This is a genomic window from Burkholderia sp. Tr-862 (genome assembly GCF_011753085.1).
Lineage (GTDB): Bacteria > Pseudomonadota > Gammaproteobacteria > Burkholderiales > Burkholderiaceae > Burkholderia > Burkholderia ambifaria.
Genome location: NZ_VWWG01000043.1, coordinates 1 through 49486 on the forward strand (window position 1 = coordinate 1; position 49486 = coordinate 49486).

Here is a 49486-nt window from a genome sequence, read left to right on the forward strand (position 1 = left end):
TGGCGACGAAGCTCGCCGACGAAGCGGCGCGGCTGCGCGGGCTGGCCGGCACGTTCGAGCGCTGGCACGAGCAGATGATCTCGCTGACCACGCAGAACCAGGACATGCGCGCGAAGAACCAGGAACTGTCGGCGATCGTCGCGCACGTGTCGATCGTGTCGCTGAACGCGTCGATCGAGGCTGCGCGCGCGGGCGCGGCCGGACGCGGCTTCTCGATCGTCGCGAGCGAGGTGCGCGGGCTCGCCGCGCGCTCGCAGCAACTGTCGAACAGCTATCGCGACAGCCTGAACCGCAACGATCTCGTGACGGCCGCGACGTTCCAGGACATCCAGGCCGGCGGCAAGATGATCACGGCCGCGCTGGCGACGGTCGAGACACTCGCCGGGCAGCTGCATGCGCGGCTTGAAGGAGCGGCGGCGTGATCAGCGCGCAGGCCCGGGCCGGTTTCGAGCGGATCTTCTTCGACGCGGCGCGCACGCGGCTCGCGTCCGGCGGCGCGTGCGAGATCCGGCCGGCCGCGGGCGAGGCGCACGACGCATCGCACGATCCGTCGCGCATGAAGTCGCGCACGACGCCGACGGTGTCCGAGCACGTCGCGGTGCTGACGATCTCGGCCCTGCATTTCCGGCTGCTGCTCGCGCTGCGCTTTCGCGACGACACGCCGACGCGCCGTCATTTCGCCGCGGCCGCGTCAGGCGCGAGCGCGCAGCGGCCGCTGCCCGAAGCGTTCATGGAAGTCGCGAACCTGTGTTGCGGCGCGATCAACCAGGCGCTGACCGCGCCGTTCCCCGATCTCGGGATGTCGACGCCTTACCTGCTGAGCGGCGCGAGCATCGACTACCTGCCGGCGCTGAATCCCGATCACGTGGCCGCGTACGACGTGACGCTCGACGGCGACGTGCGGATCGGCGCGACGCTGTGCGTGTGCGCGAACGCGCCGGTCGATTTCCACGTGCCGGAAGGGGCGAGCGTGGACACGGGCGGCGAACTCGAACTGTTTTGACCGACTCCGAGGACTTCACGAGATGACCGTAGACCAACCCGTCAGCAAGGTGCTCGTGCTCGACGACAGCCCGGCGCATGCGGCGACGATCAAGCGCTTCTGCGACGAGCACAACCTGGTCGGCCTGACCGTGCGGCGCAACCGGCTGCTGAAGGTGCTGCGCTCGAACATCGATCTCGGCGCGATCCTGCTCGCCGAGGACTACGGCGGCTCGCCGGCCGAGAGCGCGATCATCGCGACGCAGATCGACGCGTTGCGCCCCGAGCTGCCGATCATCCTGCGCCGTGCGTCGGACGCGTCGCGCGACGGGCTGCCCGAAGCGCTCGCACGCGTCGCGTGTGCAGCCTACGTCGCGGACGACATGACGCCGCTCGCGCGCGCGATCGGCGAATACCTGTTCGGCCGCGACTATCCGAACGCGCTCGTGCGCGGCATCTCGGAGATCACAGAGGCGCGGCTCGACAGTCTGTTCCCGGGCATGACGATCGAGCGCGACACGCCGTGCATCGTGCGCGACCAGATCATCTTCGGCGAAGTGTTCAGCCTGATCGCGCTCGAAAGCGCGTGGTGCCGCGGCTACATGCTGCTGCAGACGAGCGAGCAGCCGCTGCTCGACATGATCGGCGGCACGCGCGACGACGGCCGCGCGCCCGATTTCCGCGACGTGAACAGCATGCTCGGCGAGCTGACCAACCTCGTGTGGGGAGCGTTCAAGAACCGCTATCTCGGCGATGCGGAGGCGCTCGCGCGCCATCCGGTGCAGGTGCCGCTCGTCGTCAATCACAAGCAGAAGTTCATTTCGTTCGGCGGCGACTGTCCGCAGCTCTGTTTCAAGTACCGGATGACCGACCCCGCATCGGGGCGGTCGGTGCAGCTCGATCAGCGTTTCGTGTTCAGCCTGAGCTGGTCGCCGGAGGATTTCCGCGAATCGGTGCAGGACGTGGGGCCGATGGTCGAATCGGGCGAACTCGAACTGTTTTGAATGTTGAAGTAGTCACAACGAAAGAGGAACATGGCATGGCAAAGATTCTGGTGGTCGACGATTCGGGCACGGTGCGTGATGAAGTCGCGGGTTTCCTGCGCAATCACGGGCTCGACGTCGCGACGGCGGTGGACGGCAAGGACGGGCTCGCGAAGCTCAAGGCGACGCCCGGCGTGCGCCTCGTGATCAGCGACGTGAACATGCCGAACATGGACGGCCTGACGATGGTCGAGAAGATTCGCGGCGAACTGGCGAACGCGTCGGTCAACGTCGTGATGCTGACGACCGAGAGCAGCCCGGCGATGAAGGAGCGCGGCAAGGCGGCCGGCGTGAAGGGCTGGATCGTGAAGCCGTTCAAGGGCGACGCGGTGCTCGACGCGCTGAAGAAGCTCGCGGGCTGAGCGCGCGGCCGGCCCGGTGCGGGCGCCGGCATCCACAGACCTCCCCGTTGGACTATATTGGTGAGTTATCGCATCGCGATCACTTTCGAATGGGGGACGTCATGGACTCGAATCCCGCTTCAGAGGAACCCATCCTGTTGCGCGACGCGCATGACGGCATCGTCACGCTGCGGTTGAACCGCCCGCAACAGTTCAACGCGTTGTCGGAGGCGATGCTCGCGAGCCTGCATGACGCGTTCGAATCGCTGGCCGCCGATCCGCACGTGCGCTGCGTCGTGCTCGCCGCGCAAGGCAAGGCGTTCTGCGCGGGCCACGACCTGCGGCAGATGCGCGGCAAGCCCGAACTCGATTACTACCGCACGCTGTTCGCGCAATGCAGCCGCGTGATGCTCGCGATGCGCGCATTGCCGGTGCCGGTGATCGCGCGCGTGCAGGGCATCGCGACGGCGGCCGGCTGCCAGCTCGTCGCCGCGTGCGACCTTGCGATTGCGGCCGACACCGCGCGCTTCGCGGTGTCGGGCATCAACGTCGGATTGTTCTGTTCGACGCCGGCCGTCGCGTTGAGCCGCAACGTCACCGCGAAGCGCGCGTTCGACATGCTCGTGACCGGGCGTTTCGTCGACGCGGCGACGGCCGCCGCGTGGGGGCTCGTCAACGAGTCCGTGCCCGAGGATGCGCTCGATGCGGCTGTCGCGCGCAAGGTCGCGGAGATCGTTGCAAAGAGCCCGGCCGCGGTGCGCTACGGCAAGCAGATGTTCTACCGGCAGCGCGAGTTGCCGCTCGACGAAGCCTATGCGTATGCGGGCGACGTGATGGCGCGCAACATGATGGAAGAGGACGCCGGCGAAGGGATCGATGCGTTCCTGGAGAAGCGCAAGCCGACGTGGCGTTCGTAGCGCAGCGTGGCGGCGGGGCGGTAACGCGTGCTCGTTCGCCTGCGTTCCGAGCACGCCGTAAAAGCAAACGGGCCGCTTGCAAGGCGGCCCGCAAATGGATCCGGATGCGCCGCGACACGAGAGCGTGCCGCCGCATCCGTGACCTCCGTCAACGGCCGTGGCTGCCCGTGCGCAGCAGCGGCTGCACCGTCGACGCGTCCGGCGGCACGATCACGACCGGCACGCGGCGCGCGAGCGCGCACATCAGCTCGTAGCCGATCGTGCCGCTGGCTTCCGCGACATCGTCCACCTTCACCTGATCGCCCCACAGCTCGACGCTCGAACCGATACCCGCGGTCGGGCACGGCGTCAGGTCGACGGTCAGCATGTCCATCGACACGCGGCCGACGACGCGCGTCATCACGCCGTCCACCGCGATCGGCGTGCCGGTCGGTGCGTGACGCGGATAGCCGTCCGCGTAGCCGCACGCGACGACGCCGATCCGCATCGGCTGGTCCGCGGTGAAGCGGCGACCGTAACCGACCGTCTCTTCCGGCGCGAGCGTCTGCACGCCGATGATCTTGCTGGTCAGCGTCATCGCGGCCATCAGCGGCGTGTCGGCGATGTGCCGCGCCGCGCCGGTCGGCGACGCGCCGTACAGGATCGTGCCGGGCCGCACCCAGTCGCGGTGCGCGCGCGGATGCCACAGCACGGCCGCCGAATTCGATGCCGAGCGTTCGCCCGGAATCCCGGCCGTGGCCGCATCGAACTGCTCGAGCTGCCAGTCGACTTCGCCTTCGTCGGCGTTCGCGAAATGCATCATCAGCGTGATCTTGCCGATCGACGGCGCGGCCGCCGCGCGTTCCCACGCGGCGCGGAACGCGTGCGGCCGGTAGCCGAGCCGGTTCATCCCCGAATTCATCTTCAGCTGGATGTCGAGCGGCTGCCGCGGCTTCGCTGCGATCAGCAGGTCGAGTTGTTCGTCGCAGTGCACGGCCACCGTCAGCCGGTGGCGATCGGCCAGTTCGACGTCCGCCGGCTCGAAGATCCCTTCGAGCAGCAGCACGGGCTTGTCCCAGCCGAGCTCGCGCACGCGCACGGCTTCGTCGAGATCGAGCAGCGCGATGCCGTCGGCGGCCGCGAGGCCCGGGTAGATCCGTTCGATCCCGTGACCGTATGCGTTGGCCTTGATCACGGCCCACACGCGCGATTGCGCGGCGGTACGGCGGATGAAGTCGAGGTTGTGGCGGACGGCGTCCGGACGGACATGGGCGACGATGGGACGGGGCATGGGCAGGCTCGGGTCGAAAAGTCGTTCGGTGCGCGCGGCGGGGCGGCGCGGGTCGGCAGACTGGCGCGGCAACGCGCCGAGCCAGTGTTGAGCGCTATCTTATTGGTGTTCGACCAGTTTTAATTAACGTATTTATCGGTGATTTGGTGGAATTTTGGGTGCCGGATCCGTGGCGCCATGGCCGTCAGCAGCTCGCACGGCCGAGTCTCCCGTCTAGAAAACCGGTGCCCGAACAGCGCAGGCCAATGCTAAGCTCTGCGCGACCGTGTCATTGATCAATGTAATCATAAAGGAGGAGACCTGGATGACCACGTCCCAGCTGTGCCTGTTCATCGTCGCGCTGTTGCCGTTCCCGCTGACGTTCCTGGCCAAGAGCCGCAAGGGTTACGACAATCACACGCCGCGCGAGTACCTGGCGAAGCTCGAAGGGTGGCGCGCGCGGGCGCAGGCCGCGCACCAGAACGCGTGGGAAGCGCTCGCACTGTTCACCGCCGCGCTGGTGGTCGCCTGGCACAACGGCGCGAATGCGCACCATGTCGACCAGATCGCGATGGGATTCGTCGCGATCCGCGTCGTCTACACGCTGATGTACCTGCTGAACTGGGCGTCGCTGCGCTCGCTCGTGTGGTTCGGCGGAATGGTGTGCGTCGTCGCGCTGTTCTTCGCGGCGCCGTGACCGGCCGGTGAGCAGGCGGGGCCGGCCTTGCGTGCCGGCTTGCTATGCGCCGCCCGCGCCCCGTGCGTGACTGTCGTTGGATGCGGGCGCAACGATCTTTGCGACGGACGGCGGCGCGTCCGCTTCGCGGCGCAGGAACGCGATCAGCGGATCGAGCAGCCGGTGCCGTGTCGACGGGTGGCGGCGCAGCACGAAACGCCATGACGCATCGCGTGCAAGGCCCGGCACCAGCGGCACCAGCCGGGCGCTACGCAGTTCGGGCTCGATGAGCGGCATGCGGCCGAGCGCGATGCCCGCGCCGCCGAGCGCCGCGCCGATCACCTGGCTGAAGCTGCTGTAACGGACGATCTTCGTCTCGAAGTCGTCCGGCAAGCCGAATTCCGAGGCCCAATTGCGCCAGTCGATCTCGGGGCTGTTCTCGTGCATCTCCTGCAGCAGCCGCGAGCGGCACACGTACCCCGATGCGTACGGATACAGCTCGGGGCTGCATACCGGAAACACGGTCTCCCGCATCAGCACGTCGTCGTCGGCTCGCAGCCGGTGCGCGGGCACGTGCACGATCGCCAGATCGACGCTGCTGCGCGTGAAATCCGGTTCGTTGTCGAGCACGACGGCATGCAGCGGCGTTTCGGGATGAAGCGACGAGAATTCCGCGAGACGGCGCGCGAGCCACATCGACGAAAACGGCGCGTTGGCGGAAACGGTGAGGCGCTGCTCGGTGCCGCGAATTTCGGCACAGGCGTCGGTCAGGCGCGCCAGCGCGTCGCTGACGGCCGGCAGCAGGCGCGCACCGGCCGGCGTGAGACTGATGCCGCCGAGTCCCGTGCTGCGTTCGAGCAGGCGCGCGCCGAGCGATTCCTCGAGAGAACGGATCTGGTGGCTGACCGCGCTCGTCGACACGTTCAGCTCAACCGCCGCGCGCGCGAACCCGCCGAGGCGGACGGCCGCCTCGAAAGCCCGCAGTGCGCTGAGGGGAGGAAGGTGCGACATGCGGGGTATTGTAGTTGACTCAACACCCGTTGAAAAATCATCTTTTGCCGCGCGCGGGCGGCGCGGGTAGCCTCGATCCGGTCAAGAAAAAACGCAACGCAACACCGACCGGAGGACTGCATGTATCTCGACCGACGACTATGGGCCATGATGGCGGGACTGCGCTGGCGGGTGGCCGCGGCCGTTGCGCTCGGGCTGCTCGCGATGGGTGTCGGCATCCTCCGTTTCGTGTTTCTCGGCCGCGTGCTGGCGCTGGTCTTTTCCGGCGCCCCGGCGCGTAGCATCGGCGAAGCCGTCGTTGCAACGGCGGCCTGCGTGCTGCTGCGTGCGTGGCTCGATCATCGCCGCACGGTGCTCGCGCAGCACACGGCCGGGCGCGTGCAGGCCACGCTGCGCGCGCGGCTGTTCGACCGGATCGCCGCGCTCGGCCCCGCATGGTTCAGCGGCGAACGCACGGGCGGCGTGATGCTGGCCGTCGTCGACGGCGTCGAGCAACTGCAGACCTTCTTCGGCGTCTACCTGCCTCAGCTTGTAATTGCCGCGTGCGCGCCGGTGATGATCTTCGCGGTGCTCGCGTGGTGGGACGTGCCGACGGCCGCGATCCTGCTGGTCGCGGCGCTGGTCACGCTCGCGCTGCCGCAGCTCGTGCATCGCGCCGACCGGCGCGCGGCGCTCGCACGCTCGGCCGCCTTCAAGGCATTCGGCGAGGAGTTTCTCGACGCGGTGCAGGGCTTGCCGACGCTGAAGGCGTTCGGGCAGGGCACCGCGTTCGGCGCGAAGCTGGCCGCGAAGGCGCGCGCGCTGTCCGACAGCACGTTCTGGGTGCTCGCGCTCGGCCTGCTGACGCGGCTCTTCACCGATCTCGGCACCGGCCTCGGCGCGGCCGCGGCGATCGCGGTCGGTGCATGGCGCGTGCGGCACGGCGACATGAGCCTCGAGGCGCTGCTGATCGTGTTGATGGCCGGCAGCGAAATCTTCCGGCCGCTGCGTGACCTGCGTGCCGTACTGCACCAGGGGATGATCGGCCGGTCGGCGGCGAATGCGATCCACGCGCTGCTCGATGCGGGCAGCCGCGCGCCGGCCGCCGACGCGCCGCGCATGACGGGCCTGCGCGCGGAGATTGCGTTCGACGGCGTCAGCTTCGCGTATCCGGGGCGTCGCGCGGATGCGCATGCGGCGCTGAGCTTCTCGGTTCGCGAAGGCGAGACGGTGGCGATCGTCGGGCCGAGCGGCGCGGGCAAGTCGACCATCGTGCGCCTGCTGCTGCGCCAGCACGATGTGCAGGGCGGCGCCGTCCGCATCGGGGGCCACGACGTGCGTACGCTCGACGCCGACCAGGTGCGCGAGATGATCGCGGTGGTCGCGCAAGATGCGACGCTGTTCGACGGCAGCGTCGCCGACAACCTGCGGCTCGGCCGCCCGGACGCGAGCGACGCGGACATGATCGCGGCCGCGCGCGCCGCCAACGCGCACGATTTCATCTCGGCGCTGCCCGACGGTTACGCGACGCGCATCGGCGAACGCGGGCTCATGTTGTCGGGCGGCCAGCGCCAGCGTCTCGCGATTGCCCGTGCGCTGCTGCGCGATGCGCCGATCCTGCTGCTCGACGAGGCACTGTCGTCGGTCGATGCGGAAAACGAAGCGCTGATCCAGCAGGCGCTCGACCGGCTCACGCGCGGGCGGACGACACTCGTGCTCGCGCACCGGCTGTCCAGCGTGATCGGCGCCGACCGCATCCTGGTGCTCGACCAGGGGCAGGTGGTCGACGAGGGCACGCACGCGGCGCTGATCGCGCGCGACGGCCCGTATCGCCGGCTGATGGGGCCGCAACTGGAAGCGGTTGCCGAATCCGTCGGCGCGGCGACGACGGCCGGTGCGACCGCGCGCGCGTCGTCGAGCCCGCAGGTGCGGCCGCTGAACGACGATGCGGCGACGATCGGCTGGCCGGAAACCTTGCAGACGCTGCTGCGGTTCGTGCGTCCGTGGCAGGGCAAGGTCGTGCTGACCGTGCTGTTCGGCATCGGCCGGGTGCTCGCGTTCATCGGCGTCGGCGTGATCGGCGCGATGGTGGTCGGCGCGGTGTCGGGCGGCCACGCGAGCCCCGTGCTCGTCGTCGCGCTGCTCGTGATCGCGCCGGTGGCGGCCGTGCTGCACTGGCTCGAATCGTGGCTCGCGCACGACATGGCGTACCGGCTGCTCGCGGAAATGCGCATCGCGCTGTTCGCGACGCTCGAACGCCTCGCACCGGCCGGGCTGCTGCGTCGCCGTTCGGGCGATCTCGTCTCGCTCGCGACGCAGGATGTCGAGACCGTCGAATACTTCTACGCGCACACGCTGGCGCCCGCGTTCGTCGCGGTGCTCGTGCCGGCAGCCGTGCTGGTGCTGCTGGTGTCGGTCGCGTGGCCGCTCGCGCTCGTGCTGCTGCCGTTCCTGTTGTGGGCCGGGCTGGCGCCCGTGCTGGCGCGGCGCGACGTCGACCGGCTCGGCACCGGCGCGCGCGAAGCGCTCGGCCAGCTCGGCGCGCACCTGACCGAAACGATCCAGGGGCTGGCGGAGCTCACCGCGTTCCAGGCGATCGCGCGCCGGCGCGCGGCGTTCGTGGCCGAGGTCGATGCGTACCGCAAGCAGCGCGCGAAGCTGCTCGACGACCTGTCGAAGCAAAGCGCCGCGCTGGAAATCGCGAGCGGGCTCGGCGGCCTGGCCGTCGCGGCGCTCGGCGCGCTGCTGTGCGCGCGTGGCTGGTTTCCGCGCGAGTCGTTGCCGCCGCTGGTGCTGGTTGCCGTGGCCGCGTTCATGCCGGTTGCCGAAATCGGCCAGGTTGCACGCCAGCTAGCCGACACGATCGCGTCGACGCGCCGGTTGCGCGCGCTGGAGAAGGAGCCCATGACCGTGACGGACGGCACGCACGCGATGCCTGGCAATCCGGCGGTGCGTTTCGAGGCAGCGTCGTTCACGTATCCGGGCCGCGGCGTGCCTGCCATCGACCGCGTGAGCTTCGAGGTGCCGCCCGGCAGCACGGTTGCGCTGGTCGGCGCGTCGGGCGCCGGCAAGTCGACGGTCGCGAGCCTGCTGCTGCGCTTCTGGGATCCGCAGCAGGGCCGCGTGACGCTTGGCGGCGTCGACTTGCGCGACCTGCGGCTCGACGACCTGCGCCAGCACATCGCGCTGGTTGCGCAGGATACCTACCTGTTCAACGACACGCTCGAAGCGAACATCCGGCTCGCCGCGAACGATGCGTCCGACGCGGACGTGCAGCGTGCGATCGATCATGCGGCGCTCGGCGAATTCGTCGCGCGGCTGCCGGACGGGCTCGCGACGCGCGTCGGCGAGTGCGGCGTGCAGCTGTCGGGCGGCCAGCGCCAGCGTGTCGCGATCGCGCGCGCGTTCCTGAAGGATGCGCCCGTACTGATCCTCGACGAGGCAACGTCCCATCTGGACACGATCAGCGAGCAGCAGATTCGTGCGGCGCTGGAGGACCTGATGACGCAGCGCACGTCGATCATCATCGCGCACCGGCTGTCGACCGTGCGCAATGCCGACCTGATCCTCGTGATCGAGCAGGGCAGCGTGATCGAGGCCGGACGGCATGCGGAACTGATGGCGCGGCAGGGTGCGTATGCGCGGCTCGTGTCGCATCAGGCGAGCGGGGTGGCGGCGTGATCGACGCCGCATCGGAGCGTCGCCATCCGGCGTTTTCGCGCGAATTCCGCACCGTTCGTTGAGCCGCGCCGGCGGTTGCCGGCATCGCGGGCACGGCCGCCCCGGCACGGCGCCGAGCCGAATCGCCGACGCTCCACACGAGCGAACCCACGCACGGGTGGCGGCGATTGCCTGCGCGGTTGCGCTGTCGTCAGCCCGTCGCCCTGGCGGCGCGGGACGGCCAACCCGCCCGCCCGTACCCAGCGCCGCCAGCCGCGCTTCACGCACCGCCGTCCGCTCACGCACCGCCATCCGCCCGCGCGGCGCGATCCGGCCCGGGCGCTTCGCCCCGGGCCTCTCCCTTTCCTCTGACCTGTCCATCCCGTGCGGCTCGGGCTTACCCCGATGCATTTACCTGTTGCGCGTTTTTTTGTTGTCGTAGTATCGCGGTTGACAACACATGTTGCACTAATGTCTAATTAGGCATCGCATGTTGCGGTGCGGCTTGATGTCGTCGTTCCCGCCGGCCCGCTGGCCGGCCACATCGCTCAATCATGCGGAGAGAAACCATGAGTCGCCGTTCCTTCCTGAAAGCCGTCGCGGTGGTCGCCGCGCTCGGCGCCAGCATCGCGCACGCGGATACCAAGACGCTCGTCGTCGGGACCGACACGTCGTTCATGCCGTTCGAGTTCAAGCAGGGCGACAAGTACGTCGGCTTCGATCTCGACCTGTGGGCGGAGATCGCGAAGGACCAGGGCTGGAAGTACACGATCCAGCCGATGGATTTCGCGGGCCTGATTCCGGCGCTGCAGACGCAGAACATCGACGTCGCGCTGTCGGGGATGACCATCAAGGAAGAACGGAAGAAGGCGATCGACTTCTCCGCGCCGTACTACGACAGCGGTCTCGCGGCGATGGTGCAGTCCGGCAACACGACGATCAAGTCGATCGACGACCTGAACGGCAAGGTGATCGCCGCGAAGACGGGCACCGCGACGATCGACTGGATCAAGGCGCACCTGAAGCCGAAGGAGATCCGCCAGTTCCCGAACATCGACCAGGCCTATCTCGCGCTTGAAGCGGGCCGCGTCGACGCGGCGATGCACGACACGCCGAACGTGCTGTTCTTCGTGAACAACGAAGGCAAGGGCAAGGTGAAGGTCGCGGGCCAGCCGGTCAGCGGCGACAAGTACGGGATCGGCTTCCCGAAGGGCAGCGCGCTGGTGCCGAAGGTCAACGCGTCGCTCGTGAAGATCAAGTCCGACGGCCGCTACGCGCAGATCTACAAGAAGTGGTTCGGCGCCGAGCCGCCGAAGATGTGAGCGTGACGGCGCGCCATGGCGCGGCCGAGCGGCCGCGCCGGTCTTGAATCGAACGGGGAGCGACAAGTGAATTTCGATTGGTCGGCGATCTGGGCGGCGTTGCCGGACCTGATGGACGGGGTCCGGTTGACGGTGTTCATCGCATTACTGGGGCTGGTGGGCGGTTTCATCGTCGGGATGATCGCGGGCATGTTCCGCGCATACGGACCGAAGGCGATGAACGTGCTCGCACAGGTCTATATTGAGTTGATTCGCGGCACGCCGATCGTCGTGCAGGTGATGTTCCTGTATTTCGCACTGCCGCTGCTCGCGCATATCCGCATCGACGGCCTGACGGCCGCGATCATCGCGATCACGGTGAATTCCGGCGCATATCTCGCGGAAGTGGTGCGCGGCGCGCTGCTGTCGATCCCGAAGGGGCTGACGGAAGCGGGCCTCGCGATGGGGCTGTCGATGCCGCGCGTGCTGCTGAAGATCGTCGGGCCGCTGGCGTTCCGGCGGCTGATTCCGCCGCTCGGCAACCAGTGCATCGTGAGCCTGAAGGACACGTCGCTGTTCATCGTGATCGGCGTCGGCGAGCTGACGCGCAAGGGGCAGGAAATCATCGCGGGCAATTTCCAGGCGGTCGAGATCTGGAGTGCGGTGGCCGTCATCTATCTGATACTGACCGGCGTGATGACGCTGACGCTGCGGCTCGTCGAAAAGCGGATGAAAATCTTATGAGCATGATCGAATTCCAGAACGTGTCGAAGAGCTTCGGCCATGTGCCGGTGCTGAAGAACATCGACCTGAAGATCGACGCGGGCGAGGTGGTCGTCGTGGTCGGCCCGTCGGGCTCGGGCAAATCGACGATGCTGCGCTGTATCAACGCGCTCGAGAAAATCACCGGCGGCGAACTGCTCGTCGACGGCCAGAGCGTGCGCGGCAACGCGACGACGATCCGCAACATCCGGCTCGAAGCCGGCATGGTGTTCCAGCAGTTCAACCTGTTCCCGCAAATGACCGCGCTCGAGAACGTGATGTTCGGGCCGATGCAGGTGCGCGGCGCGTCGCGCGCCGATGCGCGCGACCAGGCGATGGCGCTACTCGACAAGGTCGGCCTCGAATCGCGCGCGAATCATTACCCGTCGGAACTGTCGGGCGGCCAGCAGCAGCGCGTCGCGATCGCGCGGGCGCTCGCGATTCGGCCGCGGCTGATGCTGTTCGACGAGCCGACGTCGGCGCTCGATCCGGAGTTGCGCCACGAAGTGCTGAAAGTGATGCAGGATCTCGCTACCGAAGGGATGACGATGATCGTCGTCACGCACGAGATCGGCTTCGCGAAGCGGGTCGGCACGCGCCTGCTGTTCATGGATCAGGGTGGCATCGCCGAGGACGGCCACCCGGTCGACCTGATCGACCGGCCGCCCACGCCGCGCCTGAAGGAATTCCTGAAACACGTGTCCTGAACGAAACCGAACCACGCGACATGCCGCTTTCCCTTTCTCCCGTCATCGCGGGCACGCCGTTCGACATCGGCGTGCGTCTCGGCGAACTTGCCCGCCCCGTGTTCGATACGTACATGCAGCAGAGCAGCGCATGGCAGGCCGTGCGCCGCTGGCGCGGCCATCCGTTCGTCGCCGCGCTGCGGCAGGCCGCGCTGGCCGCGTATCCCGATCTTGTCGCGGAACTGGACGGGATCGCGGCGGGCGTCGGCTGGCCGGCCGAGGACATCTTCCTGTGGAATTGCCGCGGCGAGCTGATCCATAACGCGCCCGACGGCTGCACGACGCTCGCCGCGCGCGATGCGCACGGCACCCGCTGGATCGCGCACAACGAGGACGGCGATCCGTACCTGCGTGAGCGCTGCCTGCTGGTCGACGTGCAGCCGCAGGGCAAGCCGGGCTTCATCAGCTTCTATTACCCTGGCTCGCTACCCGGGCATACGTTCGCCGCGAACCGCGCGGGCATCGCGCAGGCGATCAACAACCTGCGGATCGTTACGCCGGCGGCCGGCGTGCCGCGGATGATCCTCGCGCGCGCGGTGCTCGACGCGACGTCGCTCGATGCGGCCGCGGACGTGCTGCGCAAGCATGCGCGCGCGAGCGGCTTTCACCACACGCTCGGCGCGACCGGCGATGCACGGCTGCTGAGCATCGAGGCGAGTGTCGCGCGGTGCTCGGTCGTCGAAGTGGCGCGTCTTGCCGGCCACGCGAATCATCTCGTGCATTCGGGTTGCGATGCGGAGGCGCAGATCGTTACGCAATCGTCGGCCGACCGTCAGCGTCGCGTCGACACGCTGACACCCGGCATCGACACGATCGACGAAGCCGCGCTGCTGCGCGTGCTCGGCGATCGCGCACCGGAAGGGCTGCCGATCTATCGCGACGATCCGGCCGATCCCGACGACGAGAACACGCTGGCAACCGCAGTGTTCGCCATTCGCGACGCAGCGATCGACTTCACCCTCCATCAACACGGCACGCAGCGCTTCGCGACGCGCATCGTGCCGTCCGCGCACGCGCGCAGCGCGTCCTGATCCATGAGGCAACGCATGACGACCGTTTTTCATCGCGCTCCACGCGCCACCTTGCCCGTCGCCGTCGCAGGCGACGGCATCGAGATCATCGATTCGACCGGCAAACGCTACATCGACGCGTGCGGCGGCGCGGCCGTTTCGTGTCTCGGCCACAGCAACCAGCGCGTGATCGACGCGATCAAGCGGCAGGTGCAGCAGCTGCCGTACGCGCATACGTCGTTCTTCACGACCGACGTGGCCGAGGAACTGGCCGACCGGCTCGTCGAGGCAGCGCCGGCCGGCCTCGAACACGTGTATTTCGTGTCGGGCGGCTCCGAGGCGATCGAGGCCGCGTTGAAGCTCGCGCGCCAGTATTTCGTCGAGAAGGGCGAGCCGCAGCGCCGTCACTTCATCGCACGCCGCCAGAGCTATCACGGCAACACGCTCGGCGCGCTCGCGATCGGCGGCAACGCATGGCGGCGCGAGCCGTTCCTGCCGCTGCTGATCGAAGCGCACCACGTGAGCCCCTGCTATGCGTATCGCGACCAGCATGCGGGAGAAACCGACGAAGCGTATGCGCAGCGCCTGGCCGACGAGCTCGAGCAGAAGATCGTCGAACTCGGCGCGGAAAACGTCGCGGCGTTCGTCGCGGAAACGGTGGTTGGCGCGACGGCCGGCGCGGTGCCGCCGGTGCGTACTTACCTGAAGAAGATTCGCGCGGTGTGTGACAAGTACGGCGTGCTGCTGATTCTCGATGAAATCATGTCGGGGATGGGGCGCACCGGTTATCTGTTCGCATGCGACGAGGACGAAGTTGCGCCCGATCTGCTGACGATCGCGAAAGGGCTCGGCGCGGGTTACCAGCCGATCGGCGCGACGCTGGTGAGCGACCGCATCTACCGGACGATCGTCGACGGCTCGGGGTTCTTCCAGCACGGCCACACGTATCTCGGCCACGCGACCGCCTGCGCGGCCGCGCTCGAGGTGCAGCGCGTGATCGCCGAAGAGAAGCTGCTCGACAACGTGAAGGCGCGCGGCGAGCAACTGCGTGCGTCGCTACGCGCGCATTACGGTGCGCATCCGCATGTCGGCGACGTGCGCGGCCGCGGGCTGTTCGTCGGCGTCGAGCTCGTCCGCGATCGCGACAGCAAGGCGACGTTCGATCCCGCGTTGAAGCTGCATGCGGCGGTCAAGCGCGAGGCGATGCAGCGCGGCCTGATGGTGTATCCGATGGGCGGCACGATCGACGGCGTGAACGGCGATCACATCCTGGTCGCTCCGCCGTTCGTCTGCACCGCGCAGCAGATCGACACGATCGTCGAACGGCTGTCCGGCGCGATCGACGCGGCGCTCGCATCGGCCGGCGTGTGAACCACGACCTCACCGAGTCCCGACCATGACAGACAGACTGCCTCCCTTCGATCCCGCATCGGCCACCGACGAACAGAAGGCCGTGCTGGCCGACATCCTCAGCGGCCCGCGCGGCAACCTGAACGGGCCGTTCCTCGGCTGGATCGCGAGCCCCGAGCTGGCCCAGCACGCGCAGCGGCTCGGCGCGTTCTGCCGCTATCGCACGGGCCTGTCGCTGCGCCTCTCGGAGCTCGCGATTCTCGTGACCGCCGCGCGCTGGCGCTCGCAGGCCGAGTGGCACATCCACCATCCGATCGCGCTCGATGCCGGCGTGCCGGCCGCGACGGCCGAAGCGATCCGGCGCGGCGCCACGCCGGCGTTCGAATCGGACGACGACGCGCTGATCCATGCATTCGCGACCGAGCTGTACGACACGCAACGCGTGAGCGATGCGACGTTCGCGCGCGCGCAGGCGCGCTTCGGCCACGAGACCGTCGTCAACCTCGTCGCGCTGCTCGGCTATTACGCGCTCGTCGCGATGACGCTCAACACGTTCGGTATGCGCGCAGACGGACAAACTGATTTGCCGTTTCCGGAATAATCGCCGCATGCGCGTGCGTCGGCAGATGCCGCGCGCGCCTTCCGATTGCGCCGAAAAGCCCGTCAGCACGGGCTTTTCGGCGTTTTGGCGTGACGCGATCGACGTCCTCGCCGCGTCTTGCCGACGCACATCGCAGCGCCTGCGCGTCAGCGCACGAATTTTTTCCCGTACCTAGAATTTCTGCAAAGAGCTTACGGGGAGATGATCGATGCGGTGGGTCCTGTTGATCGTGTTCATTGCGTGTGTGGTTCATACGCACCGGCGCGGCAAGGTTCGGCACAGGTTGTTCAGGCAACTATCCGATCACTCGACCTTCACCGCGCCGCTGAACTGCTTTTCATACGCGTTCTCTTCGGTGCCCACCACACCGTTTCTCGACCCGCGGCACTTTCCGGAACTCGCGGTGCTGCAGCGCGAATGGCGGACCTTTCGCGAGGAAGCCCTCGCGTTGCGCGATGCCAGCCGGATCAAGGCGTCGGGCGAGTACAACGACATCGGCTTCAATTCGTTCTTTCGCAACGGCTGGAAGCGCTTCTACCTGAAGTGGTACGACGCGCCGCATCCGTCCGCCCAGGCGTTGTGTCCGCGGACGGTCGAGATCCTGTCGCGGATTCCGTCGATCAAGGCCGCGATGTTCGCGCAGCTGCCGCCGGGCGGCAAGCTCGGGCTGCATCGCGATCCGTATGCAGGCTCGCTGCGCTACCACCTCGGGCTCGACACGCCGAACGACGACGCGTGCCGGATCGTCGTCGACGGCGAGTCGTATGCATGGCGCGACGGCGAGGCGGTGATGTTCGACGAAACCTATTTGCACTGGGCCGAGAATCGCACCGCGCACGATCGCGTGATCCTGTTCTGCGACATCGACCGGCCGATGAAATATCGCTGGGCGCAGCGCGTCAACGATGCGTTCGGGCAACTGCTGATGCGCGCGGCCGCGTCGCCGAACGAAACGGGCGACCGCACCGGCGGCCTCAATCATGCATTCAAGTACCTGTATGCGATTCGCCGCGCCGGCAAGCGGCTGAAGGCGTGGAATCGCACCGTGTACTACGTCGTCAAGTGGGCGCTGTTCGGCGGGATCGCGGTCGCGATCTTCTGCCTCTGATGGGGCGCGAGCGGGCGGGTATCGAACCGTCTGACGATAGGGCGGCGCGGCGTCGGTCAGGCCCCGCCGGCGTTGCGCCGACATCAATGCAACCAAATGTATTCGTGCGAGATTTGGCGCAAACCCGCGCGTATGATGGCTCGTTCACGTCGGTAAGATCGGTGAGCAAGCATGACAAGTACCCGAAAGACTTTGATGATCGTCGGCGGATTGCTGGTTGCCGCGGCAGGCAGCGGCTACGTGATGCTCCTGCGCGACGACCACCGCGCGATCGCGGAGGCCGGCATCGGCGATTCCGCGGCGCCTGCCGCCGCCGTGACCGCGGCGAACGACGAACATACCGCACAAGGCACGATCGCGCCGCCGGCGGCGGTCGCGATCCCGTCCGCGCACGTCGACGAGGCCGTGCCGCAACGAGCGGCCGTACCGCCGCCGGCGGCTCCCGCGCATGCGAACCCGGCGCCGCCATCTGCCCCCGTCGCGCCGGTCGTCGCCGCGCAGGCGCCCCCCGCGAAACCGAGTGCGCCGCCGCCGACCGTTCATGTCGTGACGGTCGAGCCGGAGGATGCGACCCCAGCGAAGGCCAAGCCCGCGCCGGCGATTCAAGCGCCGGTACAAGCGGCACGACCGGCGCAGCCGGCGCAAGCGGCGCAACCCGTGCAATCGACACCGCCGGTCCAGGCGGTGCAGGCGAGCCGCCCGAGTCAGCCGGCATATCAGCCGGCGCAACGCGCGGAGCGCAAGCGCGACGGGCTCGAACGGCACGCGGCAGCACCGTCCGCCACGAAATCCGAAACACCTGAAACCGCAGCGCTCGTGCATGAATCGGCGAAGCTCGATCCGTCGTTGCCGCCGCCGCAATACGTGGCGACGCCGAGCGCCGATCGACCGCATACATCGGCGGGTGGGAATGCGGTTGCCGCCGCGATGACCGAGCAGCTGGTCAGGCAGTCGAGCAGCTTCAAGGCGCCCGCGTCGGCGAGTGCCGGTCCCGCCGCGGCCCAGTGAGAACGGTGCCGGCGCGCTCGCACCGCGCCGCACGACGCCGGATGAAAAAGGACCCCGCACGCCGACCAGGGCATGCGGGGCCAAGAGAGACGAATCCGAGCGGTGCGTCGCGCGTTACGCGGCGATCGCTTCTTCGGCCTGGGGCGCGTCGGCCGTAGCCGGCGTCACGTCCTGCCGGATCAGGTGGTCGAACGCGCCGAGCGATGCCTTCGCGCCTTCACCGACCGCGATCACGATCTGCTTGAACGGCACCGTCGTCACGTCGCCGGCCGCGAACACGCCGGGCACTGACGTCGCGCCGCGTGCATCGACGATGATCTCGCCGTGCTTCGACAGTTCGATCGTGCCCTTTAGCCATTCGGTGTTCGGCACGAGGCCGATCTGCACGAACACGCCTTCGAGATCGACGCGCTTCGCTTCACCCGAACGCAAATCCTTGTAGACGAGCCCGTTCAGCTTGCTGCCGTCGCCGGTCAGCTCGGTCGTCTGCGCCTGCGTGACGATCGTCACGTTCGGCAGGCTGTGCAGCTTGCGCTGCAGCACCTCGTCCGCGCGCAGTTGCGCGCCGTATTCGATCAGCGTGACTTCCTTCACGATGCCGGCCAGGTCGATCGCGGCCTCGACGCCCGAGTTGCCGCCGCCGACCACCGCGACGCGCTTGCCCTTGAACAGCGGGCCGTCGCAGTGCGGGCAGTACGCGACACCGCGGTTGCGGTATTCGCGCTCGCCCGGGACGTTGATTTCGCGCCAGCGCGCGCCGGTTGCCAGGATGATCGTCTTCGCCTTCAGCACCGCGCCGTTCGCGAGGCGGATCTGGTGCACGTCGCCCGGAATCAGCGCGTCGGCGCGCTGCACGTCCATGATGTCGACGTCGTACTGCTTCACGTGCTGCTCGAGCGCGGTGGCGAACTTCGGCCCTTCGGTTTCCTGCACCGACACGAAGTTCTCGATCGCCATCGTGTCGAGCACCTGGCCGCCGAAACGCTCGGCGACGACGCCCGTCGCGATGCCCTTGCGCGCCGAGTAGATCGCGGCGGCCGCACCGGCCGGGCCGCCGCCCACGATCAGCGTGTCGAACACCGGCTTGTTCTCGAGCGACTTCGCGGCACGGGCGCCGGCGCCCGTGTCGAGCTTCGCGAGGATCTCCTTCACGCTGCTGCGGCCCTGACCGAACGATTCGCCGTTCAGGAACATCGTCGGCACGGCCATGATCTGGCGCGCTTCGACTTCGTTCTGGAACAGCGCGCCGTCGATCGCGACGTGGCGGATGCGCGGGTTGATCAGCGACATCACGTTCAGCGCCTGCACGACTTCCGGGCAGTTCTGGCACGACAGCGAGAAATACGTTTCGAACGCGTAGTCGCCGTCGAGCGCGCGAATCTGTTCGATCACGTCGTCGTCGAGCTTGATCGGATGGCCGCCCGTCTGCAGCAGCGCGAGCACGAGCGACGTGAATTCATGGCCCATCGGGATGCCGGCGAAGCGGATGCCCGCTGGCTTGCCGGGTTCGCCGATCGAGAACGACGGCTTGCGCTCGGCGTCGTCGCGGCGCTCGGTCACGGTCACGCGCGACGTCAGCGAACCAATCTCGTTGAGCAGCGCAAGCAGTTCCTGCGACTTCGCGCTGTCGTCGAGCGATGCGACGAGTTCGATCGGGCGCGTGATCTTTTCGAGGTACGCTTTCAGTTGATTCTTGAGATTGGCGTCGAGCATGGCGTTTCGGATTCCGTATTGATATTTCTGGTCGGGCACGTCGTGCCGGAGGAGGGCGCGGGCCGCACGAGGCGGCCCGCGGCGCGTCACTCGCGCGCCTCGTGCGAGGCGCGCGCAGCGAGCGTCAGATCTTGCCGATCAGGTCGAGCGACGGGGTCAGCGTTTCCGCACCCGGCGTCCATTTGGCCGGGCACACTTCACCCGGGTGCGCCGCGATGTATTGCGCAGCCTGCACCTTGCGCAGCAGTTCGCCTGCGTCGCGGCCGATGCCGTTGTCGTGGATTTCGCACAGCTTGATCTCGCCTTCCGGGTTGATCACGAACGTGCCGCGCAGCGCCATCCCTTCTTCCTCGATCAGCACGTCGAAGTTGCGCGACAGCGTGAGCGTCGGGTCGCCGATCATCGGGTACTTGATCTTGCCGATCGTGTCCGACGTGTCGTGCCATGCCTTGTGCGTGAAGTGCGTATCGGTCGACACGCCGTAGATTTCGACACCCAGCTTCTGGAATTCCGCGTAGCGGTCGGCGAGGTCGCCCAGCTCGGTCGGGCAGACGAACGTGAAGTCGGCCGGGTAGAACACGACGACGGACCACTTGCCCTTGAAGTTCTCTTCGGTCACGGGCACGAAATCGCCGTTGTGGTATGCGGTTGCCTTGAACGGCTTGATTTGGGTGTTGATGATCGGCATCTTGCGAGTTCCTTTGGGGTGGTGTTGATGAAGTGTTCCCAGTATCCGGGTTGACCCCGAGTTTGTGAAATTGCTTGTTTCAATCCACGGCATCGGGAATTCCTATCTGCTTCCGGCCCCCGTTGCGGCGGGCCGTCCGGACGGCCCGTGACATCCGGGCCGGGCCTTCCGGCGGATTTCGGCCGGGCGGCGCTTCTGACACATTGGGTGGGCGGGAGCGTGCGGCGCCGAACGGCGGCCACGCGCTTCGCGCCAGGGCCCGGCACCCGTTCGGCACGAACGGCTGCGCGGTCGTTCGACACTCACCGTCAACCTGCGCCATGAACATCTTTCCCGGACGCGCCGTGCGCGCGCTGCTTGCGTGGTGCCGCGATATCTTCCTCGTGCGCCGATACCTGCGTCGGCACTGGCGCGGCGCAGCCTGCGCATTGATCGCCGTGTCATGCGCCGCACCGGCGCTGGCCCTCGATGCAACCGCGCCGGCGGTGACGGTCGCGGCGGCGGTGACGCCCGCGCCCACCACCACGGCCAGCGGGCTCGTGCCGATGCCCGACGGCCGGCTGCTTGCGCCCGAGTTCGCCCGCATCGTCACGCGCGGCACGCTCGTGGTCGCGGTGCTGGGCGTCGATCAGCCGCCGTTCTTCTGGTCGCGCAACGGTGCGTTGGCGGGCGTCGACATCGACCTCGCCGACGAGCTCGCGAAAAAGCTCGGCGTATCCGTGCAGTTCGACCGCGACGCGCGCACCTTCGACGACGTCGTTCATCTGCTCGCGATCGGGCAGGCCGACGTCGCGATCAGCAAGCTGTCGCGCACGTTGCCGCGGGCGCAGGTGGTCAGCTTCAGCACGCCGTACATCAGCCTGCGGCGCGCGCTGCTGATCAACCGAGTCAGCTTCGCGGAACTCGCGAAAGGGCGGCCGCTGCCGGAAGTCGTGCGCGACTACCGCGGCACGATCGGCGTCGTCGCGCGGTCGGCCTACGCCGAATACGTGCGCAACGACTTCCCGGCCGCGCAGGTGCGCACCTATCCGAGCTGGCCGGCGACGCTCGACGCGTTGAACGCCGGGGCGGTAACGGCCGTGTATCGCGACGAGCTCGCGATCAAGCTCGTGATGCAGGACGACCCGAGCGCGCCGATCCGGCTGCGCGTCGCGACCTTCGACGACCTGACCGACGCGCTCGCCGTCGGCGTGCCGGTGTCCGCGCCGACGCTGCTCGCGTTCGTCAACCAGTTCCTGGCCGAGCGCAACAAGCGGCTCGACGTGAAATCCCTGCTCGATGCGATGGGTCGCTGACATGAACATGAACGAGAACCTCAGGATCACGCCGCGCATCGAGCGGCTGCATGCGTTCGCGATCCATCCGTTGACGGTATTCGGCAGCCTCGCGCTCGGGATCGTGGCGGGCATGCTGTGGCCGGCCGCCGCGCCGCAGTTCGACTACGTGGGCGAGGTGTACGTCGGCCTGCTCAAGATGACGGCGCTGCCGTTCATGACGGCCGCCGTGATCTTCAGCCTGCAGCGGCTGCTGCGCGAAGGCAGCGCATCGGATCTCGTGATGCGCGTGATCGCGATCTTCGGCTGCGTGTCGGTGTTCGTCGTGGTGGTCGGCACGGTCGTGCTGGTCGCGATGCGCCCGGGCGAGCACCTGTCGAATGCGACGCTGAAGGCGTTCGGCGCGCTGGTCGGCAGCGACGGCGCGGCGAGCGACACCGTGATGACGCTGTACGGCACCGATCCCGCGGAGAAGTCGTCGGGCCTCGCCGACATGCTGATCGCGCTGGTGCCGGGCAACTTCTTCGCGGCGCTCGCGAGCGGCGACACGCTGAAGGCGCTAGTGTTCTCGCTGTTCTTCGGCTTCGCGTCGGGGCGCGTGCCGGCGAGCATCTCGGCGGCGCTGAGCCAGACGCTGGAAACCGTGTATTTCACGTGCCAGAAGATCATGCACTGGCTCGCGTATCCGACGCCGATCGTGCTGTTCTGCGGCGGCGCCGCGCAGATCGGCACGTCCGGGTTCGGGCCGCTCGAGGCGATGTTCCGCTTCGTCATGGCGTTCGTGGTCGTCTCCCTCGTGCTGATCGCGGCGGCGATCGCCGTGATCTGGAAGCGCTCGGGCGCGACGCTGGCCGAGACGCTGGCCGGCTTGCGCACGCCGTTCGCGATGGCGCTCGCCACGCGCAGCAGCGTGGCCTGCATGCCGAGCATGATCGAGTGCCTGGCCGACGGCTTCGGCTTTGCCCGCGCGCGCGTCGAGCTGGTCGTGCCGCTCGCCGTGTCGCTGCTGCGCGTCGGGCCGATGGTCTATTACGCGAGCGCGACGCTGTTCGTCGCGCAACTCTACGAACGCTCGCTCGGCCCCGACGAGCTGTGCGTCGTGCTGGTCGCGTCGGTGCTGACCGGATTCGCGTCGACGGGCACGTCGGGGGTCGTGACGGTGTCGCTCGCCGGCATGGTCTGCGCGGCGCTGCACCTGCCGTTCGAGGCCGCGTTCGTATTGTTCGCGGCGGTCGATCCGTTCTGCGAGATATTGCGCACGCTGTTGCTGGTGATCGGCAACTCGGCCGTCGTATCCGCGATCTGCGCGCGGCCGCCGCGCGCGTGAAGGAGACATCATGGCGCTTGTCGGGGTATTGGGCGGAATGGGACCGCTGGCCACGGTCGACTTCATGCATCGCGTGATTCGCTTGACGCGCGCGCGCTGCGACCAGGAGCACTTGCCGATGATCGTCGCGAACCTGACGCAGACGCCCGATCGCTCGCGCGCGATCATCGACGGCGGGACCGATCCGCTGCCGGCGCTGCTCGACGGCGTCGCGCTGCTGAACCGCTGCGGTGTCGACGTGATCGCGATCCCGTGCAATTCGGCGCATCACTGGTATGCGCCGCTGCGCGAACGCAGCGCGGCGCCGGTCCTGCATATCGTCGACGCATCGGTGGCCGCGGTGCCGGCCGGCGTGCGGCGCGTCGCGGTGCTCGCCACCGGCGGCACGCTGGTGTCGGGCTTCTACCAGGCGGCGCTGCGTGCGCGCGGCTTCGAGCCGGTGATGCCGGCCGTGGCCGCGCAGCGCGATATCGCCGCGTGCATCGCGGCCGTCAAGGCGGGGAAGCTCGATGCGTCGGTGCGGTGCCTGTCGCGCGCGCTCGCGACGCTGGCGCGGCGGGACGTGGGCGTCGCGGTGATGGGCTGCACGGAAATTCCGATCGCCGCGCGTGCGTTGCGCGATGCTCCGTTCGCGTTGATCGACAGCACGCAGGAGCTGGCGCGGGCGACGGTCACTTATGCGGCCGAGCGCGGATGGGGGCGGGCAGTGTGACGCGCGGCGACGGCTCTCCGGCATGCATGACGAATGCCGCTCGCGCGGGCCACGCGTGCGGAGACGCTCGGCCGGCCGGCGGCGAGCCAGCCGTTCAGGCGGCGATCTTCCTCAGCCAGTCGGCAAGCCGTCTCGCGCCGTCCGGCATGTCCGCATCCTCGCGCGTGCACAGGTAGTAGTCGCGCCCGTCGTCGAGCGCGTGATCGAACAGCTGCACGAGTTCGCCGCTCGCCAGTTCCCGCTCGACCAGCGGCGCGCGCAGCAGCGCCGCGCCGAGATCCGCGCGCGCCGCGCTCAGCGTCAGTTGTCCGTCCTCGAACATCGGCCCCACCGCATGCGACACGTGCCGCACGCCGGCGCCCTGCAGCCAGTTGACCCAGGTGCTGCGATCCTCGTCGTGCACGAGCGGCGCCCGCGCGAGATCGGCCGGCGTGCGGAACGGCCCGTGACGCTTCAGGAACGATGGGCTGCACATCGGCACCATCGCGCCCGGCAGCAGCCGCTCGCAGCGGTAACCGGGCCAGTCGCCGGTGCCGAAGCGGATCGACAGATCCGACGCGTCGCTTCGATAGTTGCGGTGATGGGCGTACAGCACGGTCACGTCGACGTCGGTGTTGTCGGCGAGGAATGCGTGCAGCCGCGGAATGAACCAGCCGATGCCGAGCAGCGGAATCAGGCTGATCGTGATCTGCCGCAGCGACGAGCGGTCGCGCACGAAGCGCGTCGCGCTGCGCAGCACCGAGAACGCGGCGCTGATCGAGCGGTAGTAGTCGCGCCCTTCATCAGTGAGCGCGAGCAGCCTGCCTTCGCGCACGGTCAGCGGCGTCTGGATGAACGCTTCGAGCAGTTGCAGCTGGTGGCTGACCGCGGACGGCGTGATGTCGAGCTCGTGCGCGGCCGCGGTGACCGAGCCGAGACGCGCGAATGCCTCGAACGCGCGGACGGCGCGCAGTGGCGGATCGTGTGGCAATTGTTCGACATTTTTCATGTATCGAATTTTATCGAAAAATCAGGGTAAGCGACAATCTAAAAATACGCTGTATTTACAGGTGTTTACGCTATTGTGTCGGGAATGGCATAAGCATCCAACAATTGAGTATTTGGGGTGCGGGTGTCGAATCTTTAATATTTTTCATGTTTTGATCCGAATCACTGATCCCCGCACATGAAAATCGCCTTTCTTCCCGCCCGTCTCGCCTTCTCCGCGGCCACGCTGATCGCTGCCGTTCCCGCCTTCGCGCAATCCGCGCCGCAGACGATCCTGATCGGCCTCGCCGCGCCGCTCACCGGCCCGTCCGCGCGAATCGGCAAGGACCTGCAGAACGGCGCGCAACTCGCGATCGACGACGCGAACGCGAAGCATCCGAGCATCGGCGGCAAGCCGGTTGTCTACAAGCTCGTCGCGGCCGACGACCAGTCCGACCCGCGCACGGCCGTCGCGGTCGCGCAGCAGCTGGTCGACCAGCACGTGATCGGTGTCGTCGGTCACTGGAACACGGGCTGCAGCGTGCCGGCGTCGCGCGTCTATCGCGATGCGGGCATTGCGCAGATCGCGCCGGCATCCACCGGCCACCAGTACACGCAGCAGGGCTACGCGACGGCGTTCCGCATCATGGGTCACGACGATGCGGGCGGCAACTTCACTGGCGCCTATGCGGTGAAGACACTGAAGGCGAAGCGCATCGCGGTGATCGACGATCGCACGTCGTTCGGCGCGGGGCTTGCCGATCAGTTCATCAAGGGCGTGCAGGCGAACGGCGGCACGATCGTCGATCGCCAGTACGTGAATGACAAGACGACCGACTTCAGCGGCGTGCTGACCGCGATCAAGGGCAAGCGCGCGGATCTCGTGTTCTTCGGCGGCCTCGACGCGCAGGCCGCGCCGATCGCGCGCCGGATGCGCCAGCTCGGCGTGAACGCGCCGCTGCTCGGCGCCGGCGGTTTCGTGAGCCAGACCTTCCTGTCGCTCGCGGGCAAGGACGGCGAAGGCGTGACGGCGCTCGAGCCGGGCCTGCCGCTCGACCGGATGCCGGGCGGCAAGGCGTTCGACGCGCAATATCGCGCACGCTGGCACGCGCCGATTGAGCTGCACGCGCCGTTCGCGTACGACGCGGCCGCCACGCTGATCGCGGCCGCGCAGCAGGCCGGCACGACGCAGCCTGCGAAGCTGGTCGCGGCCGTGCGCGCGATCGACCGGTCCGGCGTGACCGGCCGGGTCGCGTTCGATCAGGACGGCAATCTGAAGGACCCGGCGTTCACGATTTACCAGGTACGCGGCGGCAAGTGGACCGTCGTCGACGTGCTCGGCGGCGCGCGCCCCGCAACGAAATAACGACGGAGACGTTTCCCATGACCGACAAGACCCATGCAGCCGCGGCGGCACCCGAGGACACGCGCCTCGGCATCCTCGCGCGGCGCCGCATCGAAGCGGAAATCATCAAGCCGATCTACGAGATCATGAAGCGCGAATTCGGCACCGAGCGCGCGCAGGCCGTCATCGCGGAAGCCGTGCGCGGCGCGGCCGTCGACGCGGGCCGCACGTTCGCCGCGCAAGAGCCCGACGGCACGAGTGTGCAGTCGTTCATTGCGCTGCAGGTGCTGTGGGAGAAGGACGACGCGCTCGACGTCGAGGTGCGCCGCGCCGACGACGCGCACTACGACTACGACGTGCATCGCTGCAGCTATGCGGAGATGTATCACGCGATGGGGCTCGGCGAGATCGGCCACCTGCTGAGCTGCGCGCGCGACAGCTACTTCATCGAGGGTTACGATCCGCGCATCGCGCTCACGCGCACGAGCACGATCATGCAGGGCGGCAAGCGCTGCGATTTCCGCTATGCGCTGCAGGCCGCGCCGCGTGACGACGGAGCGGAGGCCGGCAATGCATGACGACCTCGCACGCGCACCGCGTGTCGATGGCGCGCGGCTGTGGGCATCGCTCGAACGGATGGCGCAGATCGGCGCGACGCCGAAGGGTGGTGTCTGCCGTCTTGCGCTGACCGATCTCGACCGCGAGTCGCGCGACCTGTTCGTGCAGTGGGCGCGCGACGCCGGCTGCACGGTGCGGGTGGATCGGATGGGCAACGTGTTCGCGCGCCGCGCGGGCCGCAATCCCGACGCCGCGCCGGTGATGACGGGCTCGCACGCCGATTCGCAGCCGACCGGCGGCCGCTACGACGGCATCTACGGCGTGCTCGGCGGCCTCGAGGTCGTGCGCGCGCTGAACGATGCGGACATCGAGACCGAGCGCCCGATCGACGTCGTGATCTGGACCAACGAGGAAGGCTCGCGTTTCGCGCCGGCGATGATCTCGGCCGGCGTGTTCTCGGGCGTCTATCCGCTCGAATACGGGCTGTCGCGCACCGACGGCGCCGGCAAGACGATCGGCGAGGAACTCGCGCGGATCGGCTATGCGGGCACCGAACCCGTCGGCGGCTATCCGGTGCATGCCGCCTACGAACTGCATATCGAACAGGGCGCGATTCTCGAGCGCGCGGGCAAGACGATCGGCGTCGTGACGGCCGGTCAGGGGCAGCGCTGGTACGAGGTGACGCTGACGGGCGTCGACGCGCACGCGGGCACGACGCCGATGGAGTTCCGGCGCGACACGCTGGTGGGCGCCGCGCGGATGATCGCATTCGTCGATGCGCTCGGCCGGCGCCATGCGCCGCACGCGCGCGCGACGGTCGGGATGATCGAGGCGCGGCCGAATTCGCGCAACACGGTGCCGGGCAACTGCTTCTTCACGGTCGAATTCCGCCATCCCGACGATGCGGTGCTCGACGAACTCGATGCGGCGCTGCGTGCGGAACTGGCGCGCGTGGCGGCCGATGCCGGGCTCGGCGCGCGGATCGAGCAGATCTTCACGTATCCGCCGGTGCCGTTCGCGCCGCGCTGCATCGACGCGGTGCGCGACGCGGCGCAGGCGCTGGGGCTGTCGCACATGGACATCGTGTCCGGCGCGGGCCACGATGCGTGCTATGTCGCGCGCGTCGCGCCGACCGGCATGATCTTCGTGCCGTGCGTCGACGGGCTGAGCCACAACGAGGCCGAGGCGATCACGCCGGAATGGTCGACGGCGGGGGCGGACGTGCTGCTGCGCGCGGTGCTGCACAGCGCGCAGGAAGCGGGCGCTTGACCGGCGCGGCTTACTTGCCGGCCTTGCGCCGCGCCATGTACGCGAGGTAGGCGACGATCTGGTCGAGTTCCCGGTCGCTCAGTTGCTCGGGCGGGAACGCCGGCATCACGCGGCCCGGCCAGTCGCGCACCGATGCCGGATCGCGGATGTAGCGGCGCAGCGCGGCGGGCTGGAAGTAGTCGACCGGATTCATCGGCGCGTTCAGGTCGGGGCCGGCCTGGCTGCTGCCCGCGCCGTCGAGGCGGTGGCACGCGAGGCATTGCGTGACGAACAGCCGCTGGCCCGCGCGGGCCGGATCGTTCGCCGGCAGCGCCGATTCGACGGCGAGCGACGGCCAGCGCGCGAGCGGCGACGATTCCACCGTGATGCGCACGATCTGATACGGCCACTGCTCGCCGCGCACCGACGACGCGTCCGGCCCGAGCCACACGAGATAGAACGGCCCCGCGCTGACCTGCTTGCCCGGCAGCTTCGGCCACGGGTGCGCGGGATCCTCGATCGCGAGCCACGCGACGGCGCCGGCCGGCGCACGGCGGCGCGCGAGATCCAGCGGCAATTGCGCGGCGAAACCATCGGCCGCGCGCGTCTCGAGCACGCCGTCGGCGGCTGGCGGCGTGTCGCCGAGCAGCGCGGCGAACGGCACCGCGCGGAACGTCATCGGTCGACCATACGCAATGTCGCGTGGCACATGGATGTCCGTCGCGTCGGCGCGCGCGAGCAGCGCCTGGCGCGTCAGGACGCGCGGCGTGCCGTCGGTGTCGAGTTCGAGCGCACCTTGGGCGGACGCGCGCGTGGCGATCAGGCACACCGTCAGCAGCAACAGCGAAAACCACCGGCGCTTCAGCATTCGTACTCCGTGGAAGGGGCGTTGCGGCGGCGGCAGAAGGGGCGAGTGCCGCGGCCGATGGAAGGAATCGGGCGACAGTCTAGCGGTTAAGGGCGGCGCTGGCGACTGCGGCGCGGGAGCAGGGCGTGACCGGGATCGGGCCGGCCGACGGCGGCGTGTCCGGCTACCCGATCGCCGGATGCGTGCGCAGGAATCGCACCGCGCGATTGGGGCGGCGGTGCAAAGGCATCGGTGAATCGCGTCGATCCGGATCAACGCGCGTCGTCGTCAATGCGTCGGACACTGCGTGTCGGCCTTCGGCAGCGGCGTGTTCCGCGCCGTGTCGAAATCGGCTTCGCGCGTGCCGGACGGTGTCAGCGACACGAAATGCATCGCCCCGCCGCGTGCCGGGAACCCGGCGATGCCGGTCGAGCCCCACGGAATCGGCGAACGCTGTACGCCGCTCACCGACATGCTCGTGGGCGAAAGCGCCAGCGTCAGCAGCCGCCCGTCGCGGGTCGGCACGTACGCATGCGTGCCGTCGACGCCGATCCCGGACTCCCGCACCGACGCCGGCAGGCAGTCGAGCGTGGCGACGCGGCGGCCGTCCGGGTCGATCAGCATCGCGACGCCGCGATTGTCCGCGGTCGTCGTGACGACGACGAAGCGATCGACCGCCGGCACGTAGGCCGACGAATACACGTAGTACTGGATCGCGTCGTTCAGCACCCCGAGCTTGTCGAGCTTGGCCGTGACCGGATCGAACATCGCGTATTCGAGCGTCGCGTCCGTGCTGCCTTCGATGTATTTCTGCCAGACCAGCAGCGCGCGGCGCGGCGAGCCCGCGACCATGGGCCACCACTCGCGGCGGTGCGGGGCGACAGCCACATGGTTCAGCACGTGTCCTTCGGCATCGTAGGTTTTCACGTAGACGCCGTTGCCGGTGCCGAGATTGTCGACGCCGCCGCCGTCGATCCAGTCGGCGGAATAGAACACGACGAAGCGTTCGCCGACCGCGGCGACGTGCCCCGAGTGGCCGCCCGCTTCGACGTCGTTCGGGTAGGGCTTGATCGGCTTCAGGTCGCGCCGGTAGATGCCGTATCGCTGGCTGACCGTCTCCGGCGTGTCCCAGCCGTCCTCGAACGTGACGAAAATGTCGCCGCGCGGGTTCTGCGCGATCGACACGGGTTCCTGTGCTTCCGGGCGGCTGATGAACGTATGGACGCGCAGCAGGCCCGGCTTGCCCGGCAGCCATTCGCCGACATACACGTCATGCGGCCAGTTGCCGTTGCGCAGCGCGCCGCGCGGCGCGATGCCCGAGCTGCTGAAGAACACCCAGCGCCGGCCGTCGCCGGCGTCGGCCACGCCGATTCCGTGCATGAAGCGCCGCGCGTCGCCGCGTTCCTGCGGCGCCGAAGCCTCCTGCACGGTGACCGTATGCACGACCGGCGCGCCCGCGCACGTGTACGACGGCGCGGCGGCGGCAACGCATGCGCCGCACAGAGCGGCCGCGACGCGCCATGCGGCGGCACGCCGGGCCGCGCGCGCGCGCAGGGTGAACGCGTGCGCCACGTCCGGCCGCTCCCTCATTCGACGGTGACCGATTTCGCGAGGTTGCGCGGCTTGTCGACGTCGGCGCCGCGCGCGCAGCCGACGTGATACGCGAGCAGTTGCAACGGAATCACGTTGACGATCGGCGACAGCGCATCGCCCGATTCGCGCACGCGGATCAGGTGCGTATCACGATCGGCATCGATCTCGAGCTGATGACCCGCGAGCACGTACAGCCGTCCGCCGCGGGCGCGCACTTCCGCCATGTTGGACTTCAGCTTCTGGAACAGGCGGTCGTCCGGCGCGATCGTGACGACCGGCATCGCGCTCGTGACGAGCGCGAGCGGGCCATGCTTCAGTTCGCCGGCCGGATAGCCTTCCGCATGGATGTACGACACTTCCTTGAGCTTCAGCGCGCCTTCCAGCGCGATCGGATAGTGAATCCCGCGCCCGAGGAACAGCGCGTTCTCGGTGCGCGCGAACTTCGCGGCCCAGCCCATGATCTGCGTTTCCAGCGCGAGAGCGTGGGCGATACGCTCCGGCAGTTCGTGCAGCTTCTTCAGGTGCATCGCGACCTGCGCGGCGTCGAGCCGGCCGCGCTGCTGCGCGAGCGTCAGCGTCAGCAGGAACAGTGCGACGAGCTGCGTCGTGAACGCCTTGGTCGACGCGACGCCGAGCTCGATGCCGGCACGTGTCAGGAAGCAGAGCGGCGCGCTGCGCGCGATCGAGCTGGTCGCTACATTGCAGATCGCCATCGACATGTCCTGGCCCATCCCGCGCGCGCGCTCGAGCGCGCCGATCGTGTCGGCGGTCTCGCCGGACTGCGAGATGCCGACGACCAGCGTGCGCGGATCAGGCACGGTATCGCGATAGCGGTATTCACTCGCGATCTCGACCTGTGCCGGGATGCCCGCGATACCCTCGAGCCAGTATTTCGCCGTCAGGCCCGCGTAGTAGCTGGTGCCGCAGCCGAGCAGCAGCACACTGCGGGTCTTCGACAACATCGCTCGCGCGGTTTCGTCGCCGCCGAACAGCGCGGGCGAGATCGCGTCGATGCCGTCGATCGTGCTGGCGATCGCCTTCGGCTGCTCGAAGATCTCCTTCTGCATGAAGTGCTGGTACGGGCCGAGCGCGGCGTCGTCGTCGCGCGCCTTGACCTCGCACAGCGGACGCTTGGCTTCGCACCCGACCGAATCGACGACGTCGATGCGATCCGGCGTGATCAGCGCGACGTCGCCGTCTTCCAGGTAGACGAAGCGGTCGGTCAGGTCGCCGAGCGCCGCGCAGTCGGACGCCAGATAGTTCTGGTCCGCGCCGATGCCGATCACGAGCGGCGAGCCGGCGCGCGCGGCGACGAGCCGCTGCGGTTCGAGCGCGCTCAGCACGGCGATCGCATACGCGCCGTGCAGCCGCTTGACCGCGCGGATGACGGCATCGAACAGGTCGTCGCGATAGACGCTGTGGATCAGGTGCGCGATCACCTCGGTGTCGGTTTCTCCGCGAAACGTATAGCCGCGCTGCCGCAGTTCGGCGCGCAGTGCGTCATGGTTTTCGATGATCCCGTTGTGCACGACCGCGATCGTGTCGCCCGACATGATCGGGTGCGCGTTGACTTCCGACGGCGCGCCGTGTGTCGCCCAGCGCGTGTGCGCGATGCAGGTCTGCGCTTCGAGACCGAGCGTCAGCACGCGGTGCTGCAGGTCCGCCACGCGCCGCAGCGTGCGTTCGCTGCGCAGGTGGCCGTCACGCAGCACGGCGATGCCGCATGAATCGTAGCCGCGATACTCGAGCCGGCTCAGTGCATTGACCAGTTGCGGCACTTGATTCTTCAGACCGCTTGCTCCGACGATTCCGCACATGATTCACCTCGTCTACAGGGGAGTTGCCGGCTGGCGCGCGCGACGCGCGGCAGCACGCTATCAGGAGCGGTGTCGCGCCGCGCGGCATGCGTCGCGCGCGGCGCGGCACGTCTCCGCTGACCTATTCGCGGTGTTGTGGCCCTGCGTGCGCGACCCATTCGATGCCCGAGATCGAGCCGTTCGCGTCGTGCGACGCGACGAGAATGCGCGTCGTGCGTCGTGCGCCGCGCCGGCGGGCGCCCGCGAGCGCGGTCGGGACCGAGCGTACCTTCACGCTGGCCGAGCGCCGCAGCATCTTCGACACGCGCCACCGGTATGCGAGCGGATGCACGACGCGCCCCGCGATCAGCCACATGACGATCGTGCCGGCGATCAGCGCGATGCTCGTCACATAGAACACGATCTGTTCGATCGGCATCTCGGCCTCGTTGAACGGCAGCAGGTAGCGGTAGGTATAGATGCAGATCGATGCCCAGACCCCACCCACCAGCGCGGGCCGCATGAGGCGGAACCACGCGACGAGCACGGGTCCGACGATGCCGCCGCGCTCGGCGATCAGTTCGCGCGGGGCGCGCAGGGAAAGGTCAATAATCGGCGCGTTCTTCATGTTGAATGCCTCGGTCGGGACTGACCCAAACGGCGCGCTTGCCGCGGCCCCGCAGTACGACGGCGGGCAGGGCGACGACGGTGGTGACCATGCTGATCAACCAGAACGCGACGGGGTACCAGATAGTGTCAAGGAAGTACATCAGGAGTTTTTCGTCGTAACGACGATCGATCATGCTGCCGATAATCAGCTGCAGGATGCAGGTCGCCACCAGCAGCATCCCGTGCCAGTGCGGCACCACGGACACATGCCAGCTCGGCGGAAGCGGGTAGACGACGTTGATCAGCGCGAGCAGCAGGATGAACGACATCGAGTACGCCCACGCGATGCCGATCAGGTACTCGATGAACAGCGGCCACATCATCATCTGCGTCGGCCGCGTGAGCGTACCCGCGTACTTCATCAGCACCTGGATGCCGCCCTTCGCCCAGCGCAGCCGCTGACGGTAGAGCCCCCTGACCGTCTCGGGCATCAGGATCCAGCTGAGTGCGTGCGGCTCGTACACGACGCGCCAGTCGCGGCACTGCAGCTTCCAGCTGATGTCGATGTCCTCGGTCAGCATGTCCGAGCTCCAGTAGCCGACATCGGCGAGCGCGGTCTTGCGGAACATCGTGATCACGCCCGACACCGTGAAGATGCGGCCGTACACCTGCTGCGTGCGCTTGATCAGCCCCACGATCGACGAGAATTCGCCGACCTGCATGCGCCCGAGCAGCGACGTGCGCGTGCGGATTCGCGGATTGCCGGTGACCGCGCCGACGCCCGGATCGGTCAGGAAATGCTCGAGCATCCAGCCGATCGCGTCGTGCGCGAGCAGGGCGTCGCCGTCGATGCAGAGCAGGTATTCGGCGTTCGATACCGCGGCCGCGGTCGTGAGCCCGACCGCCTTGCCCTCGTTGCGCGCATGATGGATCACGAGCAGCCGCGGGATCTCGACGGCCAGCTCGTTGAGGATCTCGCCGGTGCGGTCCTGGCTGCCGTCGTTGACCGCGATGATGTCGTAGTTCGGGTAGTCCATCTCGTTCAGGTGCCGGATCACGCTGCGCGCGTTCGCCGCTTCGTTGAAGCACGGCACGACGATCGAGATCTTCGGGATGCCGCTCGACGCGATCGTGCGCGTCGACAGCTCGCGGCCCTCCTCGAGCAGGAAGTAGTGAACGACGCCGCCGATCATCCATAGATACGACATGAAGAACGGATAGTAGAAGACGAAGTCCTGCAGGCGCTGGATGATGCTATGGGTGTTCATGGCGTCTTGGTTCCCTGCGGATGCTGCATCTGCATCAGCGCGTTGATCGAGTTCTGGTCGAGGCGGGACTTCAGCGACATCACGTCGCGCATCGCTTCGAGTTGCGGCTGGCCGTTCAGGAAGTTGTCGGGGTAGTAGCCGAAATTCACCGCGCCCTTGCTGCGCAGCCGCCGCATTTGCGCAAGCAGCGTGCCCGCCGGCACGTCCTTGTGCGCGCGCCAGTCGTACGACTGCAGTTCGAACACGGTGCGCTCCAGCCCACGCTGCTTCGCATGGACGGCCTGCACGAGCTGGTCGAGCCAGCCTTCGGGATCCTTCGCCTGTTCCATGTACGGCATCGCCATCAGCGCGACGTAGTCGTAGGTCGCGAGGAAATCGTCGTAGTTTTGCGCGTACCACGCTTCTGATTCGGGCTTGAGCACCGGCATCGCGAAGATGTTGCGTGCGGTCAGCACGTCGCCCGCATTCTGGTGGGCCAGCACGATCTGCGAGAGCTGGCGGGTCAGGTCGATCAGGTAGCGCGACTTCTGGCGCGTCCAGCGCTTCATCAGGTCGGGGTTCTCGCGGATCTTGCCGATATCGGCCGGCAGCCCCCACTGCGAATAGATGCGCAGCGCGTGCTTGCCCGCATCCTCGTAGTCGTCGAGCACGGCGTCGTCGCTGAACAGGATGCCGCTGAACGACGCGTGCTTGGAGAGATCCTCGTAGATCTGCTGGATCATCAGCCGCGCTTCCGGATCGAACGGGCTCAGCCGGAACACGCGCGTGCCGTTCTCGCGGGCCGGCGCGCCGCCGTATGCGCTCACGGCCTCGATCCCGCGCTGCTTGTCCGCCGGCGGCCGGAAGGCGAGCACCGGCATCCATGCGTACACCTGCACGTTGGCGCGTGTGTTGAGCTGCCACGCGGCGCGCGAGAACAGGTCGGCGCGCATCGGCAGGTGCCGGTTCGGGAAATACACTGCTTCGGCCACACCGGTGCCTTTCGGATCCGCATACGCCTGCAGGTACACCGATTTCGGCTGCATCCGGTAGATGCGTTCGATCAGCTTGCCGAGATTCGCTTCCTGCCGAGCGGGATCCGGATCGTAGACCTGGTCGAGATCGACCTGCACGGTGCGCTCGGGCACGTCGACGTCACCGCGGTTGGACGCCGGTTCGCGCATCGAGCGCTCGAATCCGCCGATGTCGACGTCGTACATCATCAGGATCCGTCTCAACCGGTCCAGCGGCACGTCCGGCGTATTCGGACCGGCGTCGAGGCTGAACTGGATGTCCATGCCGAGCGACGTCGATATCTTGCGCACGGGCTGGTTTTCCGCGCCGTATGGCCACACCATCGAGCGTGCGACGATGCCGGTGTGTTCGCGGATCTGCCGCAGGCATGTCTGGAGGTCGTTGTGCACGCGCGCTTCGAATTCGGCGTCGGTTTCATAGCGCTTCTGGTCCTGCAGGTAGAGGTGCGAGGTGGTCGCGGGCAACTCGTTGCCTTGCGGATTCGCGATCGCGCCGTGATGGAGGTTGTGAGTGTGGCAACCGAGCTCGACGAAGGGCGACTGGCCGAGCTTCTTCACCTCGTCCCACGACAGGAAGTAGTCGCGCGGCACCTGCACCTTGTCGCTGATGCGGATCGGCGTATCCGGCGGCATATCGATCCACGCGGTGACGATGCCCATCACGGCCGGATACTTGAAGCGCTCGAGCAGCGGCAGCACCTTCGTGTAGTGGCTGCGAAAGCCGTCGTCGAACGTGAGCAGCACCGAGCGCGGCGGCAGCGGCTTGCCGCCGTGCCGCGACGCCTCGATCTGCTTGACCGTGATGGTGTGGTAGTTGTTGGTCTGCAGCCACGAGAAGATCGCGGTCAGCGTGCCGGTATCGACCGCGAACGGATCGACGATCGCCGACGGGGAGTTGAACGACGCCATCAGGTTGTCACGCACGTCATGCAGGCAGATCACGCGAAACGTCTTGCCGTCGGCCGGGTCGGACGGCGGCAGCAGGTCGATCATCTTGGCATTGGTCACGCCCGGGAACAGCGAGCAGGCGGCAAATGCGCCCATGCATCCGCACATGAAGGTCCGTCTGGATTGCATCGTACGATCTCCTTGTTAGAACGGCAGGTTGAGCGACAGGAAGCCGGTTTCGGAGCGCTCGCGCTCGCCGTCGTACGCGTGGCTGCTGACTTCGACGCCGTAGCTCAGCGTGATGTCATGCTTGAACGTCCACGCGTGCTCGAGCCGCGCGCTCCACAGCGCACTGGTGCCGAATCCGCGCTCGTTGTAAGCGCCGCCCGACACCGAGATGCGCTGCTGCAGCCCCATGTCGCCTTTCTTCCACAACGTCAGCTGGTGCATCACGGTCGCCGCGGCCGTATAGTCGCGGCCCGGGCTGAAGTAGGGTGCGTCCTGGCGCGTGTTGCTGCCGGTGCCGAGATCCAGCGATACGTTGACGAGCTGGTTGGCGGCCGTGTACACGCGCTGCGTGGCCGTCGCCGTGATCTCCTGGTGCAGGTTCGAATCGCTGTAGCGGCTCACGCCGTAGCTCAGCTTGACCTCGCGCCGGTCGTTCTGGCGATACACGACCGACGCGTTCGCGGAGCGGCCCCAGATGTGCGCGGCATACGCCTTCCACGGCAGCGAGTTGTCATTGCTGTCGAGCCCGCCGGAGACGGTCCAGTAGTCGTTCAGCGCGTAGGCGATCGTCCCGCGGCCGCCGGTTCGGCCGTCCCCGCCGAACGAGCGCGTGACTTCGCCGAGGACCGTGAGCGGCCCGTGCCGGTAGTCGCCGCCGATGCCCGTGCGGGTGCGGCTGATGCTGCCGTTGTCGGTTTGCGCGTGGCCGAAGAACGTGTGCGAGAAGACCCGCCAGTTGTCGCCGAACGGTTGCGAATAGATGTAGCTGTCGGACGTGAAGCTGTTGTCGGCCAGCGCGCTGTTGCCGTGCTCGAAGCTCAGGTCGGTCGTGAAGATGGGGCTGCGGTAGGCCTTGTAGTCGCGCTTGAAGCTGCGCACGGCGCCGCTGTCGGGGAATGTATTGTCCAGGGTCTGGTCGACGGTCTTCGCAGTTGCGTAGTCGTCCGCCGTGAGCGACGCGCGGCCCAGGCCCGCCAGCATCTCGACGCTGTCCGGGTGGTCGGCCAGCGACGCGCGATACATCGAGATTGCCTGGCGCGGATGCGACTGGCCCGACACCGCATCGGCGTGCGCGGCGCGAACCTCCGCGTTGAACGGCACCTCCTTCTCGAGTTGTTCGAGCGCGGCGATCCCTTCGTCGGGGTGACCCGTGAAGATCAGGTATTGCGCGCGCAGCCGGTAGTAGCGCAGATAGTCGCTTTCCCCCGGGCCGTAGTTGCGCACCTCCGTGGCCGGCGGCAACGACTTGCCCATGTCGTCGAGCACCTGCTTCGCGTCCGCCGCGCGGGCCTGGTCGACGTACGACCAGAACAGCCCTTCGCGCAGTTCGATGGCGCGCGTGCGCGCACCGTACTGGAAGCCGCGGGTCGCGCGGTCCGTCGGCGACGCGGTCGCCTGATTCAGCGCACGCTGGTACACGGCATTCGCCTTGCCCGGTTCGCTCAGGTACAGGTAGGCGTCGCCGACGGCCGCCAGCGCGTCGATCGAGATCTCCGCGTCGGGCGGGATGGTCTCGAACGTCGCGACGGCCTTCGTCATGTCGCCGCGTGCCGCAAGGGCGATCGTGCGGTCGCCCGCGAGCGCCGTCCTGACCGGCGTGTATTCGGGTGTGGCCGGCATCCGCTGGTCGAGGTCGTCGGCCGCGCGCAGCGCGTTGTCGAGTCCGTCGAAGCGGTCCGAACTCGTCATCGAGCGCGACTTGTCGCGTCCGCCGCGCACCTGCTGGCGAATCGACAGTTCTTCCAGTTGCGCGATGTCGACGGCGGAGAACGCATCGGGCCGCATTTTCGCTTCGTCGAGCGCCTTGACCGCGCCGCCGCTCGCCGCGAGGCCGAACACGTCCTTGCGCACGGTCTCGACGTCGGCTGTACGGAGATCCGGCGCCTGCGCGTTCGGCGTTTCGACGTCAGGCCCCTGCGATCGTTGTAGGGATTCGCCGGGTAGCTGGGCGCCGGGCGTCTGTGAACTTGGCCCTTGGGACGACGGCAATTGCGCGCCCGGCATTTGCGTCACGGGCGCGGGCGAGTTCGGCATCGGCGTGCCGGATGCCTGAGCCGTTTGCGTCGACGCATTCGGCGGCGCGGTAGTCGCGGCTTGTGCGGATGCAGAGGGTTCGGATGGCGTCGAGGCGGTCGGCGCTGGTGTATCGGGCGGTTGGGTGCTGGCGGCCTGGGCAGGCGGCATCGGCGCGTCCGGCGTCAGCGCGATCGGTGCCGGCGCATTCGGCGGTGCGGTGTCGGCGGCCTGGGCAGGCGGCATCGGCGCGTCCGGCGTCAGTGCGATCGGTGCCGGCGTATTCGGCGGCGCGCTGTCGGCGGCCTGGGCTGGCGGCATCGGCGCGTCCGGTGTCTGCGCGACCGGCGCCGGTGTATCCGGCGGTGCGGTGTCGGACGCCTGCGCCAGCTGCATCAGCGCGTCCGGCGTTTGCGCGACCGGTGACTGCGCGTCAGGCGCCGGGGCGCTCGATTGCGGCGCTTCCGGCTCCACCACGACCGTGGTCGGCGTATTCGATGCCTGAGCGATCTGCATCGACGCGTCCGACGCCTGCGCGATCGGCGTCGGCGCATGAGGGGGCAGCGTGCCCGAACCCTGGGCGACCTGCATCGGCGCCCCCGTTGGCTGCATGTCGGGCGGCAGCGCGTCCCGCGTGCCATTGGTCCCGGTGATTTCGCGCGCGCGGCCCGCTTCCGCGTCGCCTTCGGCGGCGAAGCAGGGGCCGGACGCGAGGAGCAGCAACAGCAATGGCGCATGCAGGAGGATCCGCCGGTTGGACGGAGCGACGGTGGTGCATTGTTGTTTACGATTGTTAGCCACGGTATGTCCTCTCTTCGAATCGTTCACATCGGTTGCATGCCCGACGATGCTCGTCGCCGACCATCACGCTGCCGGGTGGCGAGGCCCGGCAGCATCCGGCCGGTTCACAGGCGGTTGCGGATCGCTTGTCCAAGCAGCGCGCGCGATTCGCTGTTCTTCGGGTCGATCGCGAGTGCCCGGCTCGCGTTGTGCTCCACGCAGTTCCATTCGTCCATCTGTGCGCATGAGCGCGCCTTCGCCAGCGCGCGGGCGCCTTCCATCTCCTCGCGTGTCACGCTGGTGGCCTCCATGTGCGCCGAGTCCGCTATATACGAATGCGGCTGAATTCTCGGCTCGGGGTCGGTGGGTTTTTTCGTGCGCGCCAGCGTCTGCGAACGTGACGTCCGGTGCGCGTCGGTCGAGCGCGCGGTGCGCGTGCTTGCCGATGCGGCGTACCCGTTGGCCGCGAGCGTCGTGGAGTGTCCATGCGCACGACGCGTGTGTTTCGCGGGGGAGTGGGCCGTCGTTTGCGGTGGCACGGTCGGTTCGGCCGCCGCCGACATCACGGGCGCGGCCGGTGGAGGCGCCGTAGCCGGCGCGGCCGGTGCGGACGACGTAACCGGTGCGGCCTGTGCGACGGCCGTTGCCACGCCGGCGGGCGCGGAGGCGCCGGAAGCGGCGTCCGTCGCGGTCACGACGGTGTGGCTATATTTGTCGACGGCGGTGCCGATCACACCAGCGATGTCGTGCGCCACGGTTGTGTGGGATGCTTTGCCCACACCCGCGTCGCGCTCGACATACGCGAACGCACCGAAGATCGTGGCAAACGCAACGATGCTGAGTGCCGCACTCTTGCCCGGGCCCCAGGAGGGTTTCGGCTGACGGACCGGCGAGTCGTCCGGTCGTTCTGCGCGAGTCATTCCATGCTCCTCGTTTCGGTGGATGGCGGTGGATGGTGGTGAATGGCGCGATCGCGCGCTGTCCGCACGCGGATTCAGGCGCGGGTTCACCATTTCAACTGCGTGGTGAGCGCACCCGTTTCGACGATCGCGAACTGCGTCGCCCCCTCATAGGTGCCTTCGACCCGGTAACTGGCCTCGGGCACGCTGAACAGACAGCGCGGCCCCGTGGCCTTGAACTCCACCAGCACGCGGCCGTGTCGCCGCAGCCGTACCTGCACGTTGGATAGCGGTTGCCCGGTGCTGCCCGCCACGAATGACACACCGAGGTTGTACGGACGGCCGTCGGGGGGGAGCGGCGCCGTCCCGTCGATTCGTGCATCACCGCAGATGTACGAAATCACGTATCGCTCCGAGCCCGCGCCGGACGCAGGCATCTCGGTTTGGGTCTGGCCCTGGGCCACGGCATGGATGCACAGCGCGAATACGACGATGCCGAGGAGCGGGCGAGCATGCTGTTTATACGACGAGGAAGACATTGCAACCTCCATCCGGAATCGATGACAACGCATTTATTCCGAGTCGAAATTATCTGCGTGCTTTTGCGACATGATATTGATACACGATGGGTTTGGAACAAACAATTGTGTGTAGCCCGAACGGCACACCGTTTAAAATGTCTTATTTAAATAGGATTCGAATTTATTCGACGAATGCCTATCAACAGAATAAAGGCGATATTGCCGGACATGAAATTTGCTCAGCGGTAGCAATGACCTGTCGGGAAACTTACGACGTAAGAGGTACCGGAATTCTTGCCGAAAAATAACGACTGATAAAAGGAAGTGTTGCCTCTGTATGCGAGGTATCGCGATGACATCGACACACAGATTGTAGAAAACGAAAAAGAGGGTGCGACGGCTTTCGCGCGAATTGTCGTGCGATGCAAATCGAAACTTTTATTTTGTTCTGTAACAGGTTATTTCCGCTGTTGAAATCGGCAAGTTATTCAGGATCAGATATTTCTGATAGAAAGAAATACGGCCCGGACTCGCAAACGTTTGGCGTGTTTTACGCGCTTGATCTAGCACGCGATATTCGCATCAAAACCCCGGGCAGGACCGGAAAATGCTCGCCGTGCGCCGTTTGAATGACGGCGCGACACGCGGTTATCCGCGCATCGTGCGCCGGCGAGTCAGGCGATGAGGGACGGGGAAGGGTGTTATCGGCTGCCGCCGACGCTGCGGCGCGCCATGCGCACGGCCGGTGCGGCCGGCTCGGCCGCGATCGGGCCATCGGCCGCGGCGCGCGGCCGGTTCATGATGTAGGTCCACAGCTGTTCGGCCGCGAGCCCGCGCTTGCGCGCGGACCGGTACAGGCGGATCTCGAGCTCGGTGATCCAGTCCGCCGAGCCCGCACGCACGAGTGAACCTTCCGCGAGTTCCTTCGCCACGCAGCTTTCCGGCAGCCAGCCAATCCCGTGCCCGGCCACGACCATCCCCTTGAGCGCCTCGGACATGTGCGTCTCGAAGCACCGGTGCAGCGCATACGATTCCGACGCGTTCAGCAGCAGCATCTCGACGACGTTCCCGAGGAACGCGCCCGACGAATACGCGAGCAGCGGCAGCGGCGCGTCCGGCGTGCCCGGCAGTTCGAATACCGGCCTGCCGCGCGCGTCGGGCGTCGACACCGGCAGGATCCGTTCGACGCCGAGCGTGACGAACGGGAAATGATTCGGATCGAGCACGATCGGCAGTTGCGGATGGTGATAGCCGAGCAGCAGGTCGCACTCACCTTCGACCAGTTGCTGCACGCCTTCGGGCACGTTCACCGCATTGACACGCGCCGTCACATGGCCGACTTCGCCGTTCAACTGCTTGAGCCATTCGGGGAACAGCGTGAACACGAGCGTATGCGCGACCGCGAAGCGCACGACCTGGTCGCTTGCCGCGAACTGGTCGTAGCCGTTCACGAGGTTGCGTGCCGCATACATGCTGCGCAGGATGTCCGCGGCCAGCCCGCGGAACATCTGCCCGGCCGGCGTCAGCGTGATGGGGTTGATGCTGCGGTCGACCAGCTTCGCGTCCATCCACGTTTCGAGCGCGGCGATTCGTCTGCTGAACGCCGACTGCGTGAGGTGCCGATGACGCGCGGCCCGGGAAAAGCTCTTGGTATCCGCAAGGCTCAGGAAATCTTCCAGCCACTTCGCTTCCATTTCGATCTTCGCTTGTTATGGTCGGGCGCCCACAGGGGCGGCGGCGCCGTTTCGCTGCACGAACCTTCTAGCCTACCGCGCCTCGCGCGCCGGCAGCCGATGTTTTTTTTCGATCGGTGTCAGTCGAAATATGCATGAGCATTGTCGGCGGCATTACGGCTGCATAAGTTTGAGGCGCCGGACCCGGCTAACCAGTTAGTTCACCGCGTCGAACGCTGGTGCGGCCGCAGACGGTACTTCCCCAGGGCCGGCCGCGCAGGTTGCGTGGCCGGCCCGCTTTCCCGCGATCGGTTGCGACGACCCGGCGCCGTGCCATCCTGATCGGCGAACGGGGGGCGGGGATCAGGGCGCCCAGGGCCAGGGCGGGTGGTGCAGGGCACCATTTGCCACGATGGCACGGTCGGCACGGGCGCAGATTTGGTGCAGTGCAGATTGCACATTCGTGACACGCGGGGGAACTATGTTCGACAGGCGCGCGCGATCGCGGCGCGTCGATGCGGCGGAGAGAGCCGTCGCTGCACCGTCGTGGTGCGTCATGGCACACGACCGTGCGCGCTGCGGCGCCAAAAGGGGGGAATCGAGCGGATAGCGCAAGGCACGTTCCTTGCAAAGAAGTGAGTACGCCGGTCCGGCATGCGCAATGCCGGGGAGAACGATGGAGAACAATTCGATGAAACCGTTCGATGAAATGCTGCAATCCGGCGACATGGTGAGAGCGCCTTACGCGCGCCTCAAGCAGTGGCTCGACACGCAGAACCCAGCAAGCCTCGCCCAGAAGGCCCACGACGCCGAAGGGGTGTTCCGCAGGACGGGCATCACGTTCGCCGTGTACGGCGACGCGCAGGCCGCCGAGCGGCTGATTCCGTTCGACATCGTGCCGCGGATCATTTCGGGCGCGGAATGGAGCCGGCTGTCGCTCGGCATCGAGCAGCGCGTGATGGCGCTCAACGCGTTCCTCGACGACATCTACCACCGCCAGGAAATCGTCCGCGCGGGCATCGTGCCGAAGCACCTGATCGCGCACAATGAGGCGTTCATCCCGGAGATGATCGATTTCCGGCCGCCCGGGAACGTTTACACGCACATCATCGGCGTCGACATCGTGCGCACCAGCGAAAACGCGTTCTACGTGCTGGAGGACAACGCGCGCACGCCGTCGGGCGTGTCGTACATGCTGGAAAACCGCGAAACGATGATGCAGCTCTTTCCGGAGCTGTTCCAGCAGGTCAAGGTGCGCCCGGTCGAAACCTATCCGCAGATGCTGCGGCAATCGCTCGCGGCCGTGTGCCCGCCGGGCGGCAACGCCGACAACCCGACCATCGCCGTGCTCACGCCCGGCATCCACAATTCCGCGTACTACGAACATTCGTTCCTCGCCGACCAGATGGGCGTGCACCTCGTCGAGGGCAGCGACCTGCAGGTGGTCGACGGCCGCGTCGCGATGCGCACGACCGAAGGCTTCCGGCAGATCGACGTGCTGTACCGCCGCGTCGACGACGCGTTCCTCGATCCGCTCACGTTCCGCCCCGACTCGGTGCTCGGCGTGGCCGGGATCATGGATGTCTACCGCGCCGGCAACATCACGATCGCGAACGCGCCGGGCACCGGCATCGCCGACGACAAGGCGATCTACTCGTACATGCCGGAGATCGTCGAGTTCTACACCGGCCGCAAGGCGTTGCTGGAGAACGTGCCAACCTGGCGCTGCGGCGAGGCCGACAGCCTGAAATACGTGCTCGACCATCTGGACGAACTGGTCGTGAAGGAAGTGCACGGCTCGGGTGGCTACGGGATGCTGGTCGGGCCGTGCGCGTCGAAGGCCGAACTCGAGGCGTTCTCCGCGAAGCTGCGCGCGCGGCCCGCGAACTACATCGCGCAACCCACGCTGGCGTTGTCCACGACACCGATCCTGACCGAAGCCGGCCTCGCGCCGCGTCACGTCGACCTGCGGCCGTTCGTGCTGGTGTCGGACCGGATCCGCATCACGCCGGGCGGGCTCACGCGCGTCGCGCTGCAGGAAGGATCGCTCGTCGTCAACTCGAGCCAGGGCGGCGGCACCAAGGACACCTGGGTGCTGGCCGACTGAGCCGGGCACGACCGCGCGCGCCGCAGCCGGCGCGCGAACCGAACGAAGACGGAGTGGACACGAGATGCTTCTGGGACGAACTGCGAGCGGTCTCTACTGGATGTACCGCTATATCGAGCGCGCGGAGAACATCGCGCGCATCGTCGATGCCGGGCTGCGGATGGCGCTCACGCGCACGTCCGACGCGCCGGCCGAATGGTCGTCGGTGCTGGTCAGCTCGGGCGCGGACGACGGCTATCGTCAGAAGTACGACGCGTATGCCGCCGATACCGTGACCGACTACCTGCTGCGCGATCGCGACAACCCGTCGAGCGTGCTGTCGTGCATCGAGGCCGCGCGCTCGAACGCGCGGATGGTGCGTACGGCACTCACGCGCGAGGCGTGGGAAAGCGTGAACGGCGCGTGGCTCGCGCTGCGCCGCGCGCTCGCGCAGCCGGTGCCGGAGAGCGGGCTGCCGGCGGTGCTCGACGAAGTGAAGCGGGAAACCGCGCTGATCCTCGGCAGCTTCTACAGCACGATGCTGCGCAACGAGATCTTCGATTTCGCGCAGATCGGCGCGTTCGTCGAGCGCGCGGACAACACCGCGCGGATCATCGACGTGAAATATCACCTGCTGCTGCCGTCGGTGTCGCACGTCGGCACGATCCTCGACAACTACCAGTGGGAGACGATCCTGCGCTGCGTGGCCGCGCACCGGTCGTACCGCTGGGTGTACGACGTGCAGTACAAGCCGATGAACATCGCCGACTACCTGATCCTGAACGGCCGCATGCCGCGTTCGCTGCGCTATTGCTACGGGCGCGTCGTGTCGAGCCTGAACCTGCTCGCGAAGGATTACGGCGTGACACACCCGTGTCACGACACGGCCGCGAAGATCCTGCAGATGCTGTCCGACACCTCGGTCGAGCGGATCTTCAAGAGCGGCCTGCACGAGTTCCTGACCGACTTCATCGGCCGCAACAACAGCCTCGGGGCCGATATCGCCCAGGCCTACAACTTCGACTGAGACTTGCCATGCGACTCGCCATCCGACACATCTCGCGTTATAAGTTCGACGATCAAGCCACCCACGCGCTGCAACGGCTGCGGCTGCGCCCGCAATCGGGGCCCGGGCAGACGGTGCGCGCGTGGCAGGTCACGATCGACGGCGTCGAGCCGACGCTGTCCTATGCGGACGGCTTCGGCAACCGGATCGACCTCGTGCGCCACGACCCCGGCGCGCGGAACGAGATCGTCGTGGTCGCGGCCGGCGTCGTCGAGACGCAGGACCGTGCGGGCATTCTCGGCAACCCCGAGGGCTATGCGCCGCCGTGGATTTTCGAGCGCGAGACCGCGCTCACGAAGGCCGGCGACACCGTGCGCGAGCTCGCGCAGGCGCTGCCGATCGAGCCGCACAGCCTCGATGCGCTGCACTGGCTGATGACGGAAGTGCACGATCGCATCGCGTACGCGCCGAACCTGGCCGACGCGCCGGTCGACGCCGAAACCGCGTTGCAAAACGGCGAGGGCACGAGCCGCGACCATGCGCATGCGTTCATCGCGGCCGCGCGCGTGCTGAAGATTCCCGCGCGCTATATCTCGGGCTACGTGCTCGCCGACAGCGCGATGCAGCGCATCGCCGACGCGAAGCAGAGCGTCGCCGACGAAGACGAGGAGGAATCGCTTGCGCTGCAGAGCAGCGAGGGCATGGAGCAGGCGCTCGGCGCGTCGCATGCCGCGCAGTCACAGTCGCAGTCACAGGGGCAGTCACAGTCGCAGTCGCAGTCGCAGGGGCTGCAGCAGCCGGCGCTCGGCGCGCAGCCGCGGGCCGCCGCGCTGATGCAGCAGCCGGCAGGGCACGCGTGGGCCGAGGCCTATGTCGAAGGGCTCGGCTGGGTCGGCTTCGATCCGTTCATGAACCGCTGCCCGGACGAGCGCTACGTGCGCATCGCGGTCGGCCTCGACCATCGCGACGCGCAGCCGGTGACAGGAGTCGGCGCGCGCGCCGTCGGCGTCGAGATCAGCGTCGTGCAGTCGCCGGAACTGGTCTGACGCGCCCCTTCGCCGAATCCGTCGTGCCGTGCCGCCGCAGTGACGGCGACGCGGCGCGCGCGGCCGGCCCAACCCGAACCGAGCGGCTCCCCCATGCCCATCCACGTCGCGCTGCATCACACCACCCGCTACCGTTACGACCGGCCCGTCAACCTCGGGCCGCAGATCGTGCGGCTGAGGCCCGCGCCGCACTGCCGGACGCCGATCATCGCGTATTCGATGACGGTCGAGCCCGCCGAGCACTTCATCAACTGGCAGCAGGACCCGTTTTCGAACTATCTCGCGCGGCTCGTGTTTCCGGAACGCACGGAACTCTTCGAGATCACCATCGATCTCGTCGCCGAAATGTCGGTGTACAACCCGTTCGACTTCTTTCTCGAAGCAAGCGCGGAGCAATACCCGTTCAGCTATGACGATGCGCTGAAGACCGAACTCGCGCCGTACCTCGCGTGCGATCCGTCCACGAGCGCGGCACCGCGGTTCCGCGCGTATCTCGACAGCGTCGACCGCACGCCGGCCGGCACCACGAACTTCCTCGTTGCGCTGAACCAGCAGCTGCAGCGCGACATCGGCTATCTCGTGCGCATGGAGCCGGGCGTGCAGACGCCCGAGCAGACGCTCGAGCTCGGGTCCGGGTCGTGCCGCGACAGCGCATGGCTGCTCGTGCAGCTGTGCCGGCATCTCGGTATCGCCGCGCGCTTCGCGTCCGGCTACCTGATCCAGCTCACGCCCGACGTGAAGGCGCTCGACGGCCCGAGCGGCACGTCGGTCGACTTCACCGACCTGCACGCCTGGTGCGAGGTCTATCTGCCGGGCGCCGGCTGGATCGGCTTCGATCCGACGTCGGGCCTGCTCGCCGGCGAAGGGCATATTCCGCTCGCATGCACGCCGCAGCCGACCAGCGCCGCACCGGTCGAAGGGCTGATCGACGAATGCGAGGTCTCGTTCGAGCACGAGATGGCGGTGACGCGCGTGTACGAATCGCCGCGCGTGACGAAGCCGTATACCGAGTCGCAATGGGATGCCGTGCGCACGCTCGGCACGCAGGTGGATGGCGCGCTGACGGCGGGCGACGTGCGGCTGACGCAAGGCGGCGAGCCGACCTTCGTGTCGATCGACGATCGCGACGGCGCCGAATGGAACACCGATGCGCTCGGCCCGACCAAGCGCGGCTACGCAACCGAACTCGTGCAGCGGCTGCGCGCCGAATACGGCGAAGGCGGCTTCCTGCATTTCGGGCAGGGCAAGTGGTATCCGGGCGAGCAGTTGCCGCGCTGGGCGCTGTCGATCTTCTGGCGGGCCGACGGTCAGCCCGTGTGGCAGGATCCGTCGCTGTTCGCCGACGAGCGCGAGCCGTCCGCGCTGACGACCGACGACGCGAAGCGCTTCATCGACGCGCTGGCCGCGCGCCTCGGCCTGACCCACGAATTCGTGCAGCCCGGCTACGAGGACGTCTGGTACTACCTGTGGCGCGAGCGCCGGCTGCCCGTCAACGTCGATCCGTTCGACTCGCGCCTCGACGACGAGCTCGAACGCGCGCGGCTGCGCAAGGTGTTCGACCAGCAGCTCGACAGCGTGGTCGGCTACGTGCTGCCGCTCAAGTGCGCGGACGATGAGTCGGGCCGCGATCGGTCGGGCCTCGACGGTCCGCGCTGGCAGACGGGCCCGTGGTTCTTCCGCGACGAGCGGATGTATCTCGTGCCCGGCGATTCGCCGATGGGCTATCGGCTGCCGCTTGATTCGCTGCCGTGGGTCACCGGCGCCGACTATCCGTACCTGGTCGAACGCGATCCGTTCGCGCCGCGCGCCGCGCTGCCGGACGCGACCGCGTTCCGTGCGCGTCATGTGGGCACGGCCGACGCGCCGCGCTATCTCGCCGGCGCGCATCGCGAAGCCCCCACGCAAACGGTCATGCAGTGGCGCGGCGACGGCAGCGACGCAGGCGGACAGCACGCGCCTGGCCTGCAGGACCCGCAGCGCCGCCCCGAGCGCTTCGAATCCGCCGGGTGGATCACGCGTAGCGCACTGTGCGCCGAAGTGCGCAAAGGCATCCTGTACGTGTTCATGCCGCCGCTCGCCGCGCTCGAGGATTATCTCGACCTGCTCGCGGCGATCGAGTTGACCGCGCACGCAATCGGCGTGAAGCTCGTGCTCGAAGGCTATCCGCCGCCGCGCGATGCACGGCTCAAGCTGCTGCAGGTCACGCCCGATCCCGGCGTGATCGAGGTGAACATCCATCCGGCCCGGAGCTTCGACGAACTCGTCGAGCAGACCGAATTCCTGTACGACGCCGCGTGGCAGTCGCGCCTGTCCAGCGAGAAGTTCATGGTCGACGGCCGGCACGTCGGCACGGGCGGCGGCAACCACTTCGTGCTTGGCGGTGCGACGCCGGCCGACAGCCCGTTCCTGCGCCGCCCGGACCTGCTCGCGAGCCTGATCGCTTACTGGCACAACCATCCGTCGCTGTCGTACCTGTTCTCGGGGTTGTTCATCGGCCCGACGAGCCAGGCGCCGCGCGTCGACGAGGCGCGCAACGACCAGCTCTACGAGCTGGACATCGCGTTCGCGGAAATTCAGCGCAACAAGCTGCTGTACGGGCAGGACATGCCGCCGTGGCTCGTCGATCGCGTGTTGCGCAACCTGCTGATCGACGTGACCGGCAACACGCACCGCAGCGAGTTCTGCATCGACAAGCTGTATTCGCCCGATTCGTCGACCGGCCGGCTCGGCCTGCTCGAACTGCGCGCGTTCGAGATGCCGCCGCATGCGCGGATGAGCATCGTGCAGCAACTGCTGCTGCGCGCGCTGGTCGCGCGTTTCTGGGCCGCGCCGTACACGACGCCGCTCACGCGCTGGGGCACCGCGCTGCACGATCGCTTCATGCTGCCCGCGTTCCTGAAAATGGATTTCGACGACGTGCTGGCCGAACTGCGCGACGCCGGCTTCGGGTTCGATCCGGCGTGGTTCGCGCCGCACTTCGAGTTCCGCTTCCCGCTGTTCGGCCAGATCGCGGTGAACGGGATGGAACTGTCGCTGCGCGGTGCGCTGGAACCGTGGCACGTGATGGGCGAGGAGGGCGCGCCCGGCGGCACGGTGCGCTACGTCGATTCGTCGGTCGAACGGCTCGAAGTGCGCGTGACGGGGCTGAACGACAACCGGCACGTCGTGACCGTCAACGGCCGCCCGCTGCCGCTGCAGCCGACCGGCACCGTCGGCGAATATGTCGCGGGCGTGCGCTACAAGGCGTGGGCGCCGCCGTCGGCGCTGCATCCGACCATCGGCGTGCACGCGCCGCTCACGTTCGACATCGTCGACACGTGGCTGCAGCGCTCGCTCGGCGGCTGCCGGTATCACGTCACGCATCCGGGCGGGCGCAACTATGCGACGTTCCCGGTCAATGCGTACGAGGCCGAGAGCCGCCGGCTCACGCGTTTCGTCGAGATGGGACACACACCGGGACGGATGACGGCATCGGCCGCCGCGCCGAGCCGCGAATTCCCGTTCACGCTCGACCTGCGGCGGCCCTGAGCGCCGGATGAACGGACGGACGACGATGCGCGGTTCGCGACCCCCCGGCGCGCCGGCCGGAGTGCTAGGATGCGGGCAGGCCGCGGCTGCCCGCCGCGTCCGCCGTGCCCGGCCGCCG

At 67.7% G+C, this 49486-nt stretch carries 40 protein-coding genes; 25 read left to right on the forward strand and 15 right to left on the reverse strand.

Going from position 1 to position 49486, the window contains the following annotated elements:
* From F3J14_RS14655 to F3J14_RS14675, 5 genes are all read left to right on the forward strand, one after another.
* A partial coding sequence (locus F3J14_RS14655; RefSeq protein ID WP_247682222.1) for a methyl-accepting chemotaxis protein occupies positions 1-422 on the forward strand: 422 nt, incomplete at its 5' end.
* Positions 419-1003 (forward strand): hypothetical protein, encoded by a 585-nt coding sequence (locus F3J14_RS14660; protein WP_166723604.1) that lies wholly within the window; start codon positions 419-421, stop codon positions 1001-1003. The genes F3J14_RS14655 and F3J14_RS14660, both read left to right, overlap by 4 nt.
* Positions 1004-1025: 22 nt before the next feature.
* Entirely contained in the window at positions 1026-1985 is a 960-nt protein-coding gene (locus tag F3J14_RS14665) for a chemotaxis protein CheX (protein ID WP_166723605.1), read from the forward strand.
* Between the two features lie 35 nt (positions 1986-2020).
* Entirely contained in the window at positions 2021-2386 is a 366-nt protein-coding gene (locus F3J14_RS14670; RefSeq protein WP_060238818.1) for a response regulator, read from the forward strand.
* Positions 2387-2487: 101 nt separating this feature from the next.
* Positions 2488-3282 carry an enoyl-CoA hydratase gene (locus tag F3J14_RS14675; RefSeq protein ID WP_166723606.1) on the forward strand — a complete coding sequence of 265 codons (795 nt, stop codon included), beginning with the start codon at positions 2488-2490 and terminating at the stop codon, positions 3280-3282.
* Between the two features lie 148 nt (positions 3283-3430).
* On the opposite strand, the gene alr is transcribed toward F3J14_RS14675, so the two are convergent.
* Positions 3431-4552, reverse strand: coding sequence for an alanine racemase (alr, locus tag F3J14_RS14680; RefSeq protein WP_166723607.1), 1122 nt, complete (start codon positions 4550-4552; stop codon positions 3431-3433).
* 304 nt (positions 4553-4856) lie between these two features.
* Here alr and F3J14_RS14685 point away from each other — a divergent pair, with 304 nt between their 5' ends.
* Entirely contained in the window at positions 4857-5228 is a 372-nt protein-coding gene (locus F3J14_RS14685) for an MAPEG family protein (RefSeq protein WP_166723608.1), read from the forward strand.
* 42 nt (positions 5229-5270) lie between these two features.
* Here F3J14_RS14685 and F3J14_RS14690 read toward each other — a convergent pair whose 3' ends face one another.
* A complete protein-coding gene (locus F3J14_RS14690; RefSeq protein WP_166723609.1) occupies positions 5271-6218 on the reverse strand; it encodes a LysR family transcriptional regulator in 948 nt (315 codons plus the stop codon).
* Between the two features lie 120 nt (positions 6219-6338).
* Here F3J14_RS14690 and F3J14_RS14695 point away from each other — a divergent pair, with 120 nt between their 5' ends.
* The 9 genes from F3J14_RS14695 (at position 6339) to F3J14_RS14735 (ending at position 17743) form a co-directional block, all read left to right on the forward strand.
* The gene (locus tag F3J14_RS14695; protein WP_166723610.1) at positions 6339-9878 is read left to right on the forward strand and encodes an ABC transporter ATP-binding protein; all 3540 of its coding nucleotides are present in this window, start codon (positions 6339-6341) and stop codon (positions 9876-9878) included.
* Positions 9879-10426: 548 nt separating this feature from the next.
* Complete coding sequence (gene glnH, locus F3J14_RS14700) at positions 10427-11179, forward strand: glutamine ABC transporter substrate-binding protein GlnH (protein WP_166723611.1); 753 nt, start codon at positions 10427-10429, stop codon at positions 11177-11179.
* Between the two features lie 15 nt (positions 11180-11194).
* Positions 11195-11902, forward strand: a complete 708-nt coding sequence (glnP, locus tag F3J14_RS14705; protein ID WP_168736227.1) for a glutamine ABC transporter permease GlnP — start codon at positions 11195-11197, stop codon at positions 11900-11902.
* Positions 11899-12627: a glutamine ABC transporter ATP-binding protein GlnQ gene (gene glnQ, locus F3J14_RS14710; protein WP_011547980.1), complete on the forward strand. Its 729-nt coding sequence runs from the start codon at positions 11899-11901 to the stop codon at positions 12625-12627. The genes glnP and glnQ overlap by 4 nt, the downstream gene beginning before the upstream one ends.
* 20 nt (positions 12628-12647) lie before the next feature.
* Positions 12648-13697 (forward strand): C45 family peptidase, encoded by a 1050-nt coding sequence (locus F3J14_RS14715; RefSeq protein WP_166723612.1) that lies wholly within the window; start codon positions 12648-12650, stop codon positions 13695-13697.
* A 15-nt stretch (positions 13698-13712) separates the two neighbouring features.
* Positions 13713-15047: an aspartate aminotransferase family protein gene (locus F3J14_RS14720; protein WP_166723613.1), complete on the forward strand. Its 1335-nt coding sequence runs from the start codon at positions 13713-13715 to the stop codon at positions 15045-15047.
* A 25-nt stretch (positions 15048-15072) separates the two neighbouring features.
* Entirely contained in the window at positions 15073-15627 is a 555-nt protein-coding gene (locus F3J14_RS14725; protein WP_166723614.1) for a carboxymuconolactone decarboxylase family protein, read from the forward strand.
* Positions 15628-15835: 208 nt separating this feature from the next.
* Positions 15836-16735, forward strand: coding sequence for a lipid A hydroxylase LpxO (gene lpxO, locus F3J14_RS14730; RefSeq protein ID WP_166723615.1), 900 nt, complete (start codon positions 15836-15838; stop codon positions 16733-16735).
* 171 nt (positions 16736-16906) lie between these two features.
* Positions 16907-17743, forward strand: a complete 837-nt coding sequence (locus F3J14_RS14735) for an extensin (RefSeq protein WP_166723616.1) — start codon at positions 16907-16909, stop codon at positions 17741-17743.
* 114 nt (positions 17744-17857) lie between these two features.
* On the opposite strand, the gene ahpF is transcribed toward F3J14_RS14735, so the two are convergent.
* Entirely contained in the window at positions 17858-19456 is a 1599-nt protein-coding gene (gene ahpF, locus F3J14_RS14740; protein ID WP_166723617.1) for an alkyl hydroperoxide reductase subunit F, read from the reverse strand.
* A gap of 124 nt (positions 19457-19580) precedes the next feature.
* Positions 19581-20144 (reverse strand): alkyl hydroperoxide reductase subunit C, encoded by a 564-nt coding sequence (gene ahpC / locus F3J14_RS14745; RefSeq protein WP_006750178.1) that lies wholly within the window; start codon positions 20142-20144, stop codon positions 19581-19583.
* A 320-nt stretch (positions 20145-20464) separates the two neighbouring features.
* Here ahpC and F3J14_RS14750 point away from each other — a divergent pair, with 320 nt between their 5' ends.
* The 3 genes from F3J14_RS14750 to F3J14_RS14760 are packed head-to-tail and all read left to right on the forward strand — an operon-like array spanning position 20465 to position 23457.
* Entirely contained in the window at positions 20465-21439 is a 975-nt protein-coding gene (locus F3J14_RS14750) for an ABC transporter substrate-binding protein (protein ID WP_166723618.1), read from the forward strand.
* A 1-nt stretch (position 21440) separates the two neighbouring features.
* Positions 21441-22745 carry a cation:dicarboxylase symporter family transporter gene (locus tag F3J14_RS14755; protein WP_166723619.1) on the forward strand — a complete coding sequence of 435 codons (1305 nt, stop codon included), beginning with the start codon at positions 21441-21443 and terminating at the stop codon, positions 22743-22745.
* Between the two features lie 10 nt (positions 22746-22755).
* Positions 22756-23457 carry an amino acid racemase gene (locus F3J14_RS14760; RefSeq protein WP_166723620.1) on the forward strand — a complete coding sequence of 234 codons (702 nt, stop codon included), beginning with the start codon at positions 22756-22758 and terminating at the stop codon, positions 23455-23457.
* Between the two features lie 94 nt (positions 23458-23551).
* Here F3J14_RS14760 and F3J14_RS14765 read toward each other — a convergent pair whose 3' ends face one another.
* The gene (locus tag F3J14_RS14765) at positions 23552-24445 is read right to left on the reverse strand and encodes a LysR substrate-binding domain-containing protein (protein WP_166723621.1); all 894 of its coding nucleotides are present in this window, start codon (positions 24443-24445) and stop codon (positions 23552-23554) included.
* A gap of 177 nt (positions 24446-24622) precedes the next feature.
* Between F3J14_RS14765 and F3J14_RS14770 the strand changes: the two genes are divergently transcribed.
* The 3 genes from F3J14_RS14770 to F3J14_RS14780 are packed head-to-tail and all read left to right on the forward strand — an operon-like array spanning position 24623 to position 27595.
* On the forward strand, positions 24623-25789 hold the full coding sequence (locus tag F3J14_RS14770; protein ID WP_166723622.1) for a branched-chain amino acid ABC transporter substrate-binding protein: 1167 nt from the start codon (positions 24623-24625) through the stop codon (positions 25787-25789).
* Between the two features lie 17 nt (positions 25790-25806).
* Entirely contained in the window at positions 25807-26346 is a 540-nt protein-coding gene (locus F3J14_RS14775; RefSeq protein WP_166723623.1) for an L-2-amino-thiazoline-4-carboxylic acid hydrolase, read from the forward strand.
* Positions 26339-27595, forward strand: a complete 1257-nt coding sequence (locus tag F3J14_RS14780) for a Zn-dependent hydrolase (protein WP_166723624.1) — start codon at positions 26339-26341, stop codon at positions 27593-27595. Before F3J14_RS14775 ends, F3J14_RS14780 begins: the two co-directional genes overlap by 8 nt.
* A 10-nt stretch (positions 27596-27605) precedes the next feature.
* Here F3J14_RS14780 and F3J14_RS14785 read toward each other — a convergent pair whose 3' ends face one another.
* The 10 genes from F3J14_RS14785 to F3J14_RS14830 all read right to left on the reverse strand — a co-directional run bounded on the left by F3J14_RS14785 (position 27606) and on the right by F3J14_RS14830 (position 41723).
* Entirely contained in the window at positions 27606-28442 is an 837-nt protein-coding gene (locus F3J14_RS14785; RefSeq protein WP_166723625.1) for a cytochrome c, read from the reverse strand.
* 267 nt (positions 28443-28709) lie between these two features.
* Positions 28710-30011 carry a hypothetical protein gene (locus tag F3J14_RS14790; protein WP_166723626.1) on the reverse strand — a complete coding sequence of 434 codons (1302 nt, stop codon included), beginning with the start codon at positions 30009-30011 and terminating at the stop codon, positions 28710-28712.
* Positions 30008-31831 (reverse strand): glutamine--fructose-6-phosphate transaminase (isomerizing), encoded by a 1824-nt coding sequence (gene glmS, locus F3J14_RS14795; protein WP_166723627.1) that lies wholly within the window; start codon positions 31829-31831, stop codon positions 30008-30010. The genes F3J14_RS14790 and glmS overlap by 4 nt, the downstream gene beginning before the upstream one ends.
* A gap of 121 nt (positions 31832-31952) precedes the next feature.
* A complete protein-coding gene (locus F3J14_RS14800; protein WP_166723628.1) occupies positions 31953-32438 on the reverse strand; it encodes a Biofilm PGA synthesis auxiliary protein PgaD in 486 nt (161 codons plus the stop codon).
* Positions 32416-33687: a poly-beta-1,6-N-acetyl-D-glucosamine synthase gene (pgaC, locus tag F3J14_RS14805; RefSeq protein WP_166723629.1), complete on the reverse strand. Its 1272-nt coding sequence runs from the start codon at positions 33685-33687 to the stop codon at positions 32416-32418. The genes F3J14_RS14800 and pgaC overlap by 23 nt, the downstream gene beginning before the upstream one ends.
* Positions 33684-35777: a poly-beta-1,6-N-acetyl-D-glucosamine N-deacetylase PgaB gene (gene pgaB, locus F3J14_RS14810; protein ID WP_166723630.1), complete on the reverse strand. Its 2094-nt coding sequence runs from the start codon at positions 35775-35777 to the stop codon at positions 33684-33686. Before pgaB ends, pgaC begins: the two co-directional genes overlap by 4 nt.
* A 15-nt stretch (positions 35778-35792) precedes the next feature.
* On the reverse strand, positions 35793-38630 hold the full coding sequence (gene pgaA / locus F3J14_RS14815) for a poly-beta-1,6 N-acetyl-D-glucosamine export porin PgaA (protein ID WP_166723631.1): 2838 nt from the start codon (positions 38628-38630) through the stop codon (positions 35793-35795).
* A gap of 104 nt (positions 38631-38734) precedes the next feature.
* Entirely contained in the window at positions 38735-39529 is a 795-nt protein-coding gene (locus tag F3J14_RS14820) for a hypothetical protein (protein ID WP_166723638.1), read from the reverse strand.
* 86 nt (positions 39530-39615) lie between these two features.
* Complete coding sequence (locus F3J14_RS14825; RefSeq protein WP_166723632.1) at positions 39616-40047, reverse strand: hypothetical protein; 432 nt, start codon at positions 40045-40047, stop codon at positions 39616-39618.
* 683 nt (positions 40048-40730) lie between these two features.
* Positions 40731-41723, reverse strand: a complete 993-nt coding sequence (locus F3J14_RS14830) for a LysR substrate-binding domain-containing protein (protein WP_166723633.1) — start codon at positions 41721-41723, stop codon at positions 40731-40733.
* 670 nt (positions 41724-42393) lie between these two features.
* On the opposite strand from F3J14_RS14830, the gene F3J14_RS14835 reads away from it, so the two are divergent.
* The 4 genes from F3J14_RS14835 (at position 42394) to F3J14_RS14850 (ending at position 49368) form a co-directional block, all read left to right on the forward strand.
* Positions 42394-43809, forward strand: coding sequence for a circularly permuted type 2 ATP-grasp protein (locus F3J14_RS14835; RefSeq protein ID WP_166723634.1), 1416 nt, complete (start codon positions 42394-42396; stop codon positions 43807-43809).
* Positions 43810-43873: 64 nt separating this feature from the next.
* A complete protein-coding gene (locus F3J14_RS14840) occupies positions 43874-44815 on the forward strand; it encodes an alpha-E domain-containing protein (RefSeq protein ID WP_166723635.1) in 942 nt (313 codons plus the stop codon).
* An 8-nt stretch (positions 44816-44823) separates the two neighbouring features.
* Complete coding sequence (locus F3J14_RS14845; protein WP_166723636.1) at positions 44824-45840, forward strand: transglutaminase family protein; 1017 nt, start codon at positions 44824-44826, stop codon at positions 45838-45840.
* A gap of 93 nt (positions 45841-45933) precedes the next feature.
* Positions 45934-49368 (forward strand): transglutaminase family protein, encoded by a 3435-nt coding sequence (locus tag F3J14_RS14850; RefSeq protein WP_166723637.1) that lies wholly within the window; start codon positions 45934-45936, stop codon positions 49366-49368.
* The last annotated feature ends 118 nt before the right edge of the window (positions 49369-49486 follow it).

Bases quoted from the DNA above. Each gene is read 5' to 3' on its own strand.
- F3J14_RS14765 (WP_166723621.1), bottom strand. From the start codon at position 24,445: ATGAAAAATGTCGAACAATTGCCACACGATCCGCCACTGCGCGCCGTC.
- F3J14_RS14750 (WP_166723618.1), top strand. From the start codon at position 20,465: ATGAACATCTTTCCCGGACGCGCCGTGCGCGCGCTGCTTGCGTGGTGC.
- glmS (WP_166723627.1), bottom strand. From the start codon at position 31,831: ATGTGCGGAATCGTCGGAGCAAGCGGTCTGAAGAATCAAGTGCCGCAA.
- F3J14_RS14790 (WP_166723626.1), bottom strand. From the start codon at position 30,011: ATGAGGGAGCGGCCGGACGTGGCGCACGCGTTCACCCTGCGCGCGCGC.
- F3J14_RS14665 (WP_166723605.1), top strand. From the start codon at position 1,026: ATGACCGTAGACCAACCCGTCAGCAAGGTGCTCGTGCTCGACGACAGC.
- F3J14_RS14840 (WP_166723635.1), top strand. From the start codon at position 43,874: ATGCTTCTGGGACGAACTGCGAGCGGTCTCTACTGGATGTACCGCTAT.
- F3J14_RS14775 (WP_166723623.1), top strand. From the start codon at position 25,807: ATGACCGACAAGACCCATGCAGCCGCGGCGGCACCCGAGGACACGCGC.
- F3J14_RS14830 (WP_166723633.1), bottom strand. From the start codon at position 41,723: ATGGAAGCGAAGTGGCTGGAAGATTTCCTGAGCCTTGCGGATACCAAG.
- F3J14_RS14820 (WP_166723638.1), bottom strand. From the start codon at position 39,529: ATGACTCGCGCAGAACGACCGGACGACTCGCCGGTCCGTCAGCCGAAA.
- F3J14_RS14695 (WP_166723610.1), top strand. From the start codon at position 6,339: ATGTATCTCGACCGACGACTATGGGCCATGATGGCGGGACTGCGCTGG.
- F3J14_RS14735 (WP_166723616.1), top strand. From the start codon at position 16,907: ATGACAAGTACCCGAAAGACTTTGATGATCGTCGGCGGATTGCTGGTT.
- F3J14_RS14720 (WP_166723613.1), top strand. From the start codon at position 13,713: ATGACGACCGTTTTTCATCGCGCTCCACGCGCCACCTTGCCCGTCGCC.
- F3J14_RS14725 (WP_166723614.1), top strand. From the start codon at position 15,073: ATGACAGACAGACTGCCTCCCTTCGATCCCGCATCGGCCACCGACGAA.
- F3J14_RS14685 (WP_166723608.1), top strand. From the start codon at position 4,857: ATGACCACGTCCCAGCTGTGCCTGTTCATCGTCGCGCTGTTGCCGTTC.
- F3J14_RS14755 (WP_166723619.1), top strand. From the start codon at position 21,441: ATGAACATGAACGAGAACCTCAGGATCACGCCGCGCATCGAGCGGCTG.
- F3J14_RS14800 (WP_166723628.1), bottom strand. From the start codon at position 32,438: ATGAAGAACGCGCCGATTATTGACCTTTCCCTGCGCGCCCCGCGCGAA.
- pgaC (WP_166723629.1), bottom strand. From the start codon at position 33,687: ATGAACACCCATAGCATCATCCAGCGCCTGCAGGACTTCGTCTTCTAC.
- F3J14_RS14785 (WP_166723625.1), bottom strand. From the start codon at position 28,442: ATGCTGAAGCGCCGGTGGTTTTCGCTGTTGCTGCTGACGGTGTGCCTG.
- F3J14_RS14850 (WP_166723637.1), top strand. From the start codon at position 45,934: ATGCCCATCCACGTCGCGCTGCATCACACCACCCGCTACCGTTACGAC.
- alr (WP_166723607.1), bottom strand. From the start codon at position 4,552: ATGCCCCGTCCCATCGTCGCCCATGTCCGTCCGGACGCCGTCCGCCAC.
- glnH (WP_166723611.1), top strand. From the start codon at position 10,427: ATGAGTCGCCGTTCCTTCCTGAAAGCCGTCGCGGTGGTCGCCGCGCTC.
- F3J14_RS14690 (WP_166723609.1), bottom strand. From the start codon at position 6,218: ATGTCGCACCTTCCTCCCCTCAGCGCACTGCGGGCTTTCGAGGCGGCC.
- F3J14_RS14715 (WP_166723612.1), top strand. From the start codon at position 12,648: ATGCCGCTTTCCCTTTCTCCCGTCATCGCGGGCACGCCGTTCGACATC.
- ahpC (WP_006750178.1), bottom strand. From the start codon at position 20,144: ATGCCGATCATCAACACCCAAATCAAGCCGTTCAAGGCAACCGCATAC.
- glnQ (WP_011547980.1), top strand. From the start codon at position 11,899: ATGAGCATGATCGAATTCCAGAACGTGTCGAAGAGCTTCGGCCATGTG.
- F3J14_RS14770 (WP_166723622.1), top strand. From the start codon at position 24,623: ATGAAAATCGCCTTTCTTCCCGCCCGTCTCGCCTTCTCCGCGGCCACG.
- F3J14_RS14825 (WP_166723632.1), bottom strand. From the start codon at position 40,047: ATGTCTTCCTCGTCGTATAAACAGCATGCTCGCCCGCTCCTCGGCATC.
- lpxO (WP_166723615.1), top strand. From the start codon at position 15,836: ATGCGGTGGGTCCTGTTGATCGTGTTCATTGCGTGTGTGGTTCATACG.
- F3J14_RS14670 (WP_060238818.1), top strand. From the start codon at position 2,021: ATGGCAAAGATTCTGGTGGTCGACGATTCGGGCACGGTGCGTGATGAA.
- F3J14_RS14760 (WP_166723620.1), top strand. From the start codon at position 22,756: ATGGCGCTTGTCGGGGTATTGGGCGGAATGGGACCGCTGGCCACGGTC.
- F3J14_RS14675 (WP_166723606.1), top strand. From the start codon at position 2,488: ATGGACTCGAATCCCGCTTCAGAGGAACCCATCCTGTTGCGCGACGCG.
- ahpF (WP_166723617.1), bottom strand. From the start codon at position 19,456: ATGCTCGACGCCAATCTCAAGAATCAACTGAAAGCGTACCTCGAAAAG.
- F3J14_RS14835 (WP_166723634.1), top strand. From the start codon at position 42,394: ATGAAACCGTTCGATGAAATGCTGCAATCCGGCGACATGGTGAGAGCG.
- pgaB (WP_166723630.1), bottom strand. From the start codon at position 35,777: ATGCAATCCAGACGGACCTTCATGTGCGGATGCATGGGCGCATTTGCC.
- F3J14_RS14780 (WP_166723624.1), top strand. From the start codon at position 26,339: ATGCATGACGACCTCGCACGCGCACCGCGTGTCGATGGCGCGCGGCTG.
- F3J14_RS14845 (WP_166723636.1), top strand. From the start codon at position 44,824: ATGCGACTCGCCATCCGACACATCTCGCGTTATAAGTTCGACGATCAA.
- glnP (WP_168736227.1), top strand. From the start codon at position 11,195: ATGGCGCGGCCGAGCGGCCGCGCCGGTCTTGAATCGAACGGGGAGCGA.